This is a genomic window from Streptomyces aurantiacus JA 4570 (assembly GCF_000414115.1).
GTDB lineage: Bacteria > Actinomycetota > Actinomycetes > Streptomycetales > Streptomycetaceae > Streptomyces > Streptomyces aurantiacus_A.
The window spans coordinates 1-48336 of the sequence record NZ_AOPZ01000066.1 but is presented as its reverse complement, the minus strand read 5'-3'; the positions used below and the strand labels follow the sequence as shown (position 1 = coordinate 48336).

Below are 48336 nucleotides of genomic sequence, written 5' to 3'. Positions count from 1 at the left end.
CTCGGCGGTGGCGCGGCGGCTTTCACGCCGGGACATGTGGTGCAGGTCCGCCACGAGGAGCATGTTCTCCTCGCCGGTGATCAGGCCGTCGACGGCGGAGAACTGCCCGGTGACACCGATCGCGGCACGGACCGCCTGCGGGTCGGCGGCCAGGTCGTGCCCGCCCACCCGCACGTCCCCGGCGTCGGCGGTGATGAGCGTGGACAGGATCTTCACGGCGGTGGTCTTGCCCGCGCCGTTCGGCCCGAGCAGCGCGAACACGGACCCGGCCGGGATGTGCAGATCGATACCGTCGAGGACGAGCTTTTCGCCGTACGACTTGCGTAGCCCGACGGCGGAGACGGCGGTCGGCGACGGATGACCGTCACCTCGACTGGATGTGGGCATGACAGATAAAGGCATGATGGCTTCCTTTCGGAGGCTGAAGACACAGGGGGAGTGGAAGCTGCGGCGGCTTCCGGCGGCCGGTCGGCCCGCGTCTATTCGCGCCGCGCCGAGGCGAACGGGCCGCGCGTGCGGGCTCCCGCGCCCACTGGCATGAGGCGACGGGCGCTACTTCTCGGTTGTGCCGAGGTCCCTGCTGATGGACTCCTGATAGGCGTCCGCATAGGTGCGTGAGTCCTTGACCAGGTCGTCGCAGAACGCGGCGACGTCGTTGCCGATGAGTTCCAGGACCCCCTTGCCCGCGGCGACGCCTTCCTCGAAGAAGTCGACGATCCCGGGGAGCAGAGGCCCGTCAGGCAGGTCGATCGGTCCGACCTTGAACAGGTACTTCTGCATCTCCTTGTAGACGATCTGGTAGTCCGGCGGGAGTGCCTTGACCCGAGCCATGTGTGCCCGCCACTGCTTCTTGCCCTCGATGATGTCCTGGATGCCCACGTCAGCCTCCCAGCCGGCTCAATTTCCTTGCGACGTTCCTGTTCAACTGCTCGCGCCACCGGTCGCGATAGGTGCGAGCCCCTTCCCCGCCGGCCAGTGCCATGCAAAAGCCTGGGATGTCGTCACCGAGTACCTCGTGGACGCTCTGCCCCTCCGCCGCTGTTTCTTCGAGCAGCCCCAGGGCGGCGTCGGCGATCGGCGTCAGGTTGCGGCCGGTGAAGTCCCCGTGGGGAAGGAGGTGGACCTTGATCTGATCCCACGCCGCCCGGTAGTCGTCCGGCAGGGCTGCGGCCCGGGCTTCGAACGCCTTCCAATCCCTGGTGAGATCGCTGCCTGTGATGGTCTCCCAGAAGTTCATCTCCCGCCCTCCCTGAGCTTGTCGATGCGTGATGAGACGTACTGCCATTTCGTCCAGAACTTCGCGAGTTCCTCGCGTCCGGCGTCATTGAGCGCGTAGAACTTGCGCGGCGGACCCATCCCGGATGGTCGTTTCGTCACCTGGACGAGTTCGTTCCTCTCCAGGCGCAGCAAGATGGTGTACACCGTCCCCTCGACGACGTCGGCGAAGCCGAGCTCGTTCAGCTGACGGGTGATGGCGTACCCGTACGTTTCCTCGCTGCCGATGATTTCGAGCACGCATCCTTCGAGCGTGCCCTTCAGCATCTCCGTCAGGTCGTCCACCGCGAGTCCTCCTCGGCCCCTAGCGGTACTGCGTAGTACCGAGTACCACTATACGGTACCACCGAGTAGTGGAGGATGTCAGCGCGGCGGAGTCGCTACGCCGTGGGCTCGGGCCTCCCCGCCGACGCGGGGGCCGCGGGCCTGGCCACGCGGAGGATTCCGTCGGCCAGGCGGGCCAGGGCGAGCAGGGTGGCAAGTGTCCAGATCACGGTGCCGGGCCAGCCGAAGCTGAACAGCAGGGGCGCCAGGGCGAGCAGCATGAAGCTGATGAGCAGGGCGGGGCAGACGATGGCCAGCAGGCCGTACGGGACGCTCCACCTGCGGGCGAACTGGCGAGGCTGCGGGCTTCTGCGCCAGATGTGATGGCTCAGCCAGGAGCGGGCGTCGGCCATGGCACGCGGGCGTACGAAGGGCTCGTCGACGAAGGCCAGCAGGAGCAGGTAGCCGTCGAGTCTGAGGAACGGAATCAGGTTGATGGTGACCGTGAAGAGGTTGGCCAGGACCATCCGCCACCAGAACTCGGAATGTCCGGCGACGTCCGCGGCCGCGGCGAGGGCGGAGAGTGCGGCCATGCCGGCATTGACCAAGACGCCGGCCAGGGCGACGACGACGCGGGCACCGCGTGGCAGACGCCAGCTGGAGGAGACGTCGCAGAAGAACGCGGGGCAGACGTAGTACAGCAGGGCGATGCCCATGCGGCGTGGGTGGCCGCCGAGTGCGGCGACCGCGGTGGCGTGGCCGAACTCGTGGCAGATGTTCACCGCGATCATGGCGAGCAGGATGTGCCACCACATGCCTGGTGACGGGTCCAGCAGGGACCGGGCCATGTCCGGCAGCCGCGTGGCGGTCGCACAGGCGCCGCCGGCCAGGAGCAGCGCGTACAGCAGCCGCGAACTCCGGTGACCGGCGATAACGCCGAGCGCGGCCAGCGCGCCAGTCAGCCTGTGGGGCCGGTAGAGCGTGAGTTGGATGGTGACCGGGTTGGGCCGCGTGAGGCGCCTTTCACCGGCAGCGGGGGCGGCGGTTTCGAGCAGGTTGAGGCGCGTGAAGTGCTGGAGGAGTTCAGCGGACTTCAGCGACCCGAGCCTGGCGGACCAGGCGACGGCGACTTCCTCGCTGGAGCGGGTGCCGTCCAGGCTCCGCAGGAGCTCGACCGCGTCGCGCCCCATGCGCAGGTACGCGCCTTCCGGCAGGCTCACCACGATTCGCTCGCCGTGAGCGGTGAATTCCACGCCGGGGCGCAGAGCGGGCCAGGGTGGCGGCTGAACAGGCGGGACCGATGGGGCGGACGGGCCGGGCGAGACAGTCGAGGTAGTCATCAGCCTCTGTGGGGATCAGGGCACGTGATGCCCGTCGGGGCCCGGCACGGGCCGCCTCGCGTGGCGTCGCTGCGGGGAAGTGGACACGAGGCGAGGCGGCGCGTGCCGGCGGGGAAAGGGAGTTGCCGCTACGGGCGTCTCAGTGGCCGCCGTTGTACCACTGGTAGGCGTTGTAGGCGGCCGAGCCGAAGTTCGAGACCGCCTGGGCCCCGTGGTCGATCGCTGCGCCCCAGTTTCCCTGCACGCCGTGGTAGACGGCCTGACCGGTGTGTCCCACACCCGCCCAGCCCTGCTGCCACGCCTGCTGGCCCGGCCCGTCGACCGGTACCACGTGAGCTTCGAGGGACTCCAGGACTTCGATGTCCAGGTCCAGCGTTGGGTCAAGGACCTGAGTGCTCATGAGCGCCTGCATGCACGTTCCTGCCTTCTGTGAGGAAAGGTGGCGGGGGGCCGCCTGGCGCCTCAGAGAAGCAGACAACGGTGCTTCTTTCTCGTACCGTTCGATCGCCCCGGCGCGAAGTCGCCCATTCGGCGCCCCGGCCTTCCACCGAACCGCAAGGGAGTCTGTGTCTGTCCATCTCGGCCAAATGCCGAACGCCAAATGCCAAATGCTGAATGCGTGGCGCCTCCATTTGCAGCCAGAAGGCAGTCGGGCCCGGCGCGCCCGCCGCTACGAACCTGCTGGGTGAGCCACTATCACGCCGGGAGAGCCAAGCGGTTCCCCTCCAGCTTTGGAGAAGGAGAGTTCATGTCCGCAATCCGTCGTGTCTCCGCGCTGTCCGTGACAGTTCTGGCGGCAGCCGGCCTGTTCACCGTACCGGCCCAGGCCGACTCCGCCTCCGCCAACTCCGCCACCTGCGGGAGCCGGCTTGAGCACTACAGCGGCACCTTCACTGGAAGTTTCAAGCCGACAGGGGAGGCCGCCCAGCACGTCACCGTCGAATTCCTCGACAGCAACGCGGTTCATGCCACCACGGTCAACAGCAAGACCGGAAAGGTCCAGTCCGTGGGAGGCAATTACTTTGTCGCCGAGGCCAACAAAAGCCCTGCGATCGCGCTGAACACGATGGAAGGGACTTTCGCGGGTCTCCCGTCCTGTCACTCCCGCGGACATGTCGTCAAGATCAAGGGTGGAGTCTCCAAGGACGGTTTCAAGACGGAAACGCCCTTGACGCTCAAAAAGGTCTGACAGAAAGGTCTGACGCCGCCCCCCGCCCCGGTGCGCCTTTCGCCTTCAAGGTCATACGGATCCGTGACGGCCGAAGAGGCGGGGGAGGCGGGGGCCGGGAAGCTTCCGGTGACGGCTTACCGGCGGCCTGATCGGCCCGGGCGCTGACGACGTATCAGGGTCCCTGATCCGTCAGCCGTCGTCGCTGCGCTCGGTCACCCGGCACCGTCGCCGGCGATGTACCTGCCCAACCCCGGCCGGCTCTTCGCCGCCGCGGCTGAGCGAGGACCAGGTCGCCGCGCAGGAAGAGATCGAGCAGGCCCGCGCCCACTGGATGGAGGGCTCGCGCTTCGGCGAGGTGAAGGGGTACGACGGGGGCCGCTGCCTGCTCCTACGCTTCCTGCGGTGCCGTTGAAGCCCCGGGGGCGGGTGCGCTGACCTGCGGGAATGAGGGCGGTCGGCGGCTCGGGGTGGCGGGCGGCCCGAGAGCCACGGGTGCGGGCGGCGTACCTTGTTGACGCGACCGTTGCGAGGACGCTGCCTCGCGCTCAGGCGTCAGTTACGCCCTCGGGGAACGTGACGCCGGGCCCGGCCACTGGCGGAGTCGACAGGCGGTCCCTCCGAGAGTCCGCAACTGGCCGGCAGTTGAGCCCTTGTGCAGCCCGAGGCGTGTCACCAGGCTTGGCGAGCTCGCCCGGCGGAGGAGCAGAGAGGGCGGCTGCCGGAAGGCTCGCGGCGGCCGGCGGTGCGGCGTTGCCGCCACCCGATGAGGTTGCCGCCCTGGACGAGGTGGAGTGCTTGGCCAGCCAGACACGTGTGGTGTCATAACCCCGCTGGATCAGCTCCGCTGTGTGCCGAAAGCTCAGCGGATTGAGCGCTCTGTAGACCTCAGGGGTCGGCAGCACATGAACGTTTCGCTGAGCTGCCGCGAGTTCACCTGCCGCGATCCGGCCGACCATGGTTCCCAGGGTGCGTATGAGGATGGGCAGAACGCCGACAGGGGATGCCTGGGGTCTGACGGCCAACAGTGAGGGAAGGACGTAACTGGTCATCGCGCCAAGTGACTCGGCCTGTTTGATGGGGATGTCAGCGGACTGGCTGCCGTCGACCAACGACCGCCCTTCCCATGGGACGGGAGGCAGTACACCGGGGATGGACGAACTGGCGAGGAGAGCCGTCAAGGCAGAGCCGTGAGAGAGCACAACAGGCATTCCCGTATACACGTCAGTGGCGACAACGTGCGCAGGGACCGCTGTGTCCCTCAGATCGCTTATGCGCAGGCCGTGTTGTATCAGGAGGCTCAGTCGGTCGGGTGCCGCGATGCTGTCCCGCAGGCCGGCGATGCCAACGGTGAGCGACAGAGGGCGCAGCGGAAGCACATCGCCGCGGCGTACGCGTAACCAGAGGCGCTGAAGATTCTCGAGCCCCGCGAGCGTGGGGTCCTGCGCGAAAGCTACGGCATTGAGTGCCCCAGCGGAGCACCCTACGACGAGGTCGGGACGAATATCAGCTTCAGTGAGCGCGCGCAGCATACCCACCTGCACCGCGGCGAGGCTGGCTCCGCCTTGGAGCACGAAGGCTACCGTCATGTGAGCGTGTCCTCCTGGCTGGTGTCGACAGGACAGAGGGGAACAACACGCGGCTTGCGCGGACGGGAGAACGTGGCGTGATCACCTTCCGTTCGACGGCCTGCGACGAGGCTGCTGTTGCCGCTGTCCCTGAGGAGTGCCGATAGCTGATGGGGTGAGTCCCGTCGCGGAGGGCGGACGCCATGTGTTGTAGGCAGGAAAGGGCGAGCTGTGCGCGGTTCGCGCATACCGGGGGGCGGTTCACCGAAGCCGATGCCGCAGGTCGGTTCCGATCATCCACCTGATTCACCCAGGTGTGTGTGAAGTTGTCGATCCATGCAGAAATGGATCATGGCGAAGCTTAGACAGAGTGATGGCCGCATCGCTAGCACGTCGTATGTGAGGCAGCACACGCTTCGGCTGCGTGTGCTCGATGATTCACTTGGGTAACCGCGAGCGTCGTTTACCCATTTGGTGCATTTAGCGGAACGTGTCGTCACTCGCCGAAAGGTCAAGGTTTGTGAGTGAATCCGACCCTGACCCGTGACTCTGAGTCGGTACCGGCCTTCGAATCCGGAAGCCTGAGAGGTTTCCATGTGCACTGAGTGTCAATGCTCTTCCGGAGGAACGCGGGACGAAGCCACGTCGTCGACAGTGTCTTGACAGCCGTCGCGGGGTCCGGAGAAGCTTGCTGTTCGATCTTCTGGTGGGGGGTGCCTGCGATCTCCACGATGTCGAAACCGCGGGCGTATGGTTCCACCCCGCTCACCGATGACGTCGAATTACATCGATCCACTGGTCGGCCGGAATGGATGATTGCCATGAGCGTCAATCCCGTTGTTCTGCTGGGTAACGATGATGACGAACCTGATCACGACGTCATGTTCACGGAAATCGCGAGGCAGGGTGGCGAGGCCATTCGCGTACACCCCCACGAACTAGTCATCGAGATAGCGAATTCCAAGCCGGTGTTCTTGGTGAACGGCAAGCAGGTGACGCCCTCACTTGTCATCGGCTGGGTCTACGAGGATGACCTGCTCCTGGGCATGAACCAGCTGGAGACGTTCCGGCTGGCCGGGATCCCCGTCGTCAACACGGCCATGACGCTGCTGCGTGGTCAGTCGAAGTACCTCAACTCCGCCCTCATGGCCGCCTCCGACGTGCAGCACCCCGACGTGGTGTGGGGGCAGCAGGTCGAAACGCTGAACACAGCTGCGGACACCCTTGGTTACCCCCTGGTCTACAAACCCATGATGAGCTCCTTGGGGCGTGGGGTGGTGCGTGTGGACAACCGCGACGACCTGAGCGGGCTGGTAGCCGAACGCAACCCGGAAGGTGACGGGTACCGCGTGAAGAACGAGGGGTTCTACCTCCAGAAGCACATCGACGCCGAAGCTCGAGACATTCGGGTGATGTGTGTGAACTACCGCGCTGTGATTTCTTATCAGCGGACGGCACCGGCCGGCCAGTGGCGCTCCAACACGCCTGGCTGCGAGCGCGTGGTGGTGGAGCTCACGGACGAAATCCGTGTCCTGGCCGAGCGTGCCTCGGAGGCAGTGGGAGGGCTCTTCACCGGAGTCGATCTCGCCAAGGACGTCCATGGCCGCCTCTATATCTACGAAGTCAACACCTGCCCGACGTTCTTCGAGCCGTCGCAAGCACTGGGTGTTCCCCCGGTGGCACTGACCGAAGCCGGCTCCTTCCTGTATGCGGCCAGTCAGGACTTCGAGCGTGCACGTCAGCAGTGGCGTCCGACCGTTCATGCCCACGCGGGTCGCTGACCGCGAGTACAGGGGTACAGGAAGCGTGATAGGGACGCGCTGTGGGAGGAATCAGTGGAAGAGACGTGGGACGCCGAATTCGAGGAAACACTCCGGACATTCCTCCCCGACATGAACCCCGAAGACGTCTTGTCTCCGGACACGGATCTGGTGCTGGCCGGCCTGAACTCCATCGGGACGGTTGAGCTGTTGCTGGCACTCGAGGATCGATATGAGGTCGCCGTGCCGGACGAGTTCCTGGAAAGCAGCATGTTCGGCACTCCTGCCAGTCTGTGGAAGGTCTTCTCAGGACTTCGCAGCTCCGACTGAAGCTTTCCCGAGCACTGCTGACCGTGAACGAGTCGATTCACGTCCTTCACAGTCGAGCCCGCTGGTGCGGATGTGGGAGAGGGACAAAGGTGACGCACTCACCGAGCACACACACGACTCATAGCCTTCTTCCCCTGTCCAGAGCTCAACTCTATTTCTGGCACCTGTACGCCGAACAGCCGCGCACTGCTGGGCGCTGGAACCTTCTCGTGCGCAGCAGGGTTCCCGACAGAACGAGCCTTGCCGACGTCAGGACCGCGCTTCAGCTTCTGGTGGACCGGCACGAGGCGCTGCGCAGCACCATCGAGCCAGGCCCGCTGCCACGCCAACGCATCAACACGAGCGGTTCCATGGTGATGCGCGTACGAGAGCTGGACAGTGATGCCGATGAGCAGGTCACCGACGCCCTGCGTGAAGCGGGTGGGCAGACGTTGGACGCCGAGCACGGACCTACTGTCCGTGCAGACGTGCTGACGGTCGCCTCGGTACCCAGATGGGTTGCGCTCGTCGTGCACCACATGTTCGCCACCGCGCGAACGATGGATGTCTTGCAGGACGAGCTGCAGCACATGCTCGCCCACCTGCGAGCAGGCGCCGACCCACAGGAGGGGCTGGACCCGGCACAGTCCCTGGCGCGCCGCATCGAGTACGAGCAGTCCCCCCAGGGGCTGTTGCGGGCGGACCGGGCGATCCGCCATCTCACCGGTGTCATCGAGCAGCTGCCGAACGTGTTGCTTCCCTTCCGAGAACACCATGCCCCGGAACCAGTCGTCCGGCAGAAGTTGCGCATGCATTCGGCCGCTGTGACGCATGCCGCCGACATCGCGGCGCGCCGGCTCAAGGTGCCCCGGTACAGCGTGGTCTTCGCCGCGGTGGACGTCGTCCTGTCCACCTACGCCGGGCAGAACGTCGCGTGGACGATGTACATGGACAAGGGGGCAGTGGACAAGGGCCGCTCCTTGATCGACTGCACCACCCAGAACGTCTACGCCCAGGTTGGTTCCCGTGCGCATCAGCTGTTCTCGCAGGCTGTGCGGGCGGCATGGAAGCAGCAGTTCGTCGGCCAGGTGCACTGCGACTACGACTACGCGCGTCTCCTGGAAGCCCACTCGGACGTCGGCCTGGACCAGCGCACCTGGAAGAGCGTCAACCTGTGGTTCAACTGCCGAGGGGCGTTCCGCTCATCGGACGAGCCCGACGCACACCGACTGGACGGGTTGCGTCGCCGGTCCCGGCTGAAGTGGGAGGAGGTGTCCGACGACCGGCCGTTGGTGGCCGTCGAGGTACGGTTCCTCCGCCCCGAGGCGTGTCTCGACCTGTGGGTCGGAAGAGAGCTGATCCTGCCCGACGACATGGTTGATGTGTTGAAGGCGATCGAGGAGCTGCTGGTGCGCTTCGCCGTGGACGGCGAGGTGCCCCTTGAGGAGGCGCGGAAGCACATGGGAGCCGGCGCCTGGCCCCGACTGCCCGAGCTCCGGCGGCTGCGGGACGGTCGCTGGATCGACTTCGAAGCCACACGGGCGGTGTTCCTGTGCTTGCCCGGCGTGCTCACGGCAGAGCTCGAGGTCGTCGACACCGGGCCACACCAGGAACTGGTGGTGACCGTGGAGACCACGGCGGGGGACATCACCGAAGCAGGGCTGCGTAACCACGGGCAGCAGAGGATTCGCACCCATGGGGTCGTCCTGCCCGACACCTATGTGGTCAGGAGGGCCGGGACGGGGCAGAAGGCCGCCTCGACGGATGACCGGGCGACTCGGCTCTTGTGCGAAACGGTGGCCGAAGCGACAGGCAGGCCGCATGGCGATGCTCACGCCAGCTACCGAGCCCAGGGCGGGAGCGCTGAGCAATTGCCGTGGATCAAGATGCAGCTGGAAAGCCGGGGCATCCGCCCGTTCGACCATGAAAGCCTCCTGGCGCCCGCAAGCCTCGGAGAGGTCGCCCAGGCACTGAGGCGATAGGGGATGGGCGGGGCATCCTGCGGTCTGTCTCTCGACCCGCCACCTTTCCGTGGCGAACCACATGTGTGGCATCAACGTGCACGACCTGCCAGCACGTGCCACGCCACGCCGGAGGACGCAGCGGGGCAGGGGCTGACGGCGGCGCGGGCCCGGCCCTACCTCGGGTCTGCCCGATAGCGGTAGAGCACGGTCTCCTCCGCGCTGAACTGCGAGAACGGGAAGGGTTCCGCTGACAATGCCGTGACCCCTGCGCCCAGGAAGGCACGGGCAACCGAACTGCCGGACTGCGCGTAGACGACCAACGGCAGTTCCTTTCCACGGCAGTGATCAAGAATGTGGTCGAAGGTTCCGTTGCCCAGCGTCATACCAGTGGCGACCACGGCATCCGCCTCTGCGAGTACGTGACGCATGTCGTCCGTGACCGGCTCCCCCCACTGTGTGCTGCGCAGGTTGAAGTCGCAGGGCAGGGGCACGCCGCCGCGGTCGCGAATGGCGGCGACCAGAGGGTTGACGACGCCTATGAGGGCGACCTTTGCCCCGGCGGGGACGGCAAGGAGTTCCGCGACGGCCCTGTCCCTGGCTTGTGCACGGACCTCGGGTGTGCCGTGAGGAAGGCGAACAGGGGTAGCCCCTTCGGCCTCACGGTGGGGCAGGACCTGGGCGAGATATGCGTCGAGAGCAGCGATACGAACAACTGCTGACGGGTGCCTCAGAAGACTGTCGAGGGAGTGCCCCGAGAGGTCGGCGCACAGATCGGGTGTGAGTTCGCCCGCCTCGAAGGAACAGGCCCCGAAGGCATCGCCGGACCTCAGGAGGAGGTAGTGGTTCCGGTAAGTGACCTGGCTTCCGGACAGCCGGGTGGTGTGGTGGAGCCAGAACGCACTGGTGGTGGCGAACTCCTCGGGCGGGAGCCCGTAATGCCCGGCGAGGACCTTTTGCTGGAGGCCGGCCAAGGAGTACGGCTGTGAGTGGGACATGCCGGGGCCTCTCTACTACGGATGGGAACTGTGCTGGAACGCGCCGGACAGGGGAAGCGACCAAGCTTCTGTGGACTGACTTGCGTGGGCGGGCGGCGGCCAGTCCATCGACGACCACGGAGGCTCCAATCCCGCTTGTGTGTCGACTTCGTGCGCGCGCATGGACTCGAGGTTCACGGCATGGGCGTGTCGCGCGTAAGCACTTTCGACGTAGCGGTGCCCGGTGTCGGCGGCTAGGAAGACGTACGTTCGCGAGCTGTCGCGTTCGAGTTCGGAGAGTGTGGCCACATAGGCCGCGCCCGAGGAGAGACCGGCGAAGATTCCGCTGGCCCGCAGGAGGTGTACAGCCCCCGACATGGCATAGTCAAAGTTGAGCCAATGGATGCGGTCGTACAGGTCGTGCCGGACGTTGCGGAACGGTATGGAACTACCAATTCCGGCAATGATCATGTCCGGATCCGCGACGTGTTCGGCGCCGAATGTGACGCTGCCGAAGGGCTGTACCCCTACGAGCCTCAGCGCGCGCCCGCTCTCACGGAGATACGTGGCTATGGCCCCCGTCGAGGCGCCGGTGCCCACCGCGCCGACCAACGTCAAGGGACCGTCGGGTACCTCCTTGTTGATGAGATCAGCGATGTCGCTGTAGCCGAGGTAGTGGATCGAGTCGTGGTACTGCTGCATCCAGTGGTAGCTCGGATTCTCCTGCAGAAGCTGGGAGATCCGCTCCACCCGGAGGTTCTGGTCGAGGCGTAGATCGTTCGAGGAGCGGACCTGTTCGAGTGTGGCGCCAAGGATTTCGAGCTGTATGCGAAGAGCATGGTCCACTGTGGTCGAGCCGACGATGTGGCAGTTGAGGCCGTAACGGTGGCAGGCCAGTGCCAGCGCTTGTGCGTACATGCCGCTGGAACTGTCGATGAGGGTGTCGCCCGGTGCCACCTCGCCCCGCTCCAGGAGGTGACGCACAGCCCGGAGGGCCGAATAGAGCTTCATGGACTCGAAGCGCAGGCACAGGGCTCCTGGAGGAACGGCTACCACGTCCGGTTCCTTGAGTGCTTCGACTATGTGCTGATGCATCCGTCCTCCTCCCGGTCAGCGGGTGTCGCTACGGCACAGCCGGAAGAGGAATGCCTGGCAGTTGTCGCCTTCCCACGTCTGGCGATGCGTGATGGTGGGGTGGAACCCCAGCCCGATGGCGTGGGCGACGATGGCCCGGATCTCAGACGTGTTGGACACGACGAGATGGACCTCGCCGTCGGGCGCGAGGAGATCGCGTTCGGCTAGCTGGTCGAAGAAGCGCGTGACGATGCCGGCGCCTGTGCACACATTGCGTATGACCGCTGGGTCGTCGCTCGTCTTCGTGCTCACCGCCGGAGGATTGAAGGTGACGACGTCGAACCTCACGGGGTGGGGGAAGCCCTCGAAGAGGTCGGACACGAGCGGACGGAAGAGGGTGCCCGGGCGGTCGCCCACCAGGCGCCGATAATGGGCCGTCGCGGTGGCGACACTAGCGCTGTGGACATCGGAGGCGATGACTTCACCGGCACCTTTGAGGCCGGCGATCACGGCTTCGACACCGAGCCCGGCACCGACGACTGCGTACCGTCTACCGGCGAGAGGGATGGTCCCGTCCAGCAATCGATCGTGGATGATGCGGCTGGTGTCACCCGGTGCGAAGACGCCGGGCGGTACATCGAACGTCCAGCCGTTGTACGTGTAGCTGCGATGGGTGTGTACATCCGACTTCGTGCTGTTGATCGCGAGGATCTCGTCACGTGGGAGGGTTGCAGGCAGTTCGTCCAGTACCGCCTGGCGATTGATTCGGTCGAACGAGACACCGGTTGCGAGCCGGTCGGTCATCTTGCCTCCGTACAAGGTGGGTGACGGGGGGCACGGCGGTCAGTCCAGAGATCCGGCGCCGTCGAGCAAGGTGTGGGCTCCGATGACATCGAGCAGACGGTCGTTGGAGTAATTGAGGCTCGCTGAGCGCAGGTCCCGAAAGAATCGCTCCAAGGGGACAGGAGCGTCCCGCAGGTAGCCCGTCATCGCCCCCGCCAGCTGTACGAGCCGGTCGACTGCCGAGAACGTCAGCTCGGAGCTGACGACCTTCAAGGTGTTGAGGCGAGTCTGAAACCCGCGATCCTCCAGCGGAGTGCCAGTGCGGCGCCGTCGCAGTACCTCGTCCCGAACGCGCAGCAAGTACGTCCCGGACACCTCAAGATCTATGCGCACCCGAGCGAGCCGATGCCGGACCAGGTCGCTGTTCACCGAGATGCCACCCGGCCGGCGTTTCGAGCGGAGCAGTGCGACCAGTTCGTCCAAGGCCCTGCGCGCGGCTCCGATCCAGCAGGATGACCAGGCCAGGTGTCCTGCCGGAATCATGCTGTCCACGGCGACCTGCCGGAATCCACCGGGCGGGCCTATCACCTGATGTCCGGCGGCGACGCCCGACAACTCCATCCCTACGCTGCGAGTGGCACGCATGCCCATCGCATCCCAGCCGCGCACCACCTGAGCGTCGACTTGCGTCCGATCGAGGTGCACCAGACTGACCTGGCTCGGTGGTGCGTCAGGTCCGGCACGCATGGTGACCAGGAACCCGTCTGCGTACTCGCCCCCTGTCACGACCGGTGCACTGCGCCGGACTACCAGGTCCTGCTCCTCGGCCAGGAGCGCCGCCGATGCCCGGAGCAGATGCCCCCCCTTGGCGGGTTCGGTGGTGACGGACGCGAGATAGTAGCCCTCCTGCGCGATGCGAGGGAGCAACTCGGCGCGCAGACGGTCGTCGGCATGCCGGACGACGGCGTCGACCTGCTGACAGTGCATGGCCCAGATCATTGCGGTCGAGAGGCAGCCTCCTGCGAGAACGGTGGCCACCTGGACGAGGTCCGCGAGGTCGCCGTCCATGCCCCCGTGCGCCGCGGGCACCAGCAGCCCGAAGAGGCCCGCTTCGCGCAGGGCGAGCACACTCGCGTGCGGGAAGGCAGCGTCGGCGTCAGCCTTGCCCGCGTGCTGGGCGAGCACGGGTACCACCTCGGCCGCCAGGGCTTCGGCCTTCGTCATGTCAGCTCCGATCGGCGGGTGGTGGGAGACGGAGTCCGGGGGCGGAGGAGGCCCCAACGTGTTGAGCGGCTTCTTGATTCGCGCGTGCTCGTAGCGCCGCTCGGTTCGTCTTGCCGGTGCTACCAATGGGGAGTTCCGCGACCACACGGCAGATCTTCGGGACTTTCAACGGCTCCAGGCGCTCACGCAGACGCCGTAAGACCTCATCGGAACGCAGCGCGGTGACGGTGAAGAGGACTGCGGGACGGTCACCACTGGGCGGCACGAGAGCCGCGTCGGCGACTTGCGGGTCGGCGAGCACCGCGGCTTCGATCTCCGCGGCGCTCGTTCGTACGTCCCCCTGTTTGAACAAGTCGTCGTAGCGGCCGTGAAAGTACAGTCGGCCCGCGTCATCGAGGTGGCCGTAGTCGCCCGTGTACAGGGTGCGTTCTCCTGTGACGGCGTCTGTACGGTAGATCTGCCGGGTGAGCGCGTCGTCCTTCCAGTAGCCGACCATCAAATGCGCCCCGGAGACGACTATCTGCCCTTCCGCGCCGACGGGCAGAGACGCTCCCTGGGCGTCCACGATCCGTACCGTGGTGCCGGGTAGCGGTCTGCCGACGGAGCCGGGGTGTGTCAGATCGCTGTCCGGGTCGGCGATGGTGACGCGCTTGCACTCGGTGATCCCGTACATGAGGCGCACGGTGGTATGCGGGAACACACGGCGGATACCGTCGATTTGTGCCGCGGACAGAGCCTGACCGGTGTTGGTCACCAAACGTACGCCGGGCGCGGTGGCGTGGCGGCCGAGCCGGATCAGCATGTGTGCGAGTGACGGCACGACGGGGACGACGGTGACCGCGTGACGGCGGATGGCGGCCAGCATTCCGCTGTCCCGACCCGGCCCTCGAAGCAGCACCGTGGCCCCCACAGACGCAGCCATGAATGCCTGGTAGAGGCCGTAGTCGAAGGACAGCGGCAGACGGCAGAGGATGACGTCGTCCGAGCGGTACCCCAGCCGCGCGGCGATCGCTCCGGTGGCGAACAGCACTTGAGCATGTGGGCACCTCACGGCCTTCGGCTGCGCCGTGCTCCCCGACGTGTAGAGGAAGAGGACGTCGGCGTCCGCGCGAGCGGGAGGGCCGTCGGGTTTCGGCCGGTCCCCGAGAGGCGGGCCGGTCTCGGGTGCGGAGGTGAGGACCAGGGACGGCTCGGCGTCGGCAACTATCTGCTGCTCCTGGGCGGGCCGCAGGTCGGGGCTGAGAGGTACGGCGATGGCTCCCAGCCGCGAGCAGGCATAGATCGCGGCGAGTACCCAGCGCTCCGCAACGGCACGAATCAGTACGCGGTCCCCGGCGCCCACCCCTGAGCGTGCCAAGCTGTCCGCGTAGGTACGACTGTGCTGGTCCAATTCTGCGTACGACCACGTTCCGCGGCCGTCGCACACGGCGATGGCATCCGGCCGGTGGTACGCGGCCGCGGTCACGAGGGTGTGCAGCAAGGACGCGGCAGCGGAAGCGGGCATCGCTCTCACCTTCTCGAAACTGGCTTGTCCAACCACTCCTCCTCGCGCTCCGTGCGTTGTGCTGAGGAGCGCGAGTTCGCCGACGTCGTGTGGTCGACCGGTGGGCTACGAGGAAGCTTGGGAATAGAATCCCCAGTAAGTTTGAGCTGCCTGAGAGTCGGAGTTATACGGACGCCACCGAGGCGGGCGCCTGCACGAGTTGGCAGTGCCTTACCGCGACCTTTGGCACGGCAGGGCGACTTTCTCCTTTGCCTTCGCGATCTACCTTAAGCTCGGCACCGGGGAGCCGTCCATAAGCAACTGCATTCTCTTTACAGCAGGTTGGTACTCGACCTGACGCGTGATCAATCGATCGCCTTGGGTTGGGAGCGACGCGCCACGAGTAGATTCAGGGGAATATGTAGCGAAACGATGTGATCTGGGGCCGCCCGACGCGCGAAGGAAGTGATGGCCATCGCGCGTAGTCGCCGCTTTTGCCGCTCCGTCAGCGCCGAGACGAGGTAGATGCCCGAAAGGAAGCGATCCCAGAGATCCTCCGGGCTCAGGCTGAGCGACACCGACGCGTCGGTGACCGTGGCGCCGGTGGAGAACGCGCCCACTGAACGGCAGAGTTCGACCAGTCCAGCGGGTTCGAACCTCCCGTCCAGTGGCAGGTCCGGCAGGTCCCTGCCGAACTCAGAGTTCCAGAAGTCGGTGAGGACTTCCCCCCACGTGCACTCCAGGGAGTCGGGCACCGGAACGGCCGGCGGCGCTTCCACGATTGCTGCGAACGTTCCGCCCGGACGCAGCAATCGGCCGATGTCCGCAAGGGCCCGGGGAAGGTCTGAGAAGAGCATGAGGCCGAGATGGCAGATGACCGCGTCCGCGCAGGCCGTTGACAGCGGAATGCGTCCGGCCTCACCCTGGACGAGCGGCACGTCCTTGCCCAGGCGTCGGCGCGCGCCGGCTAGCTCGGCGCTGGATCTGTCGACGCCAACCCCCATTTTGCGTCCGCGTGCTCTGTGCAGGACTGCCGCGAGAGCCGCCCCGTCGCCACAGGCCACATCTAGTACGACTCCTGGTGCCGTGGTGTGCTCCGCAGCCTCCGTGGTGTGCTCCGCAGCCTGCGTCACCGCACGGGCAAGAGCTTCGTAGGACGACAGCCCGGCCGGTCCGCGGGCCGGAGCGAAGGCGCAGAAGGTGCCACCGGGGCTGCGGGTGTGATGCGCGTCCACCAGTCGGTCCCAGTCCTGCGGCAACAGGGTGCTGCCTTCGCGTATTTTTTTGACGAACCACGATTCCGACATAAGCCGCCGTTCGATAAAGGCACCGCTGTCGAGAAAATGAATGAGGCGTGCCGGTCCCGCCGTGATGCGCGGGCCCGGCACGCCGTGAGCGGTCAGCAGTGAGCGTGAGCCGCGAAGGATACGTACGAGTCGTTGTCCTGGAGGAGCTCGTCGAGTTCGTGCTGCGAAAGCCCGAGATGCTCCGCGGAAGCCGCGCGTTCGCTGACTGTGGGCGTGGTCGAAGTGCCTTCGGGCGTGGCTGAAGAGTTTTCAGGCATGCGAATTCACCCTTTCCGTGAAGGTTGTAAATTGCCGTATTACTCTATAGGCGGCCGAGGGGCAGGGCAATATCCGAGGAAGCGTCGATCGGAAACATTTGAGTGAGACTTGTCAGTGCAGTCGCCGAAGGCGCCTCGCGATGGATTCCAAGGGTGCTGGGGTGAGAAAGTCGTCGAAAGATATTCCGCCCCAGCCGGCCCGTCTCACATGTTCATGAACCGCGGGCAGCCGCCGGACCGAGAAGCCCTGCGCGAGGTAGCTCATGGACGGCTCGACCGCTCGGTCGCCATGGACGCGTTGCACCGCGCCGTGGATTGCGCGCCACGGTGCGTCATCCGGCTGATCGTGCCGGTCTCTCCGCGGAGGCTGCGCCGCAACCGAATCCGTGATGAATCGGTCCGGAAGGACGAAACCTGGTGTGCCCAGCAAAGCCCGCGCGTGGCGGTCGAGTCCGGTGTGCTGAGCCCGCGTCGTACGCCAGCCGACGCGGGCGTGCAGCTCGGCGTCCGTGGCGCCTTCGCTGTCGACGGTCAGACGCAGCGACTCTACGTCCGGATGCTGCTGAAGCAGGTGTGTGGTGAGGTCGAGGTCCACCCACCTGTCTCCGCTCAGCCGGGTCCAGGAGGGTGGGGCGTACCAGCCGTCTGTGCGTGCGGCATCCTCGATCTCACGGAGGAGGATGTCGCCGTCTGCCGCGGCCTTGAGGAGGATGCGCTCGAACGAGAGCACCATCGCCTCCTGGGCGGACTCCGACATGATGTCCTCCGAGACTTCGAGGAAGACCCCGGCCCCGCTCTCGTCACCGCCCAAGGAGACCGACGCCATGAGGACTGTCGGCGGCGACCCGGACGAGGTCGAGATCCGGCCTCGCGGTGCAGTGCTGACGTCCGTCTCCCCGCGGGGGCTCTCTCCCGGCGATTGCCGGTAGTTGAAGTAGGTGAGCAATTCGATCCCCGCGCCGCGGCGCGCGGAGGCTTCGGCGCTCGCGGCCACCATGCCGTCGTAGTCGTACTCGCCGTGTCGAAGGCCGACGAGGACGTCGCGCCCCGCTCCGTGAGCCAACTCGGAGAGTGTCGTCGACTTCGCGAACCCGATATCGACGAGCGCCGGGCTGATGAAGCAGCCGATGGTGTCACCGTCACCCCTGGGACGCCGATCGGCCAGTACCTGCCACAACCACCTCCTGCTGCCGGTGTACGCGCCGAGCAACGCCGAGAACAGGGCGAGCGCCAGGCTTGAGCCGTGCACTGCGAACCGCTTCGCCACCATGGGGAGGGTCGAGGCGACACTGGTCGACGCCAGCTTGACGACGCGGTTTCTCGCGGGCTGATCAGCGGGAGCACGACGGTAGGGGAACTGCGTGGTGGGGGTCGAGGCCAGCTTCTCCCGCCAACGACGAATACTCGCGGTATTCCGCCGTTGATGGTCCTCCGACTGCTCGGCCAGGGCCGTGTCGAGGATCTGGCCTGCGGGGGAGAGCCGGAGCCCCTCGTCCTTTGCGCGTCCCCGGGCGAGCACGAGAGCCTTGAGGGTGTCCTCGCGCAGGATGTCCAGCGACTGGGCGTCGCTGAAGACGTGCGGAACGACCCAGCACAGGTGCGTCGGTTGGCCGCGTTCGGTCAGCAGCACGCTCTTGACCGGCTGGCCTTCTCCGAGCTCCATGGGCTCCTCCGCCAGGGAGGCCAGGACGCCGGAGAGTTCCGTTGGTCCGGCGGGCTCTGGCAGTGCACGGTGTGGCAGTGCGACGTGCTCGGCGGCGCGCACCTCCTGAAGCGGCTCGCCGTCCGGGCCGAGACGGACGGTGGAGCGCAGGGCTTCGTGACGGTCTCGCACCAGGTGGACGGCGTCAGCGACGGTCGCGCTGGAAGTGCCCGGGGGCAAGTCGACGAGACACGTGAGGTGCGACGTCCGCCGGTACTGCGGAGGGGTCTCCAGGTATCCGTACCAGAACGCGAACTGCGTGCGCGTGAGCGGGCCCGTCCGGACGATGCGATTCACTCCACCATCTCCCCGGTGGGGTGGGCTCGGAGAACGTTCAGGGCCTGGCGCACCGTGGGCAGGCCGCGATCACGTGCCGCGGCGGTCAGTGTACGGCCGGCGTTCGTGTCGATCTCCCACATGCCCACCAAGCGCTCGCACAGGGAGAAGGTGTCGGCCGAGTCGGGAGATTCCCGCCGGCCCGAGGCATCAGCGACGTCCGTGTGGGTGACGACACGCCGCACCGCGGTCGGCCAGTCGCCGACCAGTCGTCGCAGCGCGGGAGTGGAAGCAGTGAAGGGTGCTGCTCCCGGCCGTACTCGGTAGGAGCGCACGAGCAGGCGCAGGAGCTGCTCGCGCTCGTCAAGGCCCAGCAGTTCGTCCTTGGTCAGCCAGTGCGCGAGCCTGTGGGTCGGCAAGGTGTCCACGGAAATTCCCGCTCGGCGGGCGGCTTGCAACGCCGCGGTCTCCACCTCCTCGAAGGATGCGCCCTCACGAGGGCCGGCGACGTTCCTGAGCACGTACTCCCTCCAGGAGCGCGCGAAACTTCGCTGGAAGACCTGGTGATAGCACAGCACTGCCGTGTACGAAACGTGTGTCCCGAGGGCGGTCTCCCCACGATGGTGCGCTTCCCAGCTCGCAGCGAAGTTCGTGCGCCAGAGGGCGGACGCGGGAATCACGGGGGGCGAGGGCGGACAGTCCGCAGCTGTGTCGCGCAGATGGCTCAGGGCGCGGAGAGCGTCCTGGCGTTTGAGATCGGCTGCCGCAGGCACCCGCGCCAGGTGCTCCAGCACGCGGTCCACTGCCCTGCGGAGACCGCCGGACGCAGGCTCGGCGCAACGCGCTATGCGGGGCCAGGTTCTCTCGTAGTAGGGCAGGGACTTGGACACATGGAGCAGAGCGCGGGCTTCGTCACGGGACACGACCGCTGCTTTGCGCGCCGACGTGAGCGCATGCCGGATGTTGACGAGCGGCTCGGAGAGGGCTGCGTAGCTGCCGTCCTCTTGATGCGCGACCGCTACTTCGTCGTCCGCCGTGAGGTCGCCGGTCCGGTAGGCGTGGAACACCTCTCCGATGCCCTTCATTCCGCAGGTGTGGAGTTCGGCGGCACGCAGCGCGCCCATGCTCGCGGCACCGACCACCCTGCTGCCGGCCGCCATCGCCTCGAGGATCTCCTTGTGCCTGATGGGGATCCGCTGCTGAAAGAAGCCATCGATGATCAGCACCGTATCGTCCGGCCCGCATCCGATGCGGTGGAGATCCCCATGGGACACAGGAGGGTGCGCGACCGCCCGAGGCAAGAAGCCGCGGATCTCCGGAGGGCTCACAGTGGGGCCCGAGAAAACATGTGTGGTCATCTCAGGAAGCGGCCTCTTCCGGGTAGAAGGGGATGTCCAGACGGAAGTCGAGATGCTCCGCGAGGACTTTGACGACGGAGAAGTCCGCGGCCGTGCTGAGGTCCACCAGGGCCGGTTCGCCTCCCGTCTCGTCACGTACGAGACCGCAGAGCCAGTCGAGTTCGCGATCGATGTCGTCGAACGCTGTCGTGAAGGGCGCTGTCGCCGTGCTCCAGCTCACGGGATCGGAGGTCTTCGGGGGCGCCTCGAAGCGCCGTCGGCCGGTGGCGTACACCACCTCGTCGACGTCGTCGCGGGTACCGGTGATGACGGTGAGCCGTGTCTGAGCCGCTTCGCTGAGCGCCCGGCTGAGGGCGATGGCCGGATCGAGGTGCGCACCGGATCCCGAACAGACAACGGGCAGGTCATCCGACCAGAGATGTGCGACGAAGCAGGGAACGCCCCACCGATTGGTCACATGCTCGATCTCCAGCCACACATCGTTCGTTCGGATCCTGCGGATGAGTTCAGCGCAGCAAGGGTCCGGAACGGTGTCCGCGTCGACGCCTGGGCTACGCCCGGAATCCAGGTGCCGCCTCGCCACGCTGTCACGCTCAAGGAGTTCGTAGAGGGCATGCACGGCTGCCTCTGCACGGCAGTTTCCGCCGGCGAGGCCATTGCTGGAGGGGTAGAGGGCGGGCGGACACCACGATCCGTCCTCGAGGTCATTGAGTTCGACACAGCAGCGAGGAACGAGAACCGGTGCTCCGCTCAGCATGCCCTGGGCCTCGATCCAGTGGAGCGGCATGCTGCTGGTGAGGAGGCTGCCCGGGTACTGCGGCAACCCCTCAAGGAGGTAGGGAGAGCGCAAGTCCGTCGCGGCAACGTCGGAGTGCACTGGTTCGGGGCATGCCGATTCGGCATGCCAGAACTCGATGGACTCCATCACGCCCGACACTCTGGCCGCGGCTTCGGTGACTCCCTTCCCCTGTGCGACGGTCAAGCTCTTGCTGAGCGGCCGGACCACCATGAAGACGGGGAGGCCGATGCGATCGAGCCTCGTGACGTCCGCCACCCGGGTGATGCCGTAGCCCGAGAGTCTCGGGGAGACAAGATCCCAGGTTTCGTGGGGGGAACGCACACGATGTGTGCCTTCCCAGAAGACCTTCCGCACGCGTCGACCTCCGTATCGGACTCAGCTTCGGACGAGGACGACCCCATAACGTGATTCCTCGTACGGTGAGATCTCGCTCAGCCGCCACGGTGTGCCACGGAGGACGCCCACGAGTTCCTGCTCCGAGGCCATGAGGTACTCGAACCACTCGGAGGCCGCGGCGCCGTGGCGGACACGCATCTGGAACTGGCCCGGGAGTCTGCCGCCGCGTCGGTTGTCCTCCAGGTACGCCGCACCATCAGTCCCCATGTCGGCCAGGTGCGGGTCCATCCCGGTCCCCACAATGCGGGAACCCTCGTGGGTCACCGACGTCAGACTCTCCAGGACCTGCTTCGCCGTCTCGTCGGAACCCAGAAGGGCGAGGTTGCCGCCGAGCATCGCCACCGTGTCGAAGACACCGAGGCGGTGAGCAGGCAAAGGCACCGCCAGCTGCTTCACGTCCACGCCACGTTGCCGCGCCACGGAGACAGCGCCGGGGGAGGGGTCCACACCGAGAACACGATGCCCGGCCTCTTGCAGCACGAGGGCATGCCGACCCGCACCGCATCCCACGTCCAGGACGTCCCCCACTGCCCGTTCGCAGGCCCATCGGTCGGTGGGGCACCACTCATCGGGCTTCTGGAAATAGAGAGAGGCATCCAGCTGGAACAGGAAGCCGTCGTCACGTTCGGCGGCGTCGACCGCCGCTCCGGGTGCCCCTCCGGCCGCCCAGCACGTGGACAGCAACTGGCCGAAAGCATCGCCCCTGATCAGACGCGGGGAAAAGTCGTCGGGAAGCGGCACGGGAAGCGGCATAGGAAGAGAGCCCTCTCAAGACGGCCGGCGGCGCGAGCGTTCAGCTTGTCCGTGTCTGGGGTGCGCGCTTGAGCGCGGAGACCGAGGCATCCAGAATCGTGCCCAGGTCCGCCATGGCACCCGGGCTGTCCTCTCCGGTGTGTGCGCACGTCCCGATCCTCGAGGGCACGACGATGTAGCCGTCCTCCTCGAGAAGTTCGAGGTTGCGCTGGACCGAACGCTTCCGCAGCGCCTGCTCGGAGAAGGCGGGAGCGATTACCACGGGAGCGTCCGTGCTCATGACCACAGAGACCGGCAGGTCGTTCGAGATGCCATGGGCGCATCTGCCGACGAAGCCGGCGGTGGCGGGCGCGACGACGACCAGATCTGCCCAGGTCGCCAGCTCCTTGTGCGGAATGCAGCCGGGGTTGCTCAGGGTGCCGGTCCACACGGGAGTCTTGGTCACTGCGGAGATGGCATCGACGGAGACGAGCTTCGTCGCCGCCTCGGACAAGCAGACGCGCAAGGAAACGTCGTACCAACGCTGCAGCAGAAGCGCCCAGTTGGGGAACAGGCTGACGCTCAGCGAGCCCGTCCCGATCAGGAGGACGTTGCCTCGGTCCAAGGGGAGGGACGTGGGCACGCCGGGCGGGCGGTCGGGCGGTGCGGACGATCCTGAGTCAGAAGAGGCGGCAGCGCTGGAGGACATGGGCACCTCTGCGTTCAAGTCGAGGGGGCGTGGTGGGCACCGTGCGGGGGACGAGGCGACGTTGTCAGAAGCCGTGGGGCGAAAGGGGATGCGATACGACGGTCCCGGTATGTCCATCGTGAGACGAGTGGTGGACGCGCGGTGGTGATCGCGATGTCACAGGTGCACCTCCTGTAGCGCCAGACGTCGCGCCGACACGACCGTTCCACCGGCGTGGACGATCTCGGTGGGCAGTGGATGACTGAGGAAGCCGACCAAGCTCGCAGTCAGGCCGTAGGCACCGACGTTCGGTACGGCCAACAGATCACCGACCCGCACCTCGCCGAGGTCGACCGACCGGTTGAGCACATCGAGCGGGGTACAGAGCGGACCGACCAGCGTCACCGGACACGGATCGTCGTCTGATGGAACGTTTCTGGTAGGAGCCCGGTCGAGCCGGTAGGGGCGAGCTTGGGGAGCCATCAGCCGGCCCAGTCCGGACATGCCCCCGAGCGCGTTGACGCCCGTGTCGAGAACGGTGAAGGTACGGCCCCGCGAGTGCTTGACGTCCAGCACCTCGGTGATCAGTGTCCCGGCCGCACCCACCAGATACCGTCCGGACTCGAACGCGATCTCCACGCCGCTCGTCCGCCAAGTGACGAGATGGGTGTCAAGGGCGCTCTCGACGGCTGACGCCAGCCGAGGATGTCTCGTGACCCCGCCCGGCGCGGCCTGGGGCGCAGGGAAGCCGCCACCCAAGTCGATCATGTGCGGAACGAACGCGGTCTCACGGCAGACCTCGGATACGGTGCGCACCGCCTGCTGGAATTCGGCGATCAAGCTGTCTTCGCTTCCGACGTTGGTGGCGAAGAAGGTGTGCAAGCCGATCGGCCGAGTTCGGCTTCGTACGGTGAGGAGGGCGCGCAGCGCCTCTGCGTCGGCAACGTCGGCACCGAAGGCGCTGGCACTGCCCGACATCCGCAGAGAGCCGTGCACGCTCCCCGCCGGGCCGTTGAGCCGGACCAAGTAGTCACATCGCACGCCGACATCGTGGGCGAGCGCGTCCAGCCGTTGGCGGTCGGTCACAGACTCGACAGAGAATGTCCGCACACCCGAGGCCAGCGCCGTCCGCAGGTCGGAGGCGGACTTCCCGGGGCCCGAGTACAGAACACGCTCCGGAGCGTGCCCTGCGGCGATGGCGACGGCCAGTTCACCGACCGAGCTGACCTCGGCCTCACAGCCCTCTGTCCGTAATGTCTCGACCAGCACCGGATGAGGGTTGGCCTTGACGGAGTAGAGGATGCGGGAGCCGGCCGGAAGATCACCCCGCAGCGCGGCTGCTGTACTACGCACCGTGGACAGGTCGTAGGCATAGAGCGGCGTGCCGTATCTGGTGGCGAGGTCGAGAAGAAACGCGTTGTCCGTCACGGCTGTTCCCGGAGCGTTGCCCCGTCTTCCTTGCCGCGGTGTGGTCGCTCGCAGGTCTGCACGGACGTACGGCAATCAGTGCTGTTGGAGCATTCGCCGCCGATGCGGCCGGAGCGAGCCGTCCATGACGGCGGCGGGATTGACATCTCCTGCCTTCCGGAAGTGGGACTCGGTCGATGCCTCGTCCATCACGCGACGGACGAGGGCGGGAGCGATAGGCGACGATGTGTTCTGGGCGTGCTCGACAGCTCTGGCGTGTATCGATCGCCTGCCATGGTGATCGGCAGAATAGGGTCCGGGCCATTGGACGTCCAGGGCACCTGTCCGAGTTCACACGTGACGCAACTGCACAGTGTCACGATGGAGTTGCTTGCAACGGGCACAGGTCCCTATGACTGCAGGGCAGTACTGGGATGGATTCTCAGGCCACCGGTCACATAAACATGGCTGGCCGTCCGGCCTCGGCACACCTCGTGGCCGGGCTTGCCGGCCACCGCGTTGAGCGTAGTCTTCAACGGCTACCAGTGCGCCGTCGGTATGCGCTCCATCGCTATTGGTTCGGCCGCACGCAGACGCTGCCAGCCGTATCCAGCCGCAACCGCACGGGTGACGCCAGTTTGCCTGTGCGGGCATGCCCAAAGATGCGGTCGTACTGCGGAGATTACGACCCGTCATGGCAACCCGGACATTGCGGACTCGACCTAAAATAAACTTCGGAGCGTTTCCCGCCAAAGCCTTGACAGCGACCACGGTGCAACGGTCAGTATCTTTGTGCACCCTACAGGGAGGCACCAAGCCTCTGCTCTGACTGACATTTGAGAGGTGGCAGCATTGAGCGAGAGTGAGAGCGATTCCGGAGCCACTCAGGAGCGCACCGACTTCGCCAGTTTCATGGCGGCGATGCGCGAATCCGACCCGATCTGGCAGGAACGCGTGGTTACGGCGTTCACATCTAGCGTCTCGACCCGCGACTGGGCGTTGCTGACCGACGAGGGGCGCACCCAGAACTGACAGATCGCATTGGCGCGGGGTCAGAGCAGTCGTCCCCGTGCCAATCTGTCGGCCTCCCTTCTGGTGTAAGGGAGAAAGCATGGACTCAGAGCGGAGCGATGAGGGGATGCGAATGTCTGCGGACGGGTCCGTGCCTGTCGAGATAGGTCATGACACCGACTCCGTGATCGCGATCCTGAAAATGGTCGGACAGGCTTGCAATATCGATTGCTCGTACTGCTACGAGCGGCGGAAACCTGATCAGGCGGGTGCCTTGGACGCCGACCAGGTCCAGCTCTTCCTCAAGCAACTCGGTACGAGGAACGTGCATTGCATATTGCATGGTGGTGAACCGCTCCTGCTGGGAAAGCGCAGGATGGCCACGGTTCTCGAGGTGCTGAGGGACAGCCCGAACGCAGCGTCAGTCGCGATCCAGACGAACGCTGTACGTCTCGACGAGGGCTGGTTACAGCTGTTCGACCGATACTGCCCGGACTTGACCTGGGGAGTCAGTTTCGACGGCGTTGGGCGTCAGGCGAAATACCGTATCGGTTACGACGGAAAGCAGACCGACGAGGCAACACTTGCGGGCATCCGACTGCTGGGCAGCACCGGCCATTCATTCGGCCTCATCTGCGTCGTCACCTCGGCCCATGTCGGGGGCGGCCGGGAGTTCATGGAGACCGTCCGGCATTTCGAAGGCCTGGCCTCGGTCAAGCTGCTGCCCTGCTACGACCAGGACGTGTCGGTCCGCCCACGCGCGACGGCAAGTGGAAAGCTCATGCAGCTGTACGCGGGTGACCGGGACGGTCGCGGCGACCGGCCGGGATGGACCATCAGCCCAGCGGACTATGCGGAGTTCGTTGAGGACGCCCAGGACACGTGGATCTCCTCGGGCGCCTGGCGACGTTTCTCGCTGGAGCCCACGGCGTCCATCGCCAGCAACCTGTCCGGTCTTGAGGGCACGTACACCGACTATTCCTTGACCAAGGATGGGCAGGTCCTCACGCTCTACCCCGGGGGCCGGGTCGCGGGGCACGACCGTGCGCACGAGTTCATTGTCAACGAGACGACCACCGATCGGATCGGTGAACTCCTCGACGCGCAGCTGGCCCAGGCGGATGCCGACTGGGCTCCCTTCTTGGAAGAGTGCAGGTCTTGTTCCGTATGGGCCGGATGCAGAGGCAGCGAGCTCTTCATGCGCAAGGTCATGCGAGACGCAGGTCTGTCGAATGAATTCTGTGACGCCCGCCGGACTATTGTGAGCAGCGTAGAACAGCTACTCAGTGGGAGCCAAAGATGAGCGACATCGTCCGCCTTCTTTCGGTGGATAACGAGATTGCGGAATTTCGTGAGCGGCGGGCTCGATTCGTGATGAGTGGCCTCGAGAGCCTGGGCCTCGACAGTCCTCTGATCCGTGGCACGCGACTCACCGACTATGCGCTGGCCAATGAAGTGGCCGTGCACCTCAGGGACTCCATTGCCGAGAACCGGGGCGATGAGGGGGACCTCATCACGGCTGCTCAGCAGAACCTCAAAATCGGAGCCGAGGCGCTGACCTCAGTGGCCTCCATCGAGGCTGTCCGGTGCCCAGGGCTGGCCGAGGACACATGCATGTTCTCCGAAGGCGTCACTGTGGAAAGTCCCTCCCTCGTCGAGCAGGAACTCCTCGGGCGTGCTGTGCAGGTCCTGGAACGGACCGGGACTCTGCGGTGCTTCAGTGACAGTGTCGGTGTTGTCGCCGTGCTGGGTACGGCGGAACCGGGAGCGCCGACGGCCACCTGGGCGACGGGGGGACTCCCGTACGTCGTCCATCTGCATCTCCTGCCCCGGCCCGAGCTCATTGCCCGGGACTTGATTCACGAGGCGACGCACACCCACCTGAATGACTGGCTGGCTTCACGCGATATCCGCCTCGACCCCGTGACCCCCGTGTACTGGTCCCCATGGAAGGACTCGAAGCGCCCGCTCTTCGGCTTCACGCATTCGATTATGGCGTTTTCCGTGGTGACCGCCTTCCTGGCCACCGTGATGGCCGACTCAGGAACGGACCAGTCCTGGCTCCGTGTGTTCCACGACGCGGAGCGGGATCGGCTGCGGAGCTGTGCGGAGTCTGTGACGTCGGCGCTGTCCATGCTTCCTGACGAACTCAGCAGCAACCTTTCCGATGTCTACACGCTGGCGACGGCGTAGGCATGTGTGCCACTGTTTCGCCCTGGAGCGAAGTCAAGCCGGCGTATGGATACACGTGTTCCAGTCACACGCCCGAGCGGGCAGTCCGCACGTACTCTGACGGCGTCGCTGATTTCGCGACCGGGTGCGAGTTCACCCCCCAGACACGGGTGAACTGCGGGTCCATCGGAAAACTGGTCACGGCATACTTCGTGACGCGTATGTGGAGCAAGGTTGCCGATCGCGAGCGACTGCGGCTCGGGGCCCTGCTACCAGGACTGCCGAGTCCATTGGCCGATGTGAGTGTCGAGAGCTGTTTGACCCACACCACAGGCCTGTGGGATTTCAGGTCCTTGGTCCCGTTGTTCGGTGAGAGGTCGACCTTCGTCTACGGAGTGTCGGATGTCCTTGAGCTTGTGGTCAGACAGAAGGAGCTGATTCCCGGTTTCTCCCGGCAATACAGCAACACGAACTACTTGCTCCTCGGTGTTGCCGTCGAGAGACAGACTGGAAACAGTCTCCAGGAGCTGGTGACGGAATGGTTGGGCTCTGACGTCGGCAACTTCGTCTACAGCCCACAAGTAGTTGTTCCCGCGCGGGCGCGGGGTTACGAAATCGTGGGGAACGGCGACGTGCTCGAGTTCGGATCGTTCGTCGACGGGAGGGGTTCGACGAACTTCTGGGCGAACACGCAAGAGCTGGCTACGCTCGTCGCGCGAGTAACGGACGGATACGTGAAGCAGCCGGCCTACGGTGGCCTTCCGTTGAGCGATAGCACGTTCTATGCCGCGGGTCAGGACGGGGGGTTCCAGGCCGGAGTTGTCGTCGACTCCGGTAAGGGAAGGTGTCACGTGGCTCTCACGAACGACCCGACCCTGACGACGGCGCAGATCATGGACGAGCGGTTGGGCGTACGGATTGCCGCGGCGGGTGGGCGAAGCCAGGTACGAGAGGAGGCGGCCCATGGCACTGACGAACTGCAGGGTACGTACACCTGCGCCTCTCTCGGTGTCCGGCTTTCGCTTGTACGTGATTCCGGCGGAGCGCTTGTCGTGAGCACAGGCGACCGGGTGCTCGGGCGACTCGGGAGGGAATCCCAAGGCATCTTCTCCGATGGCCACTTGGACATCTTCCAGCAGGGCGAGCAGCTCTTCCTGTGCATCAACCACGCACGAGGCATTCCGTTGGAGCGTTCGGCTACTTAGCGACAGGCGGCCCCACGAGCGCGCCGGGCGCTGACTCGACGGGCCCAGTGGACCATTGGCAGATTGGCGTGGTGCGAGTGCAGGTCAGCAAGGATTCGGTCATGTCGTTGGAGATGGAGCCGTTGCCAACGGCCTTGCGTGAGCTGGGCGTCGGTCTCCTGCGTGAGCACTGGCGCACGATCGACCGCGATCGTCTGGTCTCGGTCTATGGCGAGTTGACAGCCACTCTTGCGCGCACCGGGACGGGCGCGGTGGTCGAGCTCGGCTGTTACAAGGGAGCCATGTCGGCTTGGCTGCGGGCGCTTCTGGACTTCTGCCGATCGAGTCGTGAGATTCACGTCTTCGACTCGTTCGCCGGCTTGCCGAAGCCGGATGAAATAGATGGGGACCATCTCAAAGAAGGAGAGGTCAGGGCGTCCCATGAAGATGTGCTGGACCTCCATGCGCGGTTGAATCTGAAGCCGCCCGTGATCCACCCCGGTTGGTTCGACGCCACACTCGACCAACTGCCCGACGAGATCGCATTCGCATACATTGACGCCGACTTCTATGAATCGATGGCGTGCGCGCTGCGTGCGGTGCTTCCCCGTATCGTGCCCGGCGGCACGATCGTCATGGACGACTATGCCGACCTCGACAAGAATGCGCGGGCGTGGGCCGAGTTGCCGGGCGTCAAGAAGGCGTGGGACGACGTTACCGGGGGACGTCTGGAGCTCGATGTCATCATCGGCTTCGATGACCTGGCTTTCGGTGTGTACCGTGCTGTGTAACCGCCTCGTTCACCACCCGGCCCCACCGCGGATGCCCGATGACGGATCGTAGACACGTTCTCGTTGTGGGCACCGCGCTGGCGGCCGAGTTGTCGAGCACGCGCTGCTCGGTGGATACCTCGGTGTTGTGCCACGGGAGCACCGGAGCAACGCCGCCCGGTGACTTCTTCTGCGTCCGCCTCGTCGAGCGCGACAGCGAACCGGCGGTGTGGATCGACAGGGCGCGGGAGATCCACTCGCTGCTGCCGGTGGACCGCGTGGTCGCCTTTGGCGAGAGCGAGCAGATTGTTGCGGCCATCATCGCCGAGGATCTGGGACTTCCCGGTCACCATGGTGTGGATGTCGTGAGGTCAGTTGCCGACAAGCTTGAGATGCGTGAGCGGCTGTCGGGCGGTGCGCTGGGCACGGTGGCTTTCGCGGAGGCCCAAGATCCGCTCTCGATCGAGCGCTTCGCGCACGCCCACCCGGAGAGTCGGTGGCTCGTCAAACCGGCGATGGGGACTGGCAGTCGCGGCGTCATCGAGCTTGTGGATCTCCGGCACTGCACGGCTGCCTTCAACCAGGCGCTCGAAGTGGCTCACCCTGTGGCCGGGTCGCAGAGGGTCATGGTCGAAGAGTTGAAACCGGGCCGCCAGTTGAGCGTCGAGAGTTTCTCCGAAGACGGGCAACACCGAGTTCTGGCGATCACGCAGAAGTACACGGACGAAAGGACGTTCGCAGAGGTGGGGCACTGCGTTCCCGCGGAGCTCTCACCCGAGGACGTCAACGCTGTCGCCGAGTACACCGGTAGCGTTCTTGGCGCGTTGCGGGTGCACTACGGACCCACGCACACGGAACTCGTTCTCGGGGCGGCGGGGCGGATCGACCTCATCGAGACACACACTCGGCTTGGCGGGCACGGAATTCCCCACCTGGTCTCGGCCGCGCTGGGTTTCGACATGCATGAGCTCGCCTTCGCCCAACTGGCCGGCGCCCCTCTGCTCCCCCGCTTGCCGGTAACAGTGCCCCGGGCGACTTCTGCCCAGGCTGTGTGGTTCGGGTACGCCCCGGTTCACGGTCGGGTCCACTCCTTGCAGAGACGGACGGAACCCGAAGCGCACGTCGAGATGTTGGTAAGCCCCGGAGACGAAGTGACCGCGGACATGACGCGCTCGTCGCGCGTCGTAGCTGCCAGAGCATCCGGGGCGACGGGAGCGGAGGCCGTGAGGAAGGCATCGCAGGCGGTCTTGGGGATGACGTTAGTGGTCGAGTGCTCGATGACGGCCCAACTACTGGATTCCTGACCATCGCTCCGTCATGCGGTGGGCAGACATGAAGCGTTCGAGGCCAAGGGGTGCCGCGTACGTGATGCAGGGCCTGAAGCGTCCAGAAAGTTGCCTGATGCGGTTCGGAATCGACATAGCCCAGAAGAACATGCCTTGGAACGAGGTGGTGTCCCGCGTCAAGTTCGCGGAGGACCTCGGATTCGATTGCGCCTGGGGATTTGATCACCTTGCCTCGTCGCCTGGAGACGGGGCAGGTGAGACGTTCGAGGGTATGACGACACTGGCCGCCTTGTCCGGGGTGACGCACAGCATCAGGCTGGGCCTGCTGGTGACCGGTGTCACCTATCGGCACCCTTCGGTGTTCGCTGCGCAAGCCATGACAGTCGATCATGCCTCGGGTGGTCGGTTGAACCTGGCCCTGGGCGCTGCTTGGAACGAGGGCGAGCACAAGGCACTGGGGATACCGTTTCCGCCGGCCCCACAACGATTCGACTTGCTCGCCGACACTGTCGAGATCATCAACCGCTTGTTCTCCGGAGAAGAGGTCTCCTACGACGGTGTCACCGCGTCGTTGCGGCAAGCACGTTTGACGCCCGGGCCGGTGCAGCGTCCGCGACCACCGATCTGGATCGGAGGCACCGGGCCTCGACGCACACTGCCGCTGACGGCGTGGTTCGCCGACGGATGGCATGCCTACGGCACGCCCAGGACCTTGGAGCCGTATACACGTCGGCTCGATGAACTCGCGGAGGCTGCCGGAAGGAATCCAGCTGAGATTGTCCGAGCTTCGACCTTATCTGTCGAGGGGGACATGGACGACGTCTGCCGCAACGCATCGGAATGGCGAGAATCAGGGTGGGACTACTTGGTGTGCTCATGGCCCCACGAGGGCAGACAGGCGCTTGATAAATTCGCCGAACGTGTCCTCCGATGATGTCGTCGATCGCTCGACCGAGTGACTTGGATTCCGTTGCTGGAGGAGAATTGATGCCGACCGCAGGTCCTGCCTTCAGGCTCCTACCCGAAATCAAGAGTTCGCGACTTGAGGATGTCACCCGGAGTATCTCGCAAGACGTCAGTTCAAAAGTCAAGGACCACCTGGCGAGAAAGGGTGTGACGCTGGTCGGGGAAAACAGTCGACGGCAAGTCATGGGACGCGGACGGGAAAGATTCTACAAGTCCCTGACTATGGACTCGGCGCGACGGCTGGAAAACTTCTACCCTTCATTGCGACATTCCGCACTGTCGACCGGGTTCGTTCCGCGCCTCATTGAAATCGAGCGCATAGATGAACAAGTCGGTCTGGCGTGCTTCGAGTACGTCCGGGGCAGGGTCGGTCATACACGTGACACCAAAGAGTGCTTCACGTTGTATTGCGAATTGCAGACGGCTGCCTTGAGAGAGAGCACTCAACCAGCACAGGCTTTGATCGACGTCTGTCGTAACGAAGTGTCCACATGGAACGAAGGACTACTGCAATCCTGGGACCCGGTGAACTGGTCCGATCCCAAGATTCTCAATTGGGCCGGGGTCGACGCAGCGGCCATGACCGAGATCGGTATCCCTGCGCTCCGCTCTGTACCGAGCTTACTGACAGCGCTGTCAGGTGATGAGAAATGTACACCTGTTCACGCTGATCTGTATGTGGGGAACCTCTTACGCACACCCGATGGCCGGTCCGTAATCGTGGATTGGGACGAGGGGTACTGGGGACTGCCTGGGATGGGGCTGCAGATACTTCTCCGCGAGGCGATGGACGAGGGAGTCGAGGGTCTCGAGTACGAGAACCTCCTGGAACTCGCGCCAGGATTCGCAGCGCTGGGGCTGAGCGAAGCTGATCTTGCCATCAGAACGTTGGCCGGCGCAGTAGTCGAGATTGCTGGTGTCAGGCAATCGCTGCGGGAGCTCAACAGGCCACGCGAGAGGCATGCTGCGTACCTGGCGGCATGGGCGTGCCGGTACGCCTGGGCCATCAAAAAGGCACATTCCCTGTAAGAGCCGGGTTTCGGAGAGGGGCGACACGTGTTTGGTTCGGGTCAGGCAATACACAGCGTCGAGCAGTCATGTACAGAAGCCGAGGCTGCCGAGCTGCTACGCCTCGTCGACAAACATATCGAGGCTTTCGAGGGCAAGTACGTGGTCGGTGGGCGCAGGGACGCCTCGGTGCACGAGATCCCAGGTCACACCAGCAGCGAAGCCGCAGCAGTGTACGAGCCCAACGGGCGCATCGAGTGCACGGAGCTGCCGCCCGAAGTCCTGGGCATCCTTGGCGAAATCTTCACCAGGAATCTCCCGTCGATTCAGTATGCGTATCCGAATGCGGTTCGCAATAATGGTTGGTTCTATGTCGAGTATGGGGTCGACCAGTTCGTCAACCCGCATGTCGACTATCACGGCCGGATAGGGGACCCGTGGCCGGGCGTATTGGGGACGGTCTCGCTGTCGGTACGCAATGCTGAGGCCGGTGGTAATTTCTTCGTCGAGTCGAGCGGGGACAGTTCCGTCTGGGAGGGGCCGCACGTCGCGCGGCGTGGGCTAGACTGGAGCACGCCATCCTTCCGAAGTCAGCGCCGTGTCCGCTGGACGGCGCAGCATGAATGCAGAGACATGTTGATCTGGGGCTCGCAGGTCATTCACGGAACGATGAGGGTCCGAGAGGGCCGATCGTGTAAGTTCTTGACGCAGTTGTTGACTGAATCATAGGGGCGACCGATGACCGACCACACCCCGTTGTGCATTGTGATCAATGGACCGTCCGCCGCTGGGAAATCGACTCTCGCGGCGACTCTCCAGGATTACTCGGAGGAGCCGCTCCTCCGGTTCGGGGTCGACGAGCTTTACCGCATGGTGCCTGACCAGTGGGCGGGAGGCGTGCCGAACGCCCGACATGCGGAGAGGGGTTTCACGTATCAGAAAGTCCCCAATATGCCCGAGGTGCGTCAAATTCACAACGGCGTGGATGCCTTGGCCATGCTGTACGCGATGAATGCGGCGATTCTTGGCATTCTGGGCTCCGGTGTCGGCGTGGTCGTCGACGGTCAGGCTTTCGAGCCCAGCGTGAACCACGACCTTGAGAAGCGCCTTCGGGACCTGCAAGGCAGAGGTCTGGCGAGGGTGGCGATCATCGAGCTTGTGGCGTCCGATGAACAACTGGCGGACCGCCAGCGACGGCATGATCATCCGGTCGGCTTGTCCCTGTACCACAATATCCTTCCCAAGCAAGCGGTCCAGCCCGATCTCATTGTGGACACGAGCGACAAGGCGGCCGGTGAGGTGGCTGAACTCGTATGCAACTGGCTGGGGCAGATGTATTTCGAGCACCCGTAGGGCCCGCTGAGGTGGGATCGATCCCGTAATCTTGCGTAACACACAGGGTGTAATTCCGAGGGCGCGGCGACGACGAAACAGGATGCGTCGGCGCCGATAGCTCATGGGGTGCGAGGCTTACACGGGGAGATCTTCGAAGTTCCTCTGGTATTGACGGGGCAATAAAACGAATGATCAAATCCAGTGTGCCTTCACTTCGGATTGATCAACTTCGCAATGTCACTTCCGAACGATTGGGTCTCCTGCGGCTGTCTGTCCAGGACAGCCGTGCAGGTTCCTTCCTGGTCCTGGTGCACTGCGGAAGAGCGGTCGTTCCCGCCGCCACCGCGCTGGCGATCGGCTGGTTGGGGACCGAACTCACCGATTCAGTGTCGGGTCGACAGTCCGCCGCGGCGACCGTGTGGCCGCTGGTCCTCATGTGTGTGCTGTTGGTCGCCGACGAGGTGCTCACTGCTCTGGCCGGCGCCATGGAGCAGTACATTGCCGGGCGGGTGGACGCCAGGGCACGACGGTTCGTGCGCCATCTCGCTCTGGCCCCCCAGGAGATGGCACACCTGGAGGACTCGCAGTTCGCGGATGACGCGGCGCGTGTCTCGGAGGACAGCGGGGGCGTTCCACGCTCGCCCGGCATGGCGGCGGTCGGTCAACTGCGACTGGTATTCCGCATGGCTGCTGCATTCGGCGCTGCCGCCGTGGTCGCCTGGATGTTCTCCTGGGCCCTGGCACTGGTTCTGCTGACCACGAGTCTGACCATGCGTGCGCTGTTGCGTCGCTGGTGGATCTATCTGGCGGCGGTCAGGGACGAACGTGAAGGCTTGCGACGCCGTGCGGAGTACTGGACCGAAGTGGCATCGGCCGGGTCGGCCGGAAAAGAGGTTCGGCTCTTCGGCCTGCACGAGTGGGTGGTACGCCGTCGCACTCGCGAGTTCCTCTCCTGGGTGGAGGTGATCTGGTCCGCGCGCCGCGGAGTGCTGCGTCGGCAGTGGTGGATCGCCGCACTGGCAGGGATCGGCGCTTGCTCCGCGCTGCTGCTGCCTGCCCTGGCCGCAGTACACGGCACTCTTCCGGCCGTTGACGTGATGCCCGTGCTGGTCGCCGCATGGGGCGTGTTCGCCATCGGTCCCATGGGCCAGGAGGCCTTTGACATCGAGTACGGGCTCGGTGCGGTAAGGGCGCTGGACCGGCTGACTGCCGCACATGGGCACAGCGCGGCTGCCACCGCTGTCGAGGGGAACGGTAAGGCCGAGGCGAACGATGCCGTACCGGCCGAAATACGGGCTGAGGGATTGGTGTTCCGTTACCCGCGGGCGAAGGAAGCGGTCGTCAGCGGTCTGGATCTCATCGTCAGCCCGGGTGAGGTGCTGGCCCTGGTGGGGGAGAACGGCGTCGGCAAGACCACCCTGATCAAGGTGATCGCCGGACTGCACTTACCTACTGGCGGACGCCTGCTGGTCGACGGGAGCCCGGTGGAAGGCTCTGATCTGGCCGTCTGGCGCCGTCGTGTCGCCACGGTTTTCCAGGACTTCAACCAGTACCCGCTCTCAGCCGCAGACAACATCGCGCTCGCCGCCCCTGAGTACCGCGACGACTTGGAGGGGGTCCGCGCGGCGGCCCGACGCGCCGGTGCCGCTTCTTTCGTCGAGCAACTGCCGCACGGCTACGAAACCGTCCTGACATCCGGGCGTACGGGCGGCACCGACCTGTCAGGCGGGCAATGGCAGCGGATCGCCATCGCCCGCGCCATCTTCGCCGTGGAGCACGGTCGCGACGTACTGATCCTGGACGAGCCGACGGCCCACCTGGACGTCGAGGCCGAGGCCAGGTTCTACGGACAGATCATCGCCGAGGTCTCCGGCGCCACAGTGCTGCTGATCTCACACCGGCTGTCCACCGTACGCAATGCTGACCGGATCGTGCTGCTGGAAGACGGCCGAATCGTGGAACAAGGCAGCCACGACGAGCTCATGGTCAGCGATCGGGGCTACGCTCGGCTGTTCCGTCTCCAGGCAGCGCGCTTCACCGGCAAAGACGGCCAGACAGACGTGACGGCGCAGAGCGTGGAGGCCGGACGATGAGTGCCCCCTTCAGCACCCTGCACACGGCCCGGCACATGTTCGGCATCGCCTGGCGTACGGACCGTGCCGCGGTGGTCGTCATCGCTGCCCTCGCCGTACCGCAAGCAGTGGCGATCGCAGCCACCGGACTGAGCCAGCGGTGGATCGTCGACAAGGTGCACGCCGCCGATGGGCACTTCGTGTCGGGACTGGTCGTCGCTGTGGCTCTTGGCGTCATCGCCCACATGGCTCTCGCGGCCGGAGGCCGCACGCGCGACAACTACCAGTTCGACGTGACCGATCGCATCGACCTCAGTGTCAATCGCGAGATCCTTGCTGCGGCGTCCGCCATTCCGACCCTCGGACACCTCGAACGCGCCGCCTACCTCGACCGCTTGGCACTGCTGCGTCGGCACACCCGCTCGCTGGCAGGTTCCTGCTGGGCCCTGGGGGACACCGTCATCTCAGTCATCAGCGGCAGCCTGTCGCTGTGGCTCCTGGTCGGCATCAACCCTTGGCTGGGCATTCTGGCGCTGCTCGCACTGCCTCCGCTATGGGCGGCCAATCGCGCTCAGCGCCGCCTCGCGGAGGCCCGTACCGCCACAGCCGAAGACCAACGCCTCGAAGAGCGGCTCCACCGGATGTGCATCGAGCCGGACAGCGGCAAGGAGATCTACATTTCCGGGGCGGGCCCGACCCTGGACCACGTGGCTGACACCGCGCGGCTACGTGTCGTCACCGCCGTACTCAAGGCCCGCATCGGTGCCATCGGCTGGCAACTGCTCGGCTGGCTGTGTTACGCGGCCGGATACATAGGCGGGCTGATTCTGACCGCACGCATGGTGGCCCGCGGCGAAGCGTCGCTGGGAGAGCTCATGCTCGTCATCACACTCGGTTCCCGATTGCGTTCCCAAGTGCACCTCACCGTTGACGGCATCAGCCGCATCGCCGATGCCGGGCACGTCACCGGCCACTATCTGTGGCTCCGTGAGTATGCGCAGGTCGAGCGTTCCGTCGGTACGCTCGCGGCCCCTGCAGCGTTGGAGTACGGAATCGAGCTGCGCGGAGTCGAGTTCGCCTACCCCGATGCCGCGGAACCAGTTCTCACCGGGGTCGACCTGACGTTGCCTGCCGGGACGACCGTGGCCCTGGTCGGTGCCAACGGGGCCGGAAAGACCACCCTGGTGAAGCTGCTCAGCGGGATGCACGCACCTACTGCCGGCACCATCACCGTTGACGGCATCCCTTTGAGCGAACTGGACATCGACGCCTGGCGGCAACAGCTCAGCGGCGCTTTCCAGGATTTCGTGAAATTCCAGCTTCCGGTCCGTCACACCGTCGGTATCGGCCTGCTGAGCGCGCTCGACGACGAGGCAGCCGTGACAAGGGCTCTCACCGAGGCCGGTGCCATGCCCATCGTCGACGGGCTCCCGGACGGTCTGGACACGCAACTGGGCCTGCTCTACGAGGGACACGAACTCTCCCACGGCCAATGGCAACGCTTGGCACTGGCACGTGCTCTGATGCGCCGCCATCCTCTGCTACTGGTACTGGACGAGCCGACCGCGGCCCTTGACCCGATCGCAGAGCACGAGTTGTACGAGGTGTTCATCCGCCAGGCCCGCGGCGAGCGGGGAAGGATCACGTTGCTCGTCTCCCATCGCTTTTCCACCGTACGCAACGCAGACCTCATCATCGTCCTGGACGGTGGCCGCGTCGCCGAACAGGGAACCCACGAGGAACTGATGGCAGCACAGGGCAGGTATGCCGCGTTGTACGCCACCCAGGCCGTCGCCTACCAGTGAGGCCCCCCTGGCCCGCGCCACTGACGGGCTGCGGATCGGCCCGGGTGCCGACGAGCCGCTGTCCGACGCTCGGGCCCTGTGACCGGCGGGTACGCCCGAAAAAGGAGTGCACAGATGACACATGACCGGAAAGCAACCACCCCGTCCGCCGACTACCCCGACGACGATGTCTGGGCGGTGCTTGAGCTTGTCGCCTCCCAGCAGGGACTCGATGAGGAGCCGGACGAGCGTGCTGACCTGGTGCGCGGCCCGGGCTTCGACCACGGCCGCCTGGTCGAGCACGCCATGCGGCACGGGTTGATGGCAGCCCTCGCGGACTATCTCTACCGTCACGGCCTGTATCGAGCCATGCCGGGCTGGCTGCGGAACCCCGTGCTGAACTATCGCTTCCTCAGCGAGCACCGGGCGCGAGTGTTCACGGGTGAAGCGGCGCGGATAGCCGCCAGGATGGAGCAAGCCGGCATCCGGTTTGCGTGGACGAAGGGAGTCATTCTCCAGTCCACCCTGTACGACAGCACGTTCGTCCGCACGTACAACGACGTCGACATGATGATCGATCCGGGCGACCGGGAGGGGACTGAGAAGGCCCTGATCTCGCTGGACTACCGGCCCCGCTCCACCTTCGACCCGGTGAACAAGAAGCTGCGCGATCTGTCCCGGGCAAAGCAGCTCATCTATCGGATGAGCCCCGACCACTTGCCGCACTTCCACCGCCTGACCGATGACGCCTGTGTACCGGCGATCTGCGTGGACGTGGCCAACAGCCTGACATGGCACAACAGCGACTGGCAGGTGCCCATGGACGCCGTCATGGAGGAGATCCGCCCAGTGGAAGTGGTGGGCGGGGTCAGTCTGTCCGCCCTGTCACCGTCCCACTCGTTGTTGTTCTTGTTCCTGCACCTCTTCCGCGAGGCGTGGATCGAGCGTGTCTTTCAGGACGGGGACATCACGCTGGCGCAGCTGGCTGACATTGCGCGGGCATGGCGGCGTACCTCGGCCGAGGACCGGCAGCGAGTCCGAACGGACATGATCGGATTCGGCCTGTCCGAACCTGTGGCATGGGTGGGTGGACACACGGACGCGGTGTTCGGTACCGACGTGGTGAACGAGTTGAGCCTGGCTGACTTCGCGGGCGGGGACTGGCTAGCGAGTGCCCAAGGGAGCGGTGGTCGTCGGCTGCGATGGTCGGGTGACATGCGGGAGCGGCTGCGAAACCCTGCGCAGCTGAAGCTCACGTCCATTGACGAAAAGGGATGAGGCACAGTCCCTCGACGTGGATGGGGGCGCCCCGGCCCAATCGCGCCCCCGTCACAAGCACACTCCCGCTGACGGTCTCCAGGTCAACACCTGGCGATCTCCAGGTCAACACTGGGTCTTCAGTTCAAGCACACAGTTGCGTCTGTAGTCACTGAGAAGAAGGCGATCCGAGGCGTCGGTCACCAAATCGCGGGGGGCGTCGGGAACGTCGAAACCCCCGGCACGCCTGTTGCGCCGGGCAGCGCCACCGTCCCAGGCCCATCGCACCAGCCAGTCCTTCTGCAGGGCGATCACCTGACAGTCCGCGTCGACGACCAGTACGCAGTCAGGCGTCGCACGGACGACGCGAGGCTTGAACAGGCGGTAGCTGGTGCCTGACGAGTCGAAGAATTCGTTCCTTCTCCAAATCTCTGCGCCTGTGACGGCATCCACCAGCAGCACTGTGTCCAGTTCAGGGTCCACGATGACGACCCACCGACCATGAATATCTGCCTGATGCGGATCGCGCAGATCAGTGACAATCCAGGTCGCAACTCCATCGCAATCCACGCGGGCCACCCAGGCGGAGTCACTGTCTACTACGAGTAGTTCACCCTCGCCTATCCACCGACCGTCGTGCGGATCAGACACGGCAAATGAGGCGTCTTCCGCTATTACGCGAGTGAACTCGCTCTCGACCGAGCCGGTTTTGTCCACCACGAGAACGCGGGAATTCAAGCTGTCGGAGACGACCAGGCGACCGCTGCCTGAGATTCGAGCACTCCGTGGCCACCTGAGGTCTTCGCTCTGCCCGTCAACGCCCTTCACCTTGTGAAATTGCCAGCACAGGCCACCGTGTTGATCTACGCCGATGACCCGGTTGTTGTTCGTATCGGCAATGATCAGTTCCCCGGTCGGAGCGCGATCGATCGATCGAGGTCTGGAAAGCATCAGACCGGTGGCTTCGGGGCCGCCCCAGCGCCTTCGGGTGGTCCGGAGGTCCGTGTCCAGCTCCAGCACGGCACGAGCTCCCAAATCGGCGACGTAGATGCCCCCCTGGCAGATGAGGGCATGCCGGGGGTCGACGAGACTCATGTGGTCCGTCGTGCCTCCGAAACTGCTGAGCACGTTGCCTTCCCGGTCCATATGCAGGAGCCGGCGATTTCCTCTGTCTGTCAGTAGATATTGGCCGTCGTGGGCAGAAACCGCTGTCGGGCTGTTCAGGCTGCGCAAGTCTCCATCAGGTCGTCCGAACCGTCCGGCTACGCATTCGAGTTGGCCCTGCGGGGTGAGTCGCATCAGGGCATGCTTGCTCGTGTGGACGAAGAGGATGGCTCCTGAGTCCGAGCAGATACCGGACGGGACGAAATGCTCACCGGGCGGTGGCTGGTACAACCAGGTGAAGGCTCTGGTGGTGAGGGAGAACGAGGCTATGCCGCCTCCGACTTGACGACCACCGGCTTCCTCGACGGAAGCAACGCCAAGGATTAATCCGTCCTCGTCGTCCGCATGACACAGAGACATGACTGCGTTCTTGGCCGGTACCCCTGCGTCGTGAACAGAGCCGTCCTCGCGAACGTGCGCCAGCTTCCACGGGCCGCGGCCGTTCGATTGCCCGAATGCGAAGAACAGGCCGTGTGTTTGGTGCCAGACGGCATCGAAAATGTAGGACCCGGGAGGCCCTTCCACTTGCCGGCTCGAGCCAGGCCCCAGGGGGATGACGCACTGCTTGCCGACATCGATGGCGAACATCCGGCGCGTATCCGGTTGTTCAACGAGCCTCCCCAGCCAGGGCAGGGAATCGTCAGCGACCCACCCTACGATTGGTTGTCCCGCAAAGACGCGTTGGCTGGTGTGATGACCGTCGTCCATGACAGGCCCCTTCTTTTTCTGAGGGAGCTAAGCCGTCCGAATGCTCATCCCCAGCGAAGCAACGCCGCGCAGGACCAGATTGCTCCGGAAGCGGACCGGCGTGGGCTCGGGCTCGAAGGTGGACCAGCGAGGAAGCAGTGCTTCGAAGAGTATCTGTGCTTCTAGGTGAGCGAGGGGAGCACCCAAGCAGTAGTGGATTCCCGTTGAGAAACTGAGTGGCGCCCCCTCGTCGCGTGTGATCAGGAAGAGGTCCGGATCCCTGAATCGAGCAGGATCCCTGTTCGCAGCGCCCAGGAAGAGCAGAACCTGTTCACCCCGCCGGATGATTTCGCCGGAAATCTCCGCGTCCTCGAGCGCTATTCGGCCGACGAGCTGTACGGGAGCTTCCCAACGGAGCATCTCCTGGACGGCGAGTGCAATGGTGTCTTGGTTGCGTTGCAGTGGTGGAATCGAGTCCGGGTGGGTCAGCAGTGCGTAAAAACCGTTGGATATCAAGTTGGTGCTGGACTCGTAGCCGGCCACGAACAAGAGCAAGAGCGTCGAGATGAGTTCCGCTTCGGACAGTCGCCCTTGCGTATCGCGGACCGCTACCAGGTTGCTGATCAGATCCTCTGTAGGGCTGGCCCGCTTGCTGCGGATGACTGATTCGAAGTACTCCTCGACCAGTTCGGTCGCCTTGTAGACCTCGTCGAGGTTCTGAGAGCGTGGCAGGGGGGTGTCGAACGCCTGGATGATCCTTCGCACGTGTGGAATGACGTAATCATGTCCGTCGCGTGGCAACCCCAGTAGCTCGCTGATGACCAGCGCGGGCAGCTGCACGCCGAGGTCGGACACCACGTCAAATTGCTCAGGAATATCAGCGAGCAGCTGGTCCACAATGCTGGCTATGCGTGGCCGGAGGTTCTCTACGACCCTGGGTGTGAAGGCTTTGGAGACCAGTCCGCGGAGGCGCGAGTGTTCCGGGGGATTGAGGTTCAGCATCACCGGAGCGCGCTCGGCGATCCGGGGAAAGCGCCGCCTGAAGGTCTCGTACTGCTCGTCGCTGGTGAAGTCGGCGCGACTGTCGGAAGGGGCGTGCCCGAATCGACGGTCCTTGAGGATGGCCTCGCACTCGTGGTAACGCGTTGCCACCAGCGACCCCATCGCGCTGCGGTGTATGCCTGGCTTGGCTCGAAGTGTGGAATATGACGGGTACGGATCCTGACGTCCGCTCTCCGTCGACAGCAGTACTGCTAGCGCCTTATCTGCTGGGTCAAGCTCAAGAGAATCAGTACCCATAGCCGAGTGCGGATCCAATCTCGGACAGGCTGTTCCGGCCGTTGTCAAGTGCTCTGTCTCGCCTTGGCGGGATGGTCAGCCTAACAGTCGATCCACTTGGAACGGCAGTATGCGGCGTCAAAGATGATCAGGCGAATGCGGAGGCTGACGGCACCGTCGCTCCAGCTTCGATTCAAGTCCGCAATGTCTCGATTGCTGTGATTGTTTTGTCATTTCTGACAAGTGGCTCGTGTCCTATGCGTGGCAGAGCGACAGCTGTCCGTGCGGCTTCGTGGGCCCGATCGACATGATGTCGAGTGCATGACATCCGCGAATGGGTGACCGCTGCCGGCTGCCCCAGCCGCACAGCGGCGTCACGTGCGAAGGCTCATCGCGGACGACGCCCTGCGCGGTGAGGGCCCCGGCGCCGGAGACCTCAACGGCGCGCAGCAACTCATCGGCGTCTCCGCGTCCTTGTCACCGCCAACCACGCTTGGCGCCCCGGCGATCGGCCCGGCCGGAATACCTGCACCGGCAACTCCCGTCCACGGGTGCGACCGGACCGCGAACACGCCAGGCGATGCCTCGACTCAGCGCTGAGCGCGGCATTCGCGCGCCCCACCATCACGAACTTGGCCGTCAACCACACCGAAAGGAAGGGCAGTTATGAGAGCGAGACCCGTCATACGCCGACAGTCCCTGCTCGGCGCGGCACTCACGGTACTGGCTGCGAGTGCGCTCATCGTGCCGGCAACTGCCGCCCACGCCGGCAGCGTCGGCCAGGACAGCGGCCCCGGCACCGTCGACGCGCGCATCGTCGGCGGCCAGTTCGTCAGCGTGCCGAAACCCTCCATCGCCTCGATCGGGGGCGCGAATCACAGGTGCACCTCCACCATCATCGCTCCGCGCTGGGTGCTCACCGCCGCCCACTGCGTCAACCCGGGCGACAGGCCGTACGTCCGGATCGGCTCCCTCGACCGCACGCAGGGCGGTACGAGCGCATGGACGTCAACGTCATCCAGCACCCCTCTTACAGCTGGCCCAACAACGACATCGCACTGGTGCGGCTGGACCGGGACGTCCGCACCACCTACTCCCCGCTGGCGAGCGCGGGCGACATCGCCCGGAACCAGGTGGCCGAGGTGTACGGCTGGGGCTCGGAGAGGACCGACTGGGGCGGCCCGCTGCCCACCCGGCTCAAGTACGCCAGGGGCGCCATGATCGGCACCCAGTGCACTCCTGCCAACCCCGCCGTACTGTGCTTCGGCGCGGGCAACGGCACCACGGCAGGCGGTGACTCCGGCGGCCCGCTGATGGTGTGGAGCCCTCAGACCGGAAGGTGGGTGCAGGCGGGCGTCAGCGCGGTCGGCCCCAAGCCCTCCGGAAGCTGGAGCGGCTACACCAACATCACCCATAGCCGTGCCTGGATCAGGCAGATCACAGGCGTGTAGAACGGCGCCTTCCCTCCGGAGCCCGCCCTCCTGCCGGCCTGATGTCGCGGGGCTCGCGCGGAACGCTTTTGCTCAGGAGGACCTCTCACTGCCTGTACGGCTGTGTCCCTCTGAGAGGAGTTGTTCTGAATGGTGCGTCGTCTTCGTGTACTGCTGCTCACCGGCCTGGTGCTGGTCGCGGGCTCGGTGATGTCGTCCGCTCCGGCCTCCGCCGTCATCGGCGGGAAAAAGAGCACCTACGGTCCATGGGCGGTACGCATGCTCGTTGACGGCAAACCGGCGTGCACCGGGACAGCGGTCGCCCGGCAGTGGATCCTCACCGCCTCGCACTGCTTCTACGAGCAGGCACGACCGGTCGCCGACAGGCGAATCTCCTTCCGGGTGGGCAATCTCGACATGCGCAAGGGCACCACGGTCCGCCCCATACCCCGCAAGCGCGTGGGCAGCGCGCACGCCGACATGATGCTCGTCAAGGTCCCGCCGATGAATGTCCGCACGGCGCGCCTGGCCACGGTCGGCGTCCACCGCGGCCAGGCCGTACGGCAGTACGGGTGGGGCGCCACCTGCACCACGGACGAGAGCGCCTGCCAGTCTCCCGTCCTCAAGCAGTCGGACCTGAAGGTCGTACGGCCCAACGACCCCCTGTGCGCGGGACACACCGCACCGGGTGGCCCCGACTTCTGCATGAAGAAGGTGTCCGGGATTCCCGCCGGGGGCGACTCCGGAGGCCCGGTGATGACCGTCGGCCCGCGTGGCACCGAAACCCTCATCGGCGTCTTCAACGGCTCCGACCGGGAGAAGAGCGCCGAGGCCGGGGAAGTATCCCAGCAACTCTCCTGGATTCGCTCGGTCATTCGTCGATAGCGCCGACACGGCACGCAGCGGCGGCAGGGCACCAACCGACTCCTGTTCCCGGGCGCTGTGGGGCCTCGTCGGCTCCGCCGGGTCGGCCTCGGTGCCGCATCACCAGGTCCGATCACCGCCAGACGGCGCGAGCCGGCGCGCGTGAGAATTCGCGGGTGCTCGACTTCGACACCTGCTACCGGGCGATGGCCAGCCGCGACGCGCGGTTCGACGGGGACTTCTACGTCGCTGTGACGACGACCGGCGTCTACTGCCGTCCCGTGTGCGGCTCGCGTACTCCGAAGCCGGAGAACGTCCGCTTCTTCCGCGTCGCCGCGGCGGCTGAGACAGCCGGTTTCCGGGCATGCCGCCGCTGCCGCCCCGAGGTCGCGCCGTCCTCACGCGAGTGGAACGTCCGTGGGGATCTGGTCGCGCGTGCGCTGCGGCTGATCGCGAGCGGCGCCGTCGACGAGGTCGGTGTCGCGGGCGTGGCGCGACAACTCGCCGTGAGCGAGCGGCACCTGCACCGGCAACTGTTCGCGGAGCTGGGCGCGGGGCCGCTCGCCCTGGCCGTGAACCGCCGGAATCAGGTCGCCCGCCTGCTCATCGAGTCCAGCGCGCTGCCCCTGGTGGACGTGGCGTTCGCCGCCGGGTACTCCAGCGTCCGCCAGTTCAACGAGGGGATGCGGGCCGCGTTCGGCTGCGCCCCGAGGGAACTGCGCACGGCGGTCGGGCCGCGGTCGGGCCACCGTTCCGGGCCGCTGGTGCTGCGGTTGCGCTACCGGCCGCCGCTGGCCGCCGCCGCGCTGCTGGAGTGGCTGCGAGCCCGGGCCATCGCCGGAATCGAGCAGGTGGAGCAGACGCGCTACCGCCGTACGCTGCGACTTCCCCGGGGCGCCGGCTCCGCCGAGCTGGACCTCCGTGTGCGCCCGGCGAGCCAGCAGGCGCACCGGCATCAAGTGACGCTGCGCCTGTGGCTGGAGGACCTGCGCGACGTCACGGCGGCGGTGCGACGCTGCCGTGACCTCCTCGACCTGGACGCCGACCCGGCAGCCGTCGCGGACGCACTGGGCGCGGACCCCTGGATCGGGCCGCTGGTCGAGGCCACGCCGGGCCTGCGGATCCCGGGCTGCGTCGATGGATTCGAGCTGGCGGTCCGCATGGTCGCCGAGCAATACGCTCCGCCGGAGGACGCGCGGAAGCTGTGCGGACGGCTGGCCGAGCTGCACGGCGAGACCTTCGGCGCCCCAGAGGGAGGGCCGGCCCTGCTGTTTCCGTCGGCGCCCGTGGTGGCGGAAGGCGCCCTCGACGTGCCCGGCCTCGGCAAGGAGGCGGCCGCGGCGATCCGGGCGCTGGCCCGCGCGGTCGCCGACGGGGACCTCTCGCTGGAACGGGACGCCGACCGGGCCGGGGCCAGAGCCAGACTGCTGACCCTGCCCGGCGTCAGCCCGTGGACGGCGCAACGCATCGGGATGCACGCGCTGGGCGACCCGGATGCCTTCTGCCCCTGCGACCCGTCCCTCGGCGGGGCGGCCCTGCCGAGGGACGGCGACGGCCCGGAGGTTCCCCCGGGCCTGGAGGAACGTGCCCGCCGATGGCGGCCCTGGCGCTCGTACGCCGTCATGCACCTCACCACGTCCGCCCTCCGCTGACCACTCCCGGCCATCCGCGCGGCCTGGGCAGCCAACCCCCTGTGAGAGGAACGCTCCTCATGCACGCCATGCACGCCATGCACGCCAAGACCGCACCGGCCGCCACCGCCGGGAAGGGACACCACGCCCGATGACGACGTACGCGCGGGTTCTGAGGTCGGGCGGGGGCGGCTTCGGCCGACTGTGGCTGGGCGCGACAGTGTCGCTGCTCGGGGACGGGATGACGTTTCTGGCCCTGTCGTGGCTGGTCATCGACCAAGGCGGCGTCGGTCGGCTCGGCTTGCTGGGAGTGTGCTTCACCGCCCCTGTCGTTCTGGGAGGCATGGCTGTCGGGCCGCTTCTCGACCGCTTGGACAAGCGGACTCTGCTGATCTGCGACAGCCTGTTCCGGGCCGCCTGTGTGACCGCCGTGCCCGTGGCAGCCGCGGTCGGGGACGTACCGACTGCGTTGCCGTTCATGGTGGCCGCTGTCTACGGCCTGCTCAAGATGGTGCCACTGGCGGCCTTTCCCGCCGCGATCCCCCAACTCGTCGATGAGCCGGACCTGGACGCGGCGAACGCCCTGGAGTCCTTCAGCTTCAGCCTGGCCACCGTCGTGGGCCCGGCCTCGGCAGGTGTCCTCGTAGGCGTGATCGGCGCGCCCGCCGTGCTGCTCATCGATGCCGTCACCTATCTGGTCTTCGCGGGCGCGGTCGCGACCGTACGGCGCCCGCTGCCGCCGCTGCGCCGGGTCGCCGGCGCGGAGACACCGACCGGGCGGTGGTCGCTCAAGGCGGTGGCCCGGGACCGGGCGATCGTGGCCACCACGGCCGCCTTCATGCTGTTCAACATCGCCGAGGGCATGCTGCTGCTGGTCGTCGGGCCGTGGCTGGCGAAGAACGAACTGCCGGGCGGCGCTCCCTGGCTCGGGGTGCTGATGGCGGCGGTGGCCGCCGGGGAGCTGGGCGGAGCCGCACTGGCGGGCAGCGGCCGGGCGGGGAGGGCGTCGGTGCGGCGGATCGGGCTGTTCCAGACGGGAGCGGCCCTTGCCGTCCTGGCCGTGCTCGGGGCTCCCCAACCCGTGGTCGTCGGGGCCGGGTTCTTCGCGGTGGGCTTTCTGAGCGCCCCGATGACCGTATGGGCACAGTCCCTGCGGATGCGCCGCATCCCGCCCGAGCTGCACGGCCGGTCCTTCGCCGCGCTGCGCACCCTGATGCAGGGCACCTCTCCGCTGGGAGCAGCGGTCGCGGCCCCCTTGCTGGTGCACGGCGGGCTCGGCGTGTCCGTAGTGTTCATGACCGCCCTGGCGGGACTACCCGGGCTGTATCTGCTGCTGTCTTCGGATCGCGCGGCCGATCAGCCCGCCGACCTGCGCAGCAGGTGCTCCCGTGCGGCCGTGTCCCGTGGTTCGTCGCGCGCCGACAAGTGAGTGGCCACCGCGGAGCGGTGCGCCTCGTCCACGTTGCCGCCGAACTTGAACTTGCCGGTGACGTCACGGATGGTCAGACGCAGTGCGCGGATCTCCCGCAGGCGATGGTGGTGCACTGACGGATCGGCGATCCCGCTCTCCGGCTCCAGCCGCTGGAGCTGCTTCCGCAGCACATCGAGCTTCTCCTCCGGGGCCTCCAGCGCCTGGGCCGTGCATCGCAGTTGCACAGCGGCGTAGTACACCGTCGGAATTCCGTGTGCGGGATCCTCGCCGCCGATCGCCTTCCAGGCGCCGGGAATGTATGACCAGTCGCCGACGACGCTCAGCAGAACAGCGGGATTCTCACGCACTGCGGCGAAGACCGGATTTACCGAGGCCAGGTGCAGCAGTACCGTCTCGCTGTCGTCCAGGATGAATTGCGTGGGTACCACGACGGGAAATTCCCGGTCGCGCCCGACAGCGATGAGCTGCCCGAATCCGTGACCGCGCACGAATTCCAGTGACTCCTTGCGGCTGCCACGGTCATGAGGACGTATCAGCATGCGACCAGACGATACCCGCGGCCCGGTCCTCGAAGTTCTCCGGGTGGTGGCAGGCCACCCGCCGGCCGAGCGTCAACTCCCGCAGCGGCGGCTCGGTCGTTCCGCAGAGCTCCGTGGCTTTCCAGCACCGGGTGTGGAAACGGCAGCCGCCCGGCGGAGAGATCGGCGAGGGCACGTCGCCGTCGAGGAGGATGCGCTCGCTCCTGGCGTTCTTGCGCCGGGGGTCCGGGAGCGGGACGGCCGACATCAGTGCCTTGGTGTACGGGTGCATCGGCGCCTTGTAGAGCGAGTCCCGGTCGGCCAGCTCGACGATCTTGCCGAGGTACATCACCGCGATGCGGTCGGACACGTGCCGGAT

At 65.8% G+C, this 48336-nt stretch carries 44 protein-coding genes and 2 pseudogenes; 23 read left to right on the top strand and 23 right to left on the bottom strand.

Features of this window, described 5'->3' with window-relative positions; all coding sequences use genetic code 11:
- The 6 genes from STRAU_RS08505 to STRAU_RS08480 form a co-directional block, all read right to left on the bottom strand.
- Positions 1–387, bottom strand: a 387-nt coding sequence (locus tag STRAU_RS08505; RefSeq protein ID WP_037658212.1) for an ATP-binding cassette domain-containing protein, incomplete at its 3' end; no start/stop codon positions are given.
- 165 nt (positions 388–552) lie between these two features.
- Positions 553–879 (bottom strand): DUF1048 domain-containing protein, encoded by a 327-nt coding sequence (locus STRAU_RS08500; protein ID WP_016639855.1) that lies wholly within the window; start codon positions 877–879, stop codon positions 553–555.
- A 1-nt stretch (position 880) separates the two neighbouring features.
- A complete protein-coding gene (locus STRAU_RS08495; RefSeq protein ID WP_016639854.1) occupies positions 881–1237 on the bottom strand; it encodes a DUF1048 domain-containing protein in 357 nt (118 codons plus the stop codon).
- On the bottom strand, positions 1234–1560 hold the full coding sequence (locus STRAU_RS08490) for a PadR family transcriptional regulator (protein ID WP_016639853.1): 327 nt from the start codon (positions 1558–1560) through the stop codon (positions 1234–1236). Before STRAU_RS08490 ends, STRAU_RS08495 begins: the two co-directional genes overlap by 4 nt.
- Positions 1561–1655: 95 nt before the next feature.
- Positions 1656–2792, bottom strand: a complete 1137-nt coding sequence (locus STRAU_RS08485; protein ID WP_016639852.1) for a hypothetical protein — start codon at positions 2790–2792, stop codon at positions 1656–1658.
- Between the two features lie 226 nt (positions 2793–3018).
- Positions 3019–3279, bottom strand: a complete 261-nt coding sequence (locus STRAU_RS08480) for a hypothetical protein (protein ID WP_158692042.1) — start codon at positions 3277–3279, stop codon at positions 3019–3021.
- A 348-nt stretch (positions 3280–3627) separates the two neighbouring features.
- On the opposite strand from STRAU_RS08480, the gene STRAU_RS08475 reads away from it, so the two are divergent.
- On the top strand, positions 3628–4068 hold the full coding sequence (locus STRAU_RS08475) for a hypothetical protein (RefSeq protein ID WP_016639850.1): 441 nt from the start codon (positions 3628–3630) through the stop codon (positions 4066–4068).
- Between the two features lie 280 nt (positions 4069–4348).
- A pseudogene (locus tag STRAU_RS41360) lies at positions 4349–4485 on the top strand (pirin family protein); the annotation flags it as partial.
- A 110-nt stretch (positions 4486–4595) separates the two neighbouring features.
- Here the strand turns inward: STRAU_RS41360 and STRAU_RS40040 are convergent.
- On the bottom strand, positions 4596–5636 hold the full coding sequence (locus tag STRAU_RS40040) for a patatin-like phospholipase family protein (protein ID WP_078621060.1): 1041 nt from the start codon (positions 5634–5636) through the stop codon (positions 4596–4598).
- Positions 5637–6436: 800 nt separating this feature from the next.
- Here STRAU_RS40040 and STRAU_RS08465 point away from each other — a divergent pair.
- Genes STRAU_RS08465 through STRAU_RS08455 form a run of 3 tightly spaced genes read left to right on the top strand, consistent with a single transcriptional unit; the run spans position 6437 to position 9666 of the window.
- Positions 6437–7396: an ATP-grasp domain-containing protein gene (locus STRAU_RS08465; RefSeq protein WP_158692041.1), complete on the top strand. Its 960-nt coding sequence runs from the start codon at positions 6437–6439 to the stop codon at positions 7394–7396.
- Between the two features lie 54 nt (positions 7397–7450).
- Positions 7451–7705: a phosphopantetheine-binding protein gene (locus STRAU_RS08460; protein ID WP_016639848.1), complete on the top strand. Its 255-nt coding sequence runs from the start codon at positions 7451–7453 to the stop codon at positions 7703–7705.
- Positions 7669–9666: a condensation domain-containing protein gene (locus STRAU_RS08455; RefSeq protein ID WP_078621056.1), complete on the top strand. Its 1998-nt coding sequence runs from the start codon at positions 7669–7671 to the stop codon at positions 9664–9666. Before STRAU_RS08460 ends, STRAU_RS08455 begins: the two co-directional genes overlap by 37 nt.
- Positions 9667–9821: 155 nt before the next feature.
- Here STRAU_RS08455 and STRAU_RS08450 read toward each other — a convergent pair whose 3' ends face one another.
- From STRAU_RS08450 to STRAU_RS08395, 12 genes are all read right to left on the bottom strand, one after another.
- Positions 9822–10643, bottom strand: coding sequence for a Rossmann-like domain-containing protein (locus tag STRAU_RS08450; protein ID WP_037658205.1), 822 nt, complete (start codon positions 10641–10643; stop codon positions 9822–9824).
- Positions 10644–10658: 15 nt separating this feature from the next.
- Positions 10659–11717, bottom strand: a complete 1059-nt coding sequence (locus tag STRAU_RS08445; RefSeq protein WP_078621054.1) for a pyridoxal-phosphate dependent enzyme — start codon at positions 11715–11717, stop codon at positions 10659–10661.
- Between the two features lie 15 nt (positions 11718–11732).
- Positions 11733–12500, bottom strand: a complete 768-nt coding sequence (locus STRAU_RS08440) for a class I SAM-dependent methyltransferase (RefSeq protein WP_016639844.1) — start codon at positions 12498–12500, stop codon at positions 11733–11735.
- A gap of 39 nt (positions 12501–12539) precedes the next feature.
- Positions 12540–13703, bottom strand: coding sequence for an acyl-CoA dehydrogenase family protein (locus STRAU_RS08435; RefSeq protein ID WP_016639843.1), 1164 nt, complete (start codon positions 13701–13703; stop codon positions 12540–12542).
- A 1-nt stretch (position 13704) separates the two neighbouring features.
- A complete protein-coding gene (locus STRAU_RS08430) occupies positions 13705–15207 on the bottom strand; it encodes a class I adenylate-forming enzyme family protein (RefSeq protein ID WP_052029007.1) in 1503 nt (500 codons plus the stop codon).
- 344 nt (positions 15208–15551) lie between these two features.
- Positions 15552–16574 (bottom strand): class I SAM-dependent methyltransferase, encoded by a 1023-nt coding sequence (locus STRAU_RS38915; protein ID WP_158692039.1) that lies wholly within the window; start codon positions 16572–16574, stop codon positions 15552–15554.
- 288 nt (positions 16575–16862) lie between these two features.
- Complete coding sequence (locus tag STRAU_RS08420; protein ID WP_016639841.1) at positions 16863–18749, bottom strand: condensation domain-containing protein; 1887 nt, start codon at positions 18747–18749, stop codon at positions 16863–16865.
- On the bottom strand, positions 18746–19954 hold the full coding sequence (locus STRAU_RS38910; RefSeq protein WP_158692038.1) for a TfuA-like protein: 1209 nt from the start codon (positions 19952–19954) through the stop codon (positions 18746–18748). Before STRAU_RS38910 ends, STRAU_RS08420 begins: the two co-directional genes overlap by 4 nt.
- A 133-nt stretch (positions 19955–20087) precedes the next feature.
- Positions 20088–21239: a YcaO-like family protein gene (locus STRAU_RS39570; RefSeq protein ID WP_037658204.1), complete on the bottom strand. Its 1152-nt coding sequence runs from the start codon at positions 21237–21239 to the stop codon at positions 20088–20090.
- Between the two features lie 21 nt (positions 21240–21260).
- Positions 21261–22022 (bottom strand): class I SAM-dependent methyltransferase, encoded by a 762-nt coding sequence (locus STRAU_RS08405; protein ID WP_158692037.1) that lies wholly within the window; start codon positions 22020–22022, stop codon positions 21261–21263.
- 52 nt (positions 22023–22074) lie between these two features.
- Positions 22075–22638 (bottom strand): flavoprotein, encoded by a 564-nt coding sequence (locus tag STRAU_RS08400; RefSeq protein ID WP_203227365.1) that lies wholly within the window; start codon positions 22636–22638, stop codon positions 22075–22077.
- Positions 22639–22878: 240 nt separating this feature from the next.
- Complete coding sequence (locus STRAU_RS08395) at positions 22879–24129, bottom strand: type III PLP-dependent enzyme domain-containing protein (RefSeq protein WP_016639835.1); 1251 nt, start codon at positions 24127–24129, stop codon at positions 22879–22881.
- Between the two features lie 822 nt (positions 24130–24951).
- Here STRAU_RS08395 and STRAU_RS08390 point away from each other — a divergent pair.
- The 13 genes from STRAU_RS08390 to STRAU_RS08335 all read left to right on the top strand — a co-directional run bounded on the left by STRAU_RS08390 (position 24952) and on the right by STRAU_RS08335 (position 38974).
- The gene (locus STRAU_RS08390; RefSeq protein ID WP_016639833.1) at positions 24952–25140 is read left to right on the top strand and encodes a hypothetical protein; all 189 of its coding nucleotides are present in this window, start codon (positions 24952–24954) and stop codon (positions 25138–25140) included.
- A gap of 163 nt (positions 25141–25303) precedes the next feature.
- Entirely contained in the window at positions 25304–26422 is a 1119-nt protein-coding gene (locus tag STRAU_RS08385; RefSeq protein ID WP_158692036.1) for a radical SAM protein, read from the top strand.
- Positions 26419–27312 (top strand): aKG-HExxH-type peptide beta-hydroxylase, encoded by an 894-nt coding sequence (locus tag STRAU_RS08380; RefSeq protein ID WP_037658200.1) that lies wholly within the window; start codon positions 26419–26421, stop codon positions 27310–27312. The genes STRAU_RS08385 and STRAU_RS08380 overlap by 4 nt, the downstream gene beginning before the upstream one ends.
- Positions 27313–27314: 2 nt before the next feature.
- Positions 27315–28496: a serine hydrolase domain-containing protein gene (locus STRAU_RS08375; protein WP_078621049.1), complete on the top strand. Its 1182-nt coding sequence runs from the start codon at positions 27315–27317 to the stop codon at positions 28494–28496.
- 77 nt (positions 28497–28573) lie between these two features.
- Complete coding sequence (locus tag STRAU_RS08370) at positions 28574–29266, top strand: TylF/MycF family methyltransferase (protein WP_259299858.1); 693 nt, start codon at positions 28574–28576, stop codon at positions 29264–29266.
- Between the two features lie 65 nt (positions 29267–29331).
- Positions 29332–30549, top strand: coding sequence for an ATP-grasp domain-containing protein (locus tag STRAU_RS38900; protein WP_052029002.1), 1218 nt, complete (start codon positions 29332–29334; stop codon positions 30547–30549).
- Positions 30550–30613: 64 nt separating this feature from the next.
- Positions 30614–31465: an LLM class flavin-dependent oxidoreductase gene (locus tag STRAU_RS40035; protein WP_259299860.1), complete on the top strand. Its 852-nt coding sequence runs from the start codon at positions 30614–30616 to the stop codon at positions 31463–31465.
- Between the two features lie 53 nt (positions 31466–31518).
- A complete protein-coding gene (locus STRAU_RS40030; protein ID WP_158692034.1) occupies positions 31519–32526 on the top strand; it encodes a phosphotransferase in 1008 nt (335 codons plus the stop codon).
- Positions 32527–32553: 27 nt separating this feature from the next.
- The gene (locus STRAU_RS08355; RefSeq protein WP_037658194.1) at positions 32554–33234 is read left to right on the top strand and encodes a hypothetical protein; all 681 of its coding nucleotides are present in this window, start codon (positions 32554–32556) and stop codon (positions 33232–33234) included.
- A gap of 9 nt (positions 33235–33243) precedes the next feature.
- On the top strand, positions 33244–33858 hold the full coding sequence (locus tag STRAU_RS08350; RefSeq protein ID WP_037658192.1) for a phosphotransferase-like protein: 615 nt from the start codon (positions 33244–33246) through the stop codon (positions 33856–33858).
- Between the two features lie 170 nt (positions 33859–34028).
- Positions 34029–35933, top strand: coding sequence for an ABC transporter ATP-binding protein (locus tag STRAU_RS08345; protein ID WP_078621041.1), 1905 nt, complete (start codon positions 34029–34031; stop codon positions 35931–35933).
- Entirely contained in the window at positions 35930–37717 is a 1788-nt protein-coding gene (locus STRAU_RS08340; protein ID WP_016639828.1) for an ABC transporter ATP-binding protein, read from the top strand. The genes STRAU_RS08345 and STRAU_RS08340 overlap by 4 nt, the downstream gene beginning before the upstream one ends.
- A 114-nt stretch (positions 37718–37831) precedes the next feature.
- The gene (locus STRAU_RS08335; RefSeq protein ID WP_016639827.1) at positions 37832–38974 is read left to right on the top strand and encodes a nucleotidyltransferase family protein; all 1143 of its coding nucleotides are present in this window, start codon (positions 37832–37834) and stop codon (positions 38972–38974) included.
- Positions 38975–39079: 105 nt separating this feature from the next.
- On the opposite strand, the gene STRAU_RS42310 is transcribed toward STRAU_RS08335, so the two are convergent.
- Both STRAU_RS42310 and STRAU_RS08325 read right to left on the bottom strand, forming a co-directional pair.
- Complete coding sequence (locus tag STRAU_RS42310) at positions 39080–40825, bottom strand: NHL repeat-containing protein (protein WP_016639826.1); 1746 nt, start codon at positions 40823–40825, stop codon at positions 39080–39082.
- A 27-nt stretch (positions 40826–40852) separates the two neighbouring features.
- A complete protein-coding gene (locus STRAU_RS08325; RefSeq protein WP_052029000.1) occupies positions 40853–41968 on the bottom strand; it encodes a cytochrome P450 in 1116 nt (371 codons plus the stop codon).
- 780 nt (positions 41969–42748) lie between these two features.
- Here STRAU_RS08325 and STRAU_RS42895 point away from each other — a divergent pair.
- The 5 genes and pseudogenes from STRAU_RS42895 to STRAU_RS08305 form a co-directional block, all read left to right on the top strand.
- Positions 42749–43063: pseudogene (locus STRAU_RS42895) on the top strand (trypsin-like serine protease); the annotation flags it as partial.
- Positions 43064–43083: 20 nt separating this feature from the next.
- Positions 43084–43533: a trypsin-like serine protease gene (locus STRAU_RS38895; RefSeq protein ID WP_016639824.1), complete on the top strand. Its 450-nt coding sequence runs from the start codon at positions 43084–43086 to the stop codon at positions 43531–43533.
- A 129-nt stretch (positions 43534–43662) separates the two neighbouring features.
- Positions 43663–44397 carry a S1 family peptidase gene (locus tag STRAU_RS08315; RefSeq protein WP_016639823.1) on the top strand — a complete coding sequence of 245 codons (735 nt, stop codon included), beginning with the start codon at positions 43663–43665 and terminating at the stop codon, positions 44395–44397.
- 155 nt (positions 44398–44552) lie between these two features.
- Positions 44553–46028: a DNA-3-methyladenine glycosylase 2 family protein gene (locus STRAU_RS08310; protein WP_016639822.1), complete on the top strand. Its 1476-nt coding sequence runs from the start codon at positions 44553–44555 to the stop codon at positions 46026–46028.
- Between the two features lie 130 nt (positions 46029–46158).
- A complete protein-coding gene (locus STRAU_RS08305) occupies positions 46159–47436 on the top strand; it encodes an MFS transporter (RefSeq protein ID WP_016639820.1) in 1278 nt (425 codons plus the stop codon).
- On the opposite strand, the gene STRAU_RS08300 is transcribed toward STRAU_RS08305, so the two are convergent.
- Complete coding sequence (locus STRAU_RS08300) at positions 47364–47978, bottom strand: FMN-binding negative transcriptional regulator (protein ID WP_037658187.1); 615 nt, start codon at positions 47976–47978, stop codon at positions 47364–47366. The genes STRAU_RS08305 and STRAU_RS08300 overlap by 73 nt on opposite strands.
- Positions 47959–48336, bottom strand: a 378-nt coding sequence (locus STRAU_RS40020) for an oligopeptide/dipeptide ABC transporter ATP-binding protein (RefSeq protein WP_078621062.1), incomplete at its 5' end; no start/stop codon positions are given. The genes STRAU_RS40020 and STRAU_RS08300, both read right to left, overlap by 20 nt.

Excerpts from the sequence above, each read along its gene's own strand:
- STRAU_RS08495 (WP_016639854.1), bottom strand. The coding sequence starts at position 1,237 with ATGAACTTCTGGGAGACCATCACAGGCAGCGATCTCACCAGGGATTGG.
- STRAU_RS08480 (WP_158692042.1), bottom strand. The coding sequence starts at position 3,279 with ATGAGCACTCAGGTCCTTGACCCAACGCTGGACCTGGACATCGAAGTC.
- STRAU_RS08475 (WP_016639850.1), top strand. The coding sequence starts at position 3,628 with ATGTCCGCAATCCGTCGTGTCTCCGCGCTGTCCGTGACAGTTCTGGCG.
- STRAU_RS40040 (WP_078621060.1), bottom strand. The coding sequence starts at position 5,636 with ATGACGGTAGCCTTCGTGCTCCAAGGCGGAGCCAGCCTCGCCGCGGTG.
- STRAU_RS08465 (WP_158692041.1), top strand. The coding sequence starts at position 6,437 with ATGAGCGTCAATCCCGTTGTTCTGCTGGGTAACGATGATGACGAACCT.
- STRAU_RS08450 (WP_037658205.1), bottom strand. The coding sequence starts at position 10,643 with ATGTCCCACTCACAGCCGTACTCCTTGGCCGGCCTCCAGCAAAAGGTC.
- STRAU_RS08445 (WP_078621054.1), bottom strand. The coding sequence starts at position 11,717 with ATGCATCAGCACATAGTCGAAGCACTCAAGGAACCGGACGTGGTAGCC.
- STRAU_RS08440 (WP_016639844.1), bottom strand. The coding sequence starts at position 12,500 with ATGACCGACCGGCTCGCAACCGGTGTCTCGTTCGACCGAATCAATCGC.
- STRAU_RS08435 (WP_016639843.1), bottom strand. The coding sequence starts at position 13,703 with ATGACGAAGGCCGAAGCCCTGGCGGCCGAGGTGGTACCCGTGCTCGCC.
- STRAU_RS08430 (WP_052029007.1), bottom strand. The coding sequence starts at position 15,207 with ATGCCCGCTTCCGCTGCCGCGTCCTTGCTGCACACCCTCGTGACCGCG.
- STRAU_RS08380 (WP_037658200.1), top strand. The coding sequence starts at position 26,419 with ATGAGCGACATCGTCCGCCTTCTTTCGGTGGATAACGAGATTGCGGAA.
- STRAU_RS08375 (WP_078621049.1), top strand. The coding sequence starts at position 27,315 with ATGTGTGCCACTGTTTCGCCCTGGAGCGAAGTCAAGCCGGCGTATGGA.
- STRAU_RS40035 (WP_259299860.1), top strand. The coding sequence starts at position 30,614 with ATGCAGGGCCTGAAGCGTCCAGAAAGTTGCCTGATGCGGTTCGGAATC.
- STRAU_RS40030 (WP_158692034.1), top strand. The coding sequence starts at position 31,519 with ATGCCGACCGCAGGTCCTGCCTTCAGGCTCCTACCCGAAATCAAGAGT.
- STRAU_RS08350 (WP_037658192.1), top strand. The coding sequence starts at position 33,244 with ATGACCGACCACACCCCGTTGTGCATTGTGATCAATGGACCGTCCGCC.
- STRAU_RS08345 (WP_078621041.1), top strand. The coding sequence starts at position 34,029 with ATGATCAAATCCAGTGTGCCTTCACTTCGGATTGATCAACTTCGCAAT.
- STRAU_RS08340 (WP_016639828.1), top strand. The coding sequence starts at position 35,930 with ATGAGTGCCCCCTTCAGCACCCTGCACACGGCCCGGCACATGTTCGGC.
- STRAU_RS08335 (WP_016639827.1), top strand. The coding sequence starts at position 37,832 with ATGACACATGACCGGAAAGCAACCACCCCGTCCGCCGACTACCCCGAC.
- STRAU_RS42310 (WP_016639826.1), bottom strand. The coding sequence starts at position 40,825 with ATGGACGACGGTCATCACACCAGCCAACGCGTCTTTGCGGGACAACCA.
- STRAU_RS08325 (WP_052029000.1), bottom strand. The coding sequence starts at position 41,968 with ATGGGGTCGCTGGTGGCAACGCGTTACCACGAGTGCGAGGCCATCCTC.
- STRAU_RS38895 (WP_016639824.1), top strand. The coding sequence starts at position 43,084 with ATGGACGTCAACGTCATCCAGCACCCCTCTTACAGCTGGCCCAACAAC.
- STRAU_RS08315 (WP_016639823.1), top strand. The coding sequence starts at position 43,663 with ATGGTGCGTCGTCTTCGTGTACTGCTGCTCACCGGCCTGGTGCTGGTC.
- STRAU_RS08305 (WP_016639820.1), top strand. The coding sequence starts at position 46,159 with ATGACGACGTACGCGCGGGTTCTGAGGTCGGGCGGGGGCGGCTTCGGC.
- STRAU_RS08300 (WP_037658187.1), bottom strand. The coding sequence starts at position 47,978 with ATGCTGATACGTCCTCATGACCGTGGCAGCCGCAAGGAGTCACTGGAA.